General features: G+C 60.0%; 50 protein-coding genes and 2 pseudogenes. 6 read left to right on the plus strand and 46 right to left on the minus strand.

The genetic code is table 11. The features are described from left to right. Window positions 1–98: 98 nt before the first annotated feature. The 25 genes and pseudogenes from rplX to DWX63_RS09010 form a co-directional block, all read right to left on the minus strand. Window positions 99–404 carry a 50S ribosomal protein L24 gene (gene rplX / locus DWX63_RS08890; RefSeq protein WP_006235043.1) on the minus strand — a complete coding sequence of 102 codons (306 nt, stop codon included), beginning with the start codon at window positions 402–404 and terminating at the stop codon, window positions 99–101. A 13-nt stretch (window positions 405–417) separates the two neighbouring features. Continuing rightward, window positions 418–786 carry a 50S ribosomal protein L14 gene (rplN, locus tag DWX63_RS08895; protein WP_006235041.1) on the minus strand — a complete coding sequence of 123 codons (369 nt, stop codon included), beginning with the start codon at window positions 784–786 and terminating at the stop codon, window positions 418–420. 118 nt (window positions 787–904) lie between these two features. After that, on the minus strand, window positions 905–1,165 hold the full coding sequence (gene rpsQ / locus DWX63_RS08900) for a 30S ribosomal protein S17 (RefSeq protein ID WP_006235040.1): 261 nt from the start codon (window positions 1,163–1,165) through the stop codon (window positions 905–907). Between the two features lie 16 nt (window positions 1,166–1,181). Then, on the minus strand, window positions 1,182–1,397 hold the full coding sequence (gene rpmC / locus DWX63_RS08905) for a 50S ribosomal protein L29 (protein WP_006235039.1): 216 nt from the start codon (window positions 1,395–1,397) through the stop codon (window positions 1,182–1,184). A gap of 107 nt (window positions 1,398–1,504) precedes the next feature. Beyond that, window positions 1,505–1,900: pseudogene (rplP, locus tag DWX63_RS08910) on the minus strand (50S ribosomal protein L16); the annotation flags it as partial. Continuing rightward, window positions 1,900–2,610, minus strand: a complete 711-nt coding sequence (gene rpsC, locus DWX63_RS08915; RefSeq protein ID WP_117843486.1) for a 30S ribosomal protein S3 — start codon at window positions 2,608–2,610, stop codon at window positions 1,900–1,902. The pseudogene rplP and the gene rpsC, both read right to left, overlap by 1 nt. Window positions 2,611–2,616: 6 nt before the next feature. Further along, window positions 2,617–2,988, minus strand: coding sequence for a 50S ribosomal protein L22 (rplV, locus tag DWX63_RS08920; protein WP_006235036.1), 372 nt, complete (start codon window positions 2,986–2,988; stop codon window positions 2,617–2,619). A 14-nt stretch (window positions 2,989–3,002) separates the two neighbouring features. Beyond that, on the minus strand, window positions 3,003–3,263 hold the full coding sequence (gene rpsS / locus DWX63_RS08925) for a 30S ribosomal protein S19 (protein WP_006235035.1): 261 nt from the start codon (window positions 3,261–3,263) through the stop codon (window positions 3,003–3,005). A 32-nt stretch (window positions 3,264–3,295) separates the two neighbouring features. After that, window positions 3,296–4,126 (minus strand): 50S ribosomal protein L2, encoded by an 831-nt coding sequence (gene rplB / locus DWX63_RS08930; protein ID WP_055250219.1) that lies wholly within the window; start codon window positions 4,124–4,126, stop codon window positions 3,296–3,298. Window positions 4,127–4,305: 179 nt separating this feature from the next. Next, window positions 4,306–4,593, minus strand: coding sequence for a 50S ribosomal protein L23 (rplW, locus tag DWX63_RS08935; RefSeq protein ID WP_117647573.1), 288 nt, complete (start codon window positions 4,591–4,593; stop codon window positions 4,306–4,308). Further along, window positions 4,594–5,220, minus strand: a complete 627-nt coding sequence (rplD, locus tag DWX63_RS08940; protein WP_006235032.1) for a 50S ribosomal protein L4 — start codon at window positions 5,218–5,220, stop codon at window positions 4,594–4,596. 46 nt (window positions 5,221–5,266) lie between these two features. After that, a complete protein-coding gene (gene rplC, locus DWX63_RS08945) occupies window positions 5,267–5,887 on the minus strand; it encodes a 50S ribosomal protein L3 (protein ID WP_035137484.1) in 621 nt (206 codons plus the stop codon). 455 nt (window positions 5,888–6,342) lie between these two features. Further along, a complete protein-coding gene (locus tag DWX63_RS08950; RefSeq protein ID WP_117843487.1) occupies window positions 6,343–6,969 on the minus strand; it encodes a histidine phosphatase family protein in 627 nt (208 codons plus the stop codon). Between the two features lie 39 nt (window positions 6,970–7,008). Further along, window positions 7,009–8,163, minus strand: coding sequence for a cation diffusion facilitator family transporter (locus tag DWX63_RS08955; RefSeq protein WP_199411175.1), 1,155 nt, complete (start codon window positions 8,161–8,163; stop codon window positions 7,009–7,011). Between the two features lie 150 nt (window positions 8,164–8,313). Further along, window positions 8,314–9,528, minus strand: coding sequence for a PTS fructose transporter subunit IIB (locus DWX63_RS08960; protein ID WP_147336085.1), 1,215 nt, complete (start codon window positions 9,526–9,528; stop codon window positions 8,314–8,316). Between the two features lie 40 nt (window positions 9,529–9,568). Continuing rightward, window positions 9,569–11,287 carry an acetyl-CoA carboxylase, carboxyltransferase subunit beta gene (gene accD, locus DWX63_RS08965; protein WP_233514524.1) on the minus strand — a complete coding sequence of 573 codons (1,719 nt, stop codon included), beginning with the start codon at window positions 11,285–11,287 and terminating at the stop codon, window positions 9,569–9,571. Continuing rightward, window positions 11,280–12,623 (minus strand): acetyl/propionyl/methylcrotonyl-CoA carboxylase subunit alpha, encoded by a 1,344-nt coding sequence (locus tag DWX63_RS08970; protein WP_117843491.1) that lies wholly within the window; start codon window positions 12,621–12,623, stop codon window positions 11,280–11,282. The genes accD and DWX63_RS08970 overlap by 8 nt, the downstream gene beginning before the upstream one ends. A gap of 10 nt (window positions 12,624–12,633) precedes the next feature. Next, complete coding sequence (gene fabZ, locus DWX63_RS08975) at window positions 12,634–13,056, minus strand: 3-hydroxyacyl-ACP dehydratase FabZ (RefSeq protein WP_099432064.1); 423 nt, start codon at window positions 13,054–13,056, stop codon at window positions 12,634–12,636. 9 nt (window positions 13,057–13,065) lie between these two features. Then, the gene (accB, locus tag DWX63_RS08980) at window positions 13,066–13,539 is read right to left on the minus strand and encodes an acetyl-CoA carboxylase biotin carboxyl carrier protein (protein WP_117843492.1); all 474 of its coding nucleotides are present in this window, start codon (window positions 13,537–13,539) and stop codon (window positions 13,066–13,068) included. 3 nt (window positions 13,540–13,542) lie between these two features. Continuing rightward, window positions 13,543–14,790: a beta-ketoacyl-ACP synthase II gene (gene fabF, locus DWX63_RS08985; RefSeq protein WP_117629228.1), complete on the minus strand. Its 1,248-nt coding sequence runs from the start codon at window positions 14,788–14,790 to the stop codon at window positions 13,543–13,545. 39 nt (window positions 14,791–14,829) lie between these two features. Beyond that, complete coding sequence (gene fabG, locus DWX63_RS08990; protein WP_117843493.1) at window positions 14,830–15,603, minus strand: 3-oxoacyl-[acyl-carrier-protein] reductase; 774 nt, start codon at window positions 15,601–15,603, stop codon at window positions 14,830–14,832. Window positions 15,604–15,633: 30 nt separating this feature from the next. Further along, window positions 15,634–16,560 (minus strand): ACP S-malonyltransferase, encoded by a 927-nt coding sequence (locus DWX63_RS08995; protein ID WP_117843494.1) that lies wholly within the window; start codon window positions 16,558–16,560, stop codon window positions 15,634–15,636. Next, window positions 16,548–17,492 carry an enoyl-[acyl-carrier-protein] reductase FabK gene (gene fabK, locus DWX63_RS09000; protein WP_117806118.1) on the minus strand — a complete coding sequence of 315 codons (945 nt, stop codon included), beginning with the start codon at window positions 17,490–17,492 and terminating at the stop codon, window positions 16,548–16,550. Before fabK ends, DWX63_RS08995 begins: the two co-directional genes overlap by 13 nt. A gap of 2 nt (window positions 17,493–17,494) precedes the next feature. Further along, the gene (locus DWX63_RS09005; protein ID WP_006235019.1) at window positions 17,495–17,731 is read right to left on the minus strand and encodes an acyl carrier protein; all 237 of its coding nucleotides are present in this window, start codon (window positions 17,729–17,731) and stop codon (window positions 17,495–17,497) included. A gap of 51 nt (window positions 17,732–17,782) precedes the next feature. After that, the gene (locus tag DWX63_RS09010; RefSeq protein WP_117843495.1) at window positions 17,783–18,742 is read right to left on the minus strand and encodes a 3-oxoacyl-ACP synthase III family protein; all 960 of its coding nucleotides are present in this window, start codon (window positions 18,740–18,742) and stop codon (window positions 17,783–17,785) included. Window positions 18,743–18,916: 174 nt separating this feature from the next. On the opposite strand from DWX63_RS09010, the gene DWX63_RS09015 reads away from it, so the two are divergent. Continuing rightward, the gene (locus DWX63_RS09015) at window positions 18,917–19,693 is read left to right on the plus strand and encodes a biotin--[acetyl-CoA-carboxylase] ligase (RefSeq protein ID WP_117635351.1); all 777 of its coding nucleotides are present in this window, start codon (window positions 18,917–18,919) and stop codon (window positions 19,691–19,693) included. Window positions 19,694–19,809: 116 nt separating this feature from the next. Here the strand turns inward: DWX63_RS09015 and rpsJ are convergent, their stop codons facing one another. The 9 genes from rpsJ to DWX63_RS09055 form a co-directional block, all read right to left on the minus strand. Beyond that, window positions 19,810–20,118: a 30S ribosomal protein S10 gene (rpsJ, locus tag DWX63_RS09020; protein WP_022094184.1), complete on the minus strand. Its 309-nt coding sequence runs from the start codon at window positions 20,116–20,118 to the stop codon at window positions 19,810–19,812. Window positions 20,119–20,178: 60 nt separating this feature from the next. Further along, window positions 20,179–22,278, minus strand: a complete 2,100-nt coding sequence (fusA, locus tag DWX63_RS09025; protein WP_117843496.1) for an elongation factor G — start codon at window positions 22,276–22,278, stop codon at window positions 20,179–20,181. A gap of 19 nt (window positions 22,279–22,297) precedes the next feature. Further along, window positions 22,298–22,771 carry a 30S ribosomal protein S7 gene (rpsG, locus tag DWX63_RS09030; protein ID WP_006235013.1) on the minus strand — a complete coding sequence of 158 codons (474 nt, stop codon included), beginning with the start codon at window positions 22,769–22,771 and terminating at the stop codon, window positions 22,298–22,300. Between the two features lie 74 nt (window positions 22,772–22,845). Continuing rightward, window positions 22,846–23,223 (minus strand): 30S ribosomal protein S12, encoded by a 378-nt coding sequence (rpsL, locus tag DWX63_RS09035; protein ID WP_006235012.1) that lies wholly within the window; start codon window positions 23,221–23,223, stop codon window positions 22,846–22,848. A gap of 247 nt (window positions 23,224–23,470) precedes the next feature. Next, window positions 23,471–23,845, minus strand: a complete 375-nt coding sequence (locus DWX63_RS11155; RefSeq protein ID WP_147336086.1) for a hypothetical protein — start codon at window positions 23,843–23,845, stop codon at window positions 23,471–23,473. Window positions 23,846–23,905: 60 nt separating this feature from the next. Beyond that, window positions 23,906–24,982 (minus strand): DUF4179 domain-containing protein, encoded by a 1,077-nt coding sequence (locus DWX63_RS09040; RefSeq protein WP_117843497.1) that lies wholly within the window; start codon window positions 24,980–24,982, stop codon window positions 23,906–23,908. Then, window positions 24,933–25,607, minus strand: a complete 675-nt coding sequence (locus DWX63_RS09045; protein WP_233514525.1) for an RNA polymerase sigma factor — start codon at window positions 25,605–25,607, stop codon at window positions 24,933–24,935. The genes DWX63_RS09040 and DWX63_RS09045 overlap by 50 nt, the downstream gene beginning before the upstream one ends. Window positions 25,608–25,761: 154 nt before the next feature. After that, entirely contained in the window at window positions 25,762–30,237 is a 4,476-nt protein-coding gene (locus tag DWX63_RS09050) for a DNA-directed RNA polymerase subunit beta' (RefSeq protein ID WP_199411177.1), read from the minus strand. Window positions 30,238–30,243: 6 nt separating this feature from the next. Further along, on the minus strand, window positions 30,244–33,672 hold the full coding sequence (locus DWX63_RS09055; protein WP_229071722.1) for a DNA-directed RNA polymerase subunit beta: 3,429 nt from the start codon (window positions 33,670–33,672) through the stop codon (window positions 30,244–30,246). A gap of 937 nt (window positions 33,673–34,609) precedes the next feature. On the opposite strand from DWX63_RS09055, the gene DWX63_RS09060 reads away from it, so the two are divergent. Continuing rightward, on the plus strand, window positions 34,610–35,920 hold the full coding sequence (locus tag DWX63_RS09060) for a zinc-ribbon domain-containing protein (protein ID WP_199411179.1): 1,311 nt from the start codon (window positions 34,610–34,612) through the stop codon (window positions 35,918–35,920). A 368-nt stretch (window positions 35,921–36,288) separates the two neighbouring features. On the opposite strand, the gene DWX63_RS09065 is transcribed toward DWX63_RS09060, so the two are convergent. The 4 genes from DWX63_RS09065 to DWX63_RS09080 all read right to left on the minus strand — a co-directional run bounded on the left by DWX63_RS09065 (window position 36,289) and on the right by DWX63_RS09080 (window position 40,153). Further along, window positions 36,289–37,197, minus strand: coding sequence for a UTP--glucose-1-phosphate uridylyltransferase (locus tag DWX63_RS09065; protein WP_117843498.1), 909 nt, complete (start codon window positions 37,195–37,197; stop codon window positions 36,289–36,291). Window positions 37,198–37,510: 313 nt separating this feature from the next. Next, window positions 37,511–37,888: a 50S ribosomal protein L7/L12 gene (gene rplL, locus DWX63_RS09070; RefSeq protein ID WP_006235005.1), complete on the minus strand. Its 378-nt coding sequence runs from the start codon at window positions 37,886–37,888 to the stop codon at window positions 37,511–37,513. Window positions 37,889–37,990: 102 nt separating this feature from the next. Beyond that, window positions 37,991–38,512, minus strand: a complete 522-nt coding sequence (gene rplJ / locus DWX63_RS09075; protein WP_089572500.1) for a 50S ribosomal protein L10 — start codon at window positions 38,510–38,512, stop codon at window positions 37,991–37,993. Window positions 38,513–39,016: 504 nt separating this feature from the next. Continuing rightward, on the minus strand, window positions 39,017–40,153 hold the full coding sequence (locus DWX63_RS09080) for a pyridoxal phosphate-dependent aminotransferase (RefSeq protein WP_117843499.1): 1,137 nt from the start codon (window positions 40,151–40,153) through the stop codon (window positions 39,017–39,019). 93 nt (window positions 40,154–40,246) lie between these two features. On the opposite strand from DWX63_RS09080, the gene DWX63_RS09085 reads away from it, so the two are divergent. Then, complete coding sequence (locus DWX63_RS09085) at window positions 40,247–40,909, plus strand: hypothetical protein (RefSeq protein ID WP_117843500.1); 663 nt, start codon at window positions 40,247–40,249, stop codon at window positions 40,907–40,909. Between the two features lies 1 nt (window position 40,910). On the opposite strand, the gene DWX63_RS09090 is transcribed toward DWX63_RS09085, so the two are convergent. The 7 genes from DWX63_RS09090 to DWX63_RS09120 all read right to left on the minus strand — a co-directional run bounded on the left by DWX63_RS09090 (window position 40,911) and on the right by DWX63_RS09120 (window position 49,942). Beyond that, a complete protein-coding gene (locus DWX63_RS09090) occupies window positions 40,911–41,474 on the minus strand; it encodes a DNA-deoxyinosine glycosylase (RefSeq protein WP_117843501.1) in 564 nt (187 codons plus the stop codon). A 3-nt stretch (window positions 41,475–41,477) separates the two neighbouring features. Further along, window positions 41,478–42,854 (minus strand): alpha-amylase family glycosyl hydrolase, encoded by a 1,377-nt coding sequence (locus tag DWX63_RS09095; RefSeq protein ID WP_117843502.1) that lies wholly within the window; start codon window positions 42,852–42,854, stop codon window positions 41,478–41,480. 153 nt (window positions 42,855–43,007) lie between these two features. Next, window positions 43,008–44,204: an MFS transporter gene (locus DWX63_RS09100; RefSeq protein WP_117843503.1), complete on the minus strand. Its 1,197-nt coding sequence runs from the start codon at window positions 44,202–44,204 to the stop codon at window positions 43,008–43,010. A 122-nt stretch (window positions 44,205–44,326) separates the two neighbouring features. Beyond that, window positions 44,327–46,687, minus strand: a complete 2,361-nt coding sequence (feoB, locus tag DWX63_RS09105) for a ferrous iron transport protein B (protein WP_117843504.1) — start codon at window positions 46,685–46,687, stop codon at window positions 44,327–44,329. A 121-nt stretch (window positions 46,688–46,808) separates the two neighbouring features. Next, a complete protein-coding gene (locus DWX63_RS09110; protein ID WP_117843505.1) occupies window positions 46,809–47,129 on the minus strand; it encodes a hypothetical protein in 321 nt (106 codons plus the stop codon). A 465-nt stretch (window positions 47,130–47,594) separates the two neighbouring features. Next, complete coding sequence (locus DWX63_RS09115; RefSeq protein WP_117843506.1) at window positions 47,595–49,058, minus strand: basic amino acid/polyamine antiporter; 1,464 nt, start codon at window positions 49,056–49,058, stop codon at window positions 47,595–47,597. Window positions 49,059–49,165: 107 nt separating this feature from the next. Further along, a complete protein-coding gene (locus DWX63_RS09120; RefSeq protein ID WP_117843507.1) occupies window positions 49,166–49,942 on the minus strand; it encodes a dimethylarginine dimethylaminohydrolase family protein in 777 nt (258 codons plus the stop codon). Window positions 49,943–50,217: 275 nt separating this feature from the next. On the opposite strand from DWX63_RS09120, the gene DWX63_RS09125 reads away from it, so the two are divergent. From DWX63_RS09125 to DWX63_RS09135, 3 genes and pseudogenes are all read left to right on the plus strand, one after another. Next, window positions 50,218–50,847: a GntR family transcriptional regulator gene (locus tag DWX63_RS09125; RefSeq protein ID WP_233514526.1), complete on the plus strand. Its 630-nt coding sequence runs from the start codon at window positions 50,218–50,220 to the stop codon at window positions 50,845–50,847. Between the two features lie 385 nt (window positions 50,848–51,232). Next, window positions 51,233–51,472, plus strand: a pseudogene (locus DWX63_RS11535) (transposase); the annotation flags it as partial. Then, window positions 51,361–52,395, plus strand: coding sequence for an IS3 family transposase (locus tag DWX63_RS09135; protein WP_117843510.1), 1,035 nt, complete (start codon window positions 51,361–51,363; stop codon window positions 52,393–52,395). The pseudogene DWX63_RS11535 and the gene DWX63_RS09135, both read left to right, overlap by 112 nt. Before the next feature lie 23 nt (window positions 52,396–52,418). On the opposite strand, the gene DWX63_RS09140 is transcribed toward DWX63_RS09135, so the two are convergent. Beyond that, window positions 52,419–52,969: IS3 family transposase (locus tag DWX63_RS09140; RefSeq protein ID WP_147336088.1), on the minus strand; the 551-nt coding region annotated here is incomplete at its 5' end.

Below are 52,969 nucleotides of genomic sequence, written 5' to 3' on the forward strand. Positions count from 1 at the left end.
GCCCTCGCGGCCTAGTCGCTATTTAGGGCGTCCAAGATTTGGGACGCAGTTCACCATGGCATCCGGGCCTTTGCTAGCAACTTGATGTTGCGGGCAGCTTAGAACTTGTGACCGCACTTCTTGCAGACGCGCAGCTTGTTCTTGCCGTCCTTCTCGTGACCGACGCGGGTAACCTTACCGCACTCGGGGCAGACGAGATTGACGTTGGAGGCGTCGATGGGAGCCTCCTGCGAAACGATGCCGCCCTGCTGGTTGGCAGCGTTGGGCTTGACGGCCTTCTTGACGACCGAAACGCCCTCGACAACGACCTTGTTCTCGGCGGGGAGAGCACGCAGGACAACGCCCTGCTTGCCGCGATCCTTACCAGAGAGAACCTGGACCTTATCGCCCTTCTTGATATACATATATCTCCCCTAACTACAGGGTCTCGGGAGCGAGCGAGACGATCTTCATGTACTTCTTGTCACGAAGCTCGCGAGCGACGGGCCCGAAGATACGGGTGCCGACGGGCGAACCATCGTTGTTGATGACAACGCAGGCGTTCTCATCAAAGCGAATGTAGGAGCCATCCTTGCGGCGGATCTCCTTAACGGTGCGAACGACGACGCAACGGACAACGTCCTTCTTCTTGACGTTGGCGCCAGGGGTAGCCTCCTGGACAGCACCGATGAACACATCGCCGATGCCTGCATAACGACGCTTGGAACCGCCAAGCACCTTGATGCAGCGAATCTTGCGAGCGCCGGAGTTGTCGGCGACGTTCAGCATGGTTTGCATCTGAATCATGGTAGATGTTCCTCCGAACTAAGAACCGAAGAGAGGTGCGCAGCCTTTATGCGGCCCGTGGTATGCAAGCCAGGCATACGCACATCTTCGGAAACGTACAAGTCGTAAGAGCGACTGCTTATTTAGCGCGCTCGACGACCTCGATGAGGCGCCAACGCTTCATCTTGGACATAGGACGGGTCTCCATAACGCGGACGGTGTCGCCCACGCCAGCCGTGCACTCCTCGTCGTGAGCGTGCAGCTTCTTGGAGCTGGTCATCATCTTGCCGTACTTGGGGTGACGCTTGCGCTCGGTGATGGTGACAACAATGGTCTTGGCACCGGAGACGGAGGTAACGACACCCGTACGGACCTTACGCGAGTTACGCGAATCAGTCATGTTCTCTCCTTAGGTCCTACTCGGCGACAGCGGACTTCTCCGCTGCGATCTCGCGGGCGCGCTGCTCCGTGAGGACGCGAGCGATGTCCTTCTTCACGGTGTTGACGCGAGCGGTGTTGTCCAGCTGGCTGGTGGCCATCTGGAAACGAAGGTTAAAGAGCTCGGCGCGCATTTCCTTCAGCTTCTCAACGAGCTGAGCGTCCGAGAGCTCACGAATCTCTGCGGGCTTCATTAGTTCTCCTCCTTGGCGGCGGCGGCGTCCTCAGCAGCCCACTTGGCCTCGAGAGCGGCCTCCTCAGCCATCTCCTTCTCGATGCGCTGCTCAGCGTTCTTGGCAGCAACAATCTTGGTCTTGATGGGAAGCTTGTGCTGTGCAAGACGCAGAGCCTCGCGAGCGACCTCCTCGGGCACGCCCTTGACCTCGAACATGATGCGGCCGGGCTTGACGACGGCCACCCACTCCTCGGGGTTACCCTTACCAGAACCCATGCGAGTCTCGGCAGGCTTCTTGGTGATGGGCTTATCGGGGAAGATCGTGATGTAGACACGACCGCCACGCTTCATGTAGCGGGTCATGGCAATACGAGCGGCCTCGATCTGACGGTTGGTGATCCAATGAGCCTCGAGAGCCTGGATACCAAACTCGCCGAAATGCAGCTCGGTATTACCCTTGGCCTGGCCCTTCATGGAGCCACGCTGCACCTTGCGGTGAAGAATACGCTTAGGGGCAAGCACTACTGACCCCTCCTCTCGGAGTTACGACGACGAGGACGGGAAGAGCCCTCGAGTGCAGGGTTGGGAACAGGCTGGCCCGGGAGCTTCTCGCCCAGGTAGATCCAGACCTTCACGCCGCAAGCGCCCATGGTGGTGCTGGCGACAGCCGTGCCGTAGTCGATCTTGGCGCGGAGGGTGTGCAGAGGCACGCGACCCTCACGGTACCACTCACGACGGCCCATCTCGGCACCGCCGAGACGACCGGAGCACTGGATACGGATGCCCTTGGCGCCGGCCTTGCGGGCGGACTGGACAGCCTTGCGCATAGCGCGACGGAAGGCAACGCGACCCTCGAGCTGCTCGGCGATAGACTGAGCAACGAGGTTGGCGTCGAGCTCGGGGCGCTTGATCTCGACAACGTCGACGGAGAGCTGGCCCTTGGAGACGCCAGCAACCTTCTCGAGCTCGGTGCGGAGGGTATCGATCTCGGCACCCTTCTTACCGATGACAACGCCGGGGCGAGCGGTGAGGATGATGACCTTCACCTTGTCGCCAGCGCGCTCGATCTCGACGCGGGAGACAGCTGCGCGGGAAAGACGCTTCTCGAGGTACTTGCGGATCTCGAGATCGTTACCGAGGGTCTTAGCGTAATCCTTATCTGCGAACCAGCGGGAGCGCCAGTTCTCGGTGATGCCAAGACGGAAGCCGGTGGGGTAGACTTTCTGACCCATACAGCTTTACGCCTCCTTTCGAGGAGCAACGACGACGGTGATGTGGGAAGTACGCTTCAGAATGCGAGAAGCGGAACCCTTGGCGCGGGGACGGATGCGCTTAAGCGTCGGACCCTCGTCAACATAGGCAGCGGCGACAACCAGGTTGTCGGCACGCAGACCGTTGTTGTTCTCGGCGTTCGCAACGGCGGAACGGAGAACCTTCTCGACATCCACGGCGACGGCGCGGTCGCAGAAGTGGAGGATGTCGAAGGCCTGAGCGACAGGCTTGCGGCGGATCAGATCGACCACCAGGCGGGCCTTGCTGGGGGAAACACGCACGTACTTAGCGACGGCGCGAACCTCGGTGGCCTCAGTTTCAATAGACTTAGTTGCCATTTACGGTTAACCCCCTATTTGGCCTTGTGGCCACGGAACGTACGAGTCGGCGCGAACTCGCCGAGCTTGTGACCAACCATGGACTCGGTAACATACACGGGCACATGCTTGCGGCCGTCGTGGACGGCGATGGTGTGACCAACCATCTCGGGGAAGATGGTGGACGCGCGGGACCAGGTCTTCACGACGTCCTTCTTGCCAGCCTCGTTCATCGCGGTGATACGCGAGAGAAGGCGAGTCTCCACGAACGGGCCCTTTTTGAGACTTCTGCTCATAAGTGCTTTCTCCTAAAACTCGGTATCCGAAATTACTTCTTACGGCGACGAATGATGTGCTGGTTCGAGACCTTCTTCTTCTTGCGCGTACGAAGGCCCTTCGTCGGCTTACCCCAGGGGGTAACAGAGGGACGACCAGAGGTGTGGTTCTTGCCCTCGCCACCGCCGTGCGGGTGATCGACAGGGTTCATGACGGTACCGCGGACGGTCGGGCGCACGTTCATGTGACGCTTACGGCCGGCCTTGCCGATGACGATGTTGGCGTGATCGGCGTTGCCGACCTCACCGACGGTGGCGCGGCAGGTAACGAGGATGCGACGCATCTCGGAGGAAGGCATACGGACGATAGCGTACTTGCCCTCCTTACCCATCAGCTGGCAGGAGTTACCGGCGGAACGGGCGATAGCAGCGCCCTTGCCCGGCTGGAACTCGACGGCGTGGATGAGCGTACCGACGGGGATGTCGGCGAGGGGCAGAGCGTTGCCCGGCTTGATGTCGGCGTCAGAACCGGACATGATGGTCTGACCGACCTCGAGGCCCTTGGGGGCCAGGATGTAGCGCTTCTCACCGTCAGCGTAGTGCAGCAGAGCGATGCGAGCGGAACGGTTCGGATCGTACTCGATCGTGGCAACCTTGGCGGGCACGCCGTCCTTGTTGCGCTTGAAGTCGATCACGCGGTAACGACGCTTCACGCCGCCGCCCTGGTGGCGGGTGGTGATGCGGCCGTTGTTGTTACGACCGGCCTTCTTGGGCAGGGGCTCGAGAAGGGACTTCTCGGGCTTGGTGCAGGTGATCTCGGAGAAGTCGGAGATCGTCTGCCAACGCCTACCAGCGGAGGTCGGCTTAAGGTGCTTTACAGCCATTACAATCCCTTTCAATAGGAATCCGTTAGCCATCGCAGACAGGGATTCGAGGTTCTGCCTCGGGTGCGATGACACCGGACGTATACACGGTTCCGGGCGTGTCCATTTTATACACCCGAAACCTTGAGCTCTCGCCTCCCCTATTTGGGAGGCATGAGCTCACTCAACAGCAGCGAGTCTTAGGCCTGGTTGCCAAAGACCTCGATGGTGTCGCCCTCGGCCAGCGTGACGATGGCCTTCTTCCAAGAACGGGTCTTGCCGGCGACATAGCGCACGCGCTTGATCTTGGGCTTGACCGTCAAGGTGTTCACGCGAACGACCTTGACGCCGAAGATCTCCTCGACAGCGTCCTTGATCTGATACTTGTTAGCATCCTTGGCGACCTCGAACGTGTACTTGTTCAGCTCCATGCCGGAGAAGGAACGCTCGGACACGATCGGACGGATGATGATCTCGTGGGCGGTCATTTATGCAAGCACCTCCCCGAAGTGAGCGGCGATGTCAGCGGGCATCAGCACAGCGTTGTTGTTGACGAGATCGTAGGTGTTGGCCTCGTCGGCAGTGATGATGAACGTCTTGGGAATGTTGCGGAACGACAGGTAGGCGTTGACGTCCTCATCGCGAACGATGATGGTCAGACGCTTGCCCTCAAGGCCGAGAGCCTTGAGCATGGCGACGGCAGCCTTGGTGGAAGGCTTCTCGAAGCCGTAGTCGTCGACGAGCACGAGCTCGCCATCGGCCAGCTTGGCGGACAGCGCGGAGCGCATAGCCAGCTTGACCTCCTTGTTGTTCATACGCTTAGCGTAGGAACGGGGCTTGGGGGCGAAGACAACGCCACCGTGACGCCACTGGGCAGCACGGATGGAACCCTGGCGGGCACGGCCGGTGCCCTTCTGACGCCAAGGCTTCTTGCCGCCACCGGAAACCTCAGAGCGACCCTTAGCAGACTGGGTGCCCTGACGCCAAGAGGCCATCTGGCACTTGACGATGTGGTGCATAACGTGGATGTTCGGCTCGATGCCGTACACCTCAGCGGCGAGCTCGGCCTCGGCGACCTTCTTGCCCTCGCTGTTCTTTACTTCAAACTTTGCCATTTAAGTGTTCTCCTTGGTATGACGCTGGGCTAAATGGGCTGGGCCCTTAGGCCATACGGATGGCGACGAGACCATTCTTGGCACCCGGGACAGCGCCCTTGACCAAGATGAGGTTCTGCTCGGCATCGATGCGGACAACGGAAAGGTTCTTGACGGTAACGCGCTCGTTACCCATGTGACCGGCCATCTTGACGCCCTTGAGGACGCGCGCAGGATAGGCGCACTGACCGATAGAACCGGGGTGACGCTGGAAGTGAGAACCATGCGTCATAGGACCGCGGCGCTGACCCCAGCGCTTGATGCGACCCTGGAAGCCCTTACCCTTGGAGGTACCGATGACGTCGACCTTCTCGACATCAGCGAAATCAGCGACGGTGACGACCTCGCCGACCTTGTGCTCCTCGCCGTTCTCGACGCGGACCTCACGAAGGAAGCGGACAGGCTCGACGCCAGCCTTGGCGAAGTGACCAGCCATGGGCTTGTTCACGTTCTTGGCCTTGATGTCGCCGAAACCGATCTGGACGGCGTCATAGCCGTCGGTTGCCTGAGTTTTAACCTGCGAGACAGCGCAGGGGCCAGCCTGGATGACCGTGACGGGAACGACGTTGTCGTCCTCGTCCCAAACCTGGGTCATGCCAATCTTGCGGCCGAGAATCATGCTGATCAAGATATGATCCCAACTCTCGCGTGGTCTTGGGACAATGCGTACACCACCGAGCGTACGCCCCTAGAGGACCACTACTTACACGACGTGCTCCCCAGCCTTGTATTTCGCCCGGACTACCTGACAACCCTATTAAGCAGGCATTTTGTCCAGCCAAAATACTCCCCTGGTTTCACACAGCTGTTTAGTATACACGGCTGCGGGCGTATCCATCGAGATTCATATTTCACTCACATTGTTTACGCAGGTAAAGTGCGTGGCACGTTCCCAGTGTGCGGCGGAGGGGGCGGGCCTGAGACATATTAAGGTTGCTGCTCTACAGTCCTGCTCACGACGGAGAGCACATTAAGTGCTCTCCTTTGCGTGCGGAACTCGCGATGACCTTAATATATTTCTCCGGCCCTCCGCCGTGCTCGGGAGACGACACGTTGATGTCTGCTTAACTCTGCTCGCTCAGGCTAATGACTTTGTTGGGGGTCCACTATTTGCTGGAGGGTGAACTTGCATTGCATTGGCTCGCCCTCTACTTGTGGCTCCGCCTCATCAAAATCGAAAATCATAATGGCGCAGTTGGGGAGTTTTGTTGGGAGCTCGAAGCCCTCTGGGGCTGCAGCCTTGATGAATTGGCGGCTGGCGCTGCCGTGGCTTACTGCTAGGAGGGTTTCGATGCCCTCGGCGCCCATGAGATTGGTGAGGGTGCCCACCATGCGCTCCTGCAGGGCATGGCTTCCTTCTCCGCCAAATGGGATCAGGTCCTCGCCGGGGTCCCAGACGTCGGTGGGTAGGGCGTCGTGGGGGCCTTCTTCGAAGGTGCCGTAGCTGCGCTCGATGATGCCTTCGCAGGGCTCGACTGCTGTGTCCGGGCCGAGGAGCTCGCATGCGACGAGCTGAGCCGTGTCCATGGCTCGGCCTAAGGGCGAAGAGACCACTTTGTCGGGGACGACGCCGTGGGCTTTGAGCCATGCGGCTGCCATTCCCGCTTGCTTGCGGCCCAGATCGGTCAACGGAGAATCGCAGCGGCCCTGGACGAGCTTTTTAACGTTGAATTCTGTCTGACCGTGGCGGAGTAGATATAGACGCTTCATGCTCTCCCCTTCTGTATAACTTGCTTTGCTGGCACAGCCCTACTCGTGGGTATGGCCTACGTAGTCTTCGTCGATCGTGATCTTGGCGACCGACTTGGGATATTCCGATTCGACCCGTTTCGCCAGCGCGCGCTTCAGGTCCTCGGCGCTCATCGCCAAATCCGAGGGACGTACGCAGTCAAAGATCACGTTGGTATGCGTGGGGCCCGGAACACAGCGTAGGTCGTGGATCGAGAGGCGGCTATCAATCTCTTGAGCCATAGCGTTGATGCGCAGACGCATGCTCGCCACCTTTGGATCGTCGGTCACGATGGGATCGTAATGGAGCGTGACGATCATGCCGTCTTCGACCCTAAACGACTGCTCGATGTTATCGAGCGTGTCGTGACTTTCCAGCGGGCTGGCCTCGGCTGCCATCTCGGCGTGAGCGCTTGCGAACTTTCTGCCTGGGCCGTAGTCGTGAACCATCAAATCGTGAACGCCCAAAACGCCGGGGTAGCTCATGATTTTGTCTCGAATGTGCTTGACCAGCTTAGGATCGGGCGCCTGGCCCAAAAGCGGGCTCATCGTATCCTGGATGAGTTCAAAGCCGCTCCAGCCAATATAGGCGCCAACGGCAAGGCCGACCCATGCATCTAGATTGATATGCGTCACCTGCGAAACAATTGCGCACGCCAGCACAGCACCCGTAGCTAGGACATCGTTCTTTGAGTCCTGAGCGGTCGCATGCAGCGTCTCGGACTCAATGCGATCGCCGAGCTTTTGGTTGAGGGCCGCCATCCACAGCTTTACGACCATTGACAGCACCAGAACCGCCACCAGGGAAAGCGAAAACTCGACAGGCTCCGGGTTGATAATTCGCTCCACCGACGATTTCACCAGCTCAACGCCAATCAGCAGCACGAGCGCCGCCACGACCAGACCCGAGAGATACTCGTAGCGGCCATGTCCGTAAGGATGCTCGGGGTCGGCCGGCTTGCCCGCCAGCTTAAAGCCAAGCACGCTCACGATGTTCGAGCTGGCATCGGACAGGTTGTTCATGGCGTCCGCCACAATCGAAACCGATCCCGACAGCACGCCAATTGCACCCTTCGCAGCGCAAAGCGCAACATTGGCGAGAATACACACTATGCCCGTCAACGTTCCCACGCGCGCACGGTCGCCCTGCGCACGACGAACAATCCACTCGACCATCCTCATCAGTCCCCACGGTACTACCTATATATCTATTGCTCAAACGGATTGTAGTGTAGCCACTTTGTCCCCCAGATACAAAAAGGCCGCAACCCACACGGGCCGCAGCCTTGGAATATGACAAAGGAATCGTCCTTTTGTCGCACAGATTTATGCGCTTGCTTCAGCAGCGCTCGCCACTGTTTCGAGCGAATCAGCTGCGTCTTCTGCCGCCTGCATCTTTGTCGGCACCACGCCAAAACAGCAGCTCAGCGCCGCAGACACCGCAAATGCTGCGCCGCCGGCAGCGCAGCACCACAGCAGATTCGAGATGCCGCCCGTGGCAAAGCCAATGACCATGAGGACATTCGTCATACCGATGGTATAAGCCGTAACGTGGCCCACGGCCGCAACAAGGCCTCCGACGGCGCCGCCAACGGCCATGCACGTCAGACACCTGCCATATTTAAAGCCGCATCCGTACAGCGCTGGCTCGCTTACGCCGCCAAGAATCCCCGAGATTGAATAGCCCAGCATGAGCGCCTTCTCGTCCTTATCCGCAACGCGGAGCGACGCGCCAAAGGGCATACCCCAAACGGCGAACGTTGCCATCGTCGCGGCGATCAGGATGCACGAATCCGTTCCCACACTCATAAACTGCGCATAGGCAAGCGATAGGACAACGTTGCTGACACCCGCGATCTTAAGAAACTCCCAGCCCGCGGCAAGCCCCATGAGCGTGAGCAGCGACACGATGCCACCGGAATTGCCAAGCATAAACATAAGCTGTCCCAACAGCATGCCCAGATAGCTGCCTGCCGGCGCCGTAACACACAGCGACACCGGAACCATGACAAGCATGGTTGCAAACGGTACAAAAGAAAACGCCACAGCCTGAGGGATAGTGCGCTTAAAGAAACGCTCCACCTGCCATAGCACGGGCACCGAGATGAGAACCGGAATAACAGTCGTCGTGTAATCGTTGACCGGCGCGGGAAGTAGATCATACACGAAAGTCATCGATGCCCCCGTCGTCGATGCGGCATCAACGAGCTTAAGCAGATCGGGCACAATCAATACGCCGCCCAGCATCATGCCCAGCTGCTCCGAGCAACCGAGCTGGCGGGCAGCGGCCCAACCAAGATAGATGGGCAAAAAGTAATAGCCGGCGTTATACAGCCAGCTGTAAAACAGGCGATAGATTTCGGAATCGGCAGGCCATAGATCAAGCATGCCTTCGCCCATAATGACGGCAACGGTGCGGAACAGCGCCGCGCAGACAATAAACGGCAACGCCGACATCATGCTTTTGGACAGATAGTCCACCACGGCCATGGCGTTTGATGAAACCGTCGTTGTAAACGAGGTGTTAGAAACTTGTGACATGGAACGCCTTTCCCAATGTGACATGTGGACTGTCCCTTTGTCACATCGTGCGGTACTGACCGATTGCGCGGTACTTTTCGTAGCGGAGGTTTGTGAGGGTCGCGTCGTCGAGCTGCCCAAGCGTATCGAAGGCATCAAATGCCGAGGACATGACGACACCGGCGATCTCCTCATGCGACAGGCCCCTATCGTCAACAATGCCGTCGATGATGCCGAGCGCCAACAGATCGGGGGCCGTGAGCTTAAGCGCCTCAGCGGCCTCATTCGCGCGCTCGGTATCCTTCCACAGGATCGACGCACAGGCCTCGGGGCTCACGACCGAATAGGCCGAGCTCGAGAGCATCAGGATGCGGTCGGCCACGGACAGCGCCAGCGCGCCACCAGAGCCGCCCTCGCCTGTCACCACCGAGACAATCGGCGTCTTAAGGCCGCTCATCTCCATGAGATTCTGGGCAATCGCCTCGCCCTGGCCGCGCTCCTCGGCACCGATGCCGCAAAACGCGCCCGAAGTATCGACCAGGCACAGAACCGGCCGACCAAATTTCTCGGCTTGGTGCATCAGGCGACGTGCCTTGCGGTAGCCCTCGGCATGTGCCATACCAAAGTTGCGACGCATGCGCTCTTTGGTCGTGGTACCGCGCTCGATGGCGATAACCGTCACGGGTCGCCCGTCTTTCCAGCCGATGCCGCCCACCACGGCAGCATCGTCGCCAAAGTAGCGGTCGCCGTGCAGCTCTACGAATCCGTCGAGACCCAACGAGATCATCTCGCCTGCCGTGGCGCGGTTCGCCGAGCGAGTCTGTTTGACGATTTCGAGCGCGCTTTTTGGTGCGGCCGAGCGCTTAAACAAGTGTCCCAGCTTTTTGTCGCGACGACCCGTATGCACGATCTCATGCGGTGCCCCCAGGCCGGGCGCGTGCCCTTCGTGCAGCGCCAGCAGCTCGCCTACCGTGAGCGCAATCTCACCACGCGGAACAACGGCATCGCAAAAGCCGTGCTCCAGCAAAAACTCGGAACGCTGGAATCCCTTGGGCAGACGCTTGTGCATGTTCTGCTCGATCACGCGCGGGCCGGCAAATGCCGTCAGGGCATCGGGCTCGGCCAGGATAATGTCGCCCTCCATGGCAAAGCTCGCGGTTACACCTCCGGTCGTGGGATCGGTGAGCACCGTGATATACAGGCCGCCCGCCTCGCTGTGGCGCCTAACCGCCGCAGAAATCTTGGCCATCTGCATGAGCGAGGTCACGCCCTCCTGCATGCGGGCGCCGCCCGATACGGTAAAGCCAACGACCGGCAGCCCCAACTCGGCCGCGCGCTCAAAGACACGACAGATCTTCTCGCCCACCACGGAGCCCATCGAGCCCATCATAAAGTTGGCATCCATAAAGAAGAGCGCGGTATCGCAACCGCAGATTTTGCCCCTGCCGCACACAACGGCATCGCGCTCGCCCGAACGCTCGCTCACGCTCTTAAGCTTGTCGGCATAACCGGGAAACGAGAGGAAGTCCTTCGACGCCAGATTGGCATCCCATTCCTCAAAGGTACCCGCGTCGACCGTCATGCGCATGCGCGCGCGACCGCTCACGCGAAAGTGTTTGCCGCAACGAGGGCAGACCTCGAGGTTGTCGTGCAGGCGCGCCTCATCGATCACACGGCGGCACTCCGGGCATTTGACAAACACGTGGCGCGCGGGGAACTCGGCGCACGACTCGGTTATCGGCCCCTCAAGGACATTGACCGTCTTCGCTTTTCTATTCATCAGCATAGAGATGTCCCATCAGATCGGTGTGATATATGCCCGACAAAAACTCGTCGTTTGCCAGCACGTCGAGCTGAAGCTCGCTATTTTCGCTCACGCCCTCAATCACGAGCTCGCCCAGGGCCGAGCGCATCTTGCGAATGGCACCGTCACGCGTGGGCGCGCACACGATGAGCTTGCCGAGCATGGAGTCGTAGTACGGCGGAACTTTCGCTCCGGTAAACATGGCGGAATCCCAGCGCACGCGCGGACCACCCGGCACACGCAACGCGGTGACCGTTCCGCACGACGGCAGAAAGTCCGGCGTTTCGGCATTGATGCGGCACTCCATGGCGTGGTTGCGCACCGGCATGTCCTCCTGCTCAAAGGGCAGAGGCTGGCCGGCTGCCACGCGCAGCTGCCACTTGACCAAGTCGGTATCGGTTACAAACTCTGTAACCGGATGCTCCACCTGCAAGCGCGTATTCATTTCCATAAAGTAGAAATTGCCGTCGTCCGAGTACAGAAACTCGATGGTGCCAGCGCCCTCATAACCGACGGCACGAGCCAAGTCGCGCGCCGCCTTGTGCATACGGGCACGAATATCGTCGCGTCCGTCGAGGCACGGCGCGGGACTCTCCTCGATCAGCTTTTGGTTGCGGCGCTGCACCGAGCACTCGCGCTCGCCGAGTGAAAACACATGGCCCTGCTTATCGGCCATAATCTGCACCTCAACGTGATGCGCCGGCGCAACGAACTTCTCCATGTAGCACTCGCCGTCACCAAAAACGGCCTCACCCTCGGCACGCGCCTCGATGAACGCCTTTGCCGCATCTTCCACGCGCTCGACCTTGCGAATACCGCGACCGCCGCCGCCCGCGCGCGCCTTAATAAGCACGGGGCAGCCGATGCGCTCGGCCTCGGCCGTCGCCTCCTCGGGGCTTTTGAGCAAATCGCAGCCCGGCACGATGGGCACGCCCGCAGCAGCGGCCGTTCGGCGTGCGGCGTCCTTGTCGCCCATGCTGTCGATCACCTCGGCCGAAGGACCGACAAACGCCAGACCGAACTTGTCGCAGTCGCGCACGAAGCTCGCCTTCTCGGAAAAGAAGCCATAGCCGGGATGAATTGCCTTAGCTCCCGACTTTACGGCACAGGTGAGCACGGCATCGTCGTTGAGGTAGCTCTCGGCAAGACGCGGGCCGCCGATGCAATACGCCTCGTCGGCAAGCTGCACGTGTAGCGCGTCCGCATCGGCCGTGGAATAAACGGCGACGGTCTTGATGCCCATATCGCGGCACGCGCGGATAACACGGACCGCGACTTCGCCGCGGTTGGCGATGAGCACTTTGTCGAACATGGAGCCTTCCTTAACTTTCGTGCATGAGTGCAAAAGACATATCGGCGCGGCAGCAAACCTCACCGTTGACGCTCGCAGTACCCGTCGCAAAGCGGAACGGCCCGCGCGCACGCGTGATGGAGCACACTAGATCCACCGTGTCGCCCGGGCGCACCGGACGCTTAAAGCGCACCTTGTCCAGACTCGTGTAGAACGGCGTCGCGCCGCGCGCCTCCTCATCGCCCATCAGCAGCACACAGCAGTTCTGGGCGAGCATCTCGCACTGAATCACGCCGGGAACGACCGGGTTTCCCGGAAAATGTCCCTGCAAAAAGTACTCGTCGCCTGTAATCGTGATCTTGCCGTGGGCCTCGTCGCCCACCAGCTCGGCTTCGTCGAGCAAAAGCATCGGCTCGCGATGCGGTAACAGCTTCTTGAGCTCTTCTTTGTTCATGGATATCACCTATCCGATCCTCATGAGGCAGCTGCCAAACTCCACGAGGTCGCCGTCGGCCACGCAGATCTCGAGCACCTCACCGTCTGCCTCGGCCGTCACCTCGTTGAGAACCTTCATGGCCTCGATGATGCAGAGGGTCTCGCCGGCCTTGACCTTGGAGCCCACGCGCACAAATGGCTCGTCGCCCGGCGCAGGGGCAGCATAGAAGACGCCCACCATGGGAGCAGTCACCTCGGTGCCCTTGGGCTCCGGCGCGGCGGCAGGTGTCTGCGTGGCGGGTTCCGGTGCGGCAGGCGCGACTGTGGGAGCTGCAACTTGAGCGGCCATGGCGCTCGGCATAGGTATGGGCACGGCAACCGGCTGCGCCACACTCGCGCGCTCGAGTTCGACCGCGGTGCCATCGGGCTCCTCAACGCGTACGCGCGTGAGGCCGCGGTCCTCCATCACATCGGCTATCTCGGCAAGTCTTTTGGAATCCATGCTCTAGCTCCTCGTATATCTACGCAGCGCGATGGCGGCGTTGTGCCCGCCAAAGCCCAGGTTGGTCGAAAGCGCCCAGGTAAGGTCGGCGCGAACCGCACGATTGGGCGTGTAATCAAGATCGCAGGCGGAATCGGGCGTGTGGTAGTTAATGGTCGGCGGCACCACGCCCTGCTCGAGTGCCATGGCGCAGGCCATGACCTCGATGGCCCCCGTGGCACCGATCATGTGCCCCGTCATCGACTTGGTCGACGAGACATGTGCGGCGCGCGCCGCGTCCTCGCCGAGCGCTCGCTTAATGCCCGCCGTCTCGGACGAATCATTAAGCTTGGTCGAGGTGCCGTGGGCATTGATGTAGAGGCCCTCGGAAGGCTTGACGTCGCCCTCGGCCACCGCCAGCGATATCGCGCGGGCAATGCCGGCAGCCTCGGGATCGGGACTCGTGATGTGATAAGCATCATCGGTGTTGCCGTAGCCCACGACCTCGGCATAAATGTGCGCACCGCGCGCCTGCGCATGTTCCATGCTCTCGAGTACCAGCACGCAAGCGCCCTCGCCCATCACAAAGCCGTCGCGGTCTGCATCGAACGGGCGGCAAGCCGTCGCAGGATCGGGGTTGGTGGTCAATGCGCGGCAGGACGTAAAGCCTGCAACGGCATCGGGGATAATGGCCGCCTCGGCGCCGCCCGCGAGGATCGCGTCGGCATAGCCGTGCTTGATGGCGCGGAACGCCTCGCCCACCGCATGGGCCGAGGTCGCGCAAGCAGTCACGACTGGCAGGGTCGGTCCCTTTGCCTTGTGGCGGATCGCGATATTGCCTGAAGCCATGTTGGGGATCATCATCGCAATCATATAGGGCGATGCGCGGCGAGGTCCACGATCGGCGATCGTGTGGACGTTGTCGACGAGCGTCGTCATGCCGCCCACGCCCGAGCCCACGTAGACGCCCAGGCGCTCACGATCGATGGCGCCTTCGACATCAAAGCCCGCATCGTGCATTGCCTCGTCCGAAGCCGCCATCGCAAACTGAACGCAGGGGTCGAGATGCTTGGCGTCACGCTTGCCAAAGTACTCGTTGCCGTCAAAGCCCTTGACTTCGGCCGCCACCTTGACGGTAAACGCATCGGTATCGAAGTGCGTGATCGGGCCGATGCCACAGGTCCCGGCGCACATGGCCGCCCAGGTGGCAAGCGCGGTGTTGCCGAGCGGCGATACGGCACCGATGCCGGTGATTGCAACTCTCTGTTCCATCATGGTCTCCTCATCCAAGCCGTTCTTCGGCCCTGGTTTCTACATCGCCATTCCGCCGTCGACGCGCACGACCTCGCCCGTAATGTAAGCAGCCGCATCGCTCGCTAAAAAGCGCACCACGCCGGCCACTTCCTCGGGACGTGCCATGCGCTTAAGGGGAATCTGTTCCTCGGTTGCCGTACGCACCTTCTCCGAGAGCTTTGCCGTCATATCTGTCTCGACAAACCCGGGGGCGACCGCGTTCGCTCGTACGCCACGAGGCGCAAGCTCGCGCGCCACCGCCTTGGTAAGCCCTATCACGCCCGCCTTGGAAGCAGCGTAGTTGGCTTGCCCGGCATTGCCCATCAGGCCCACGACCGAGCTCATGTTGACGACGCAACCGCCGCGCTGGCGCATAAAGGTCTTGGTGAGCGCGCGCGTCATATTGAACGTGCCCTTGAGATTGACATCGAGCACGCGGTCGAAGGCGTCATCGCCCATGCGCATGAGCAGGCCGTCGCGCGTGATGCCGGCGTTGTTGACAAGCGCCCAAATGAAGCCAAAGTCGTTGAGGACCGTCTCCACGCAAGCGTTGACGGCATCGGGGTCGGCCACGTCACATTGATATGCGCGCGCCGTGGCGCCAGCCGCCTCACAGGCTTCGCATGTCTCGCGCGCCGCATCGACGCTGCCGGCATAGACGACGGCGATATCGTAGCCATCCTCCGCCAGGCCAACCGCACAAGCGCGGCCGATACCACGCGAGCCGCCCGTGACCAGCGCCACGCGACGTGAGTCGTTGCGCTCGAGCGCGCCGTTGTTCAAGTTGCCCATGTCATTCCTTTCGGGTTACAGCTCTGTGGACTATGCGAGCTCGTCGGCAATAGCTGCGACCTGCTCGGCCGTTTCGCACGAATACACGCGAACGTCGCTCAACGTACGCTTGACCAAGCCGGACAACGTTTTGCCAGGGCCGACCTCAATAAACGTATCGATGCCTTGATCCTGCAGAGCATGCAGCGTGTCGACCCAGCGCACGGCATGACTCACCTGGTTGGCCAGCATCTCCGCTGCCGCCTGCGGGTCGGCCGGATAGGGCGCCGCTGTCATATTTGCCATAACAGGAATCAGCAGCGGGGACGGCGCGTGACCGGCCTCGATATATGCAGCAAGGCCACAGGTCGCCTCGGCCATATAGGGGCTATGGAATGCACCCGACACCGCGACCTTCATGGCGCGACCGCCAGCCTCTTTCACTAGAACGTCGAGCTCCTGCAGCGCCTCGGGCGCTCCGGCCACAACCGTCTGCTGGGGGCTGTTGTAGTTGACCGGCCAGCAGTCCTCGCCGGCCTGTTTTGCCAAGCCCTCGACCTGCGCCGCATCGAGTTTGATGACGGCGCGCATGCCGCCGGGGTGACGCTCGGCCGCCGTGGCCATCAATGCCGCACGCTCACATACGAGCTCAAAACCCGCTCGCGTATCGAACGCCCCCGCAAAGGTGAGCGCGGCGACCTCGCCAAGCGAAAAACCCGCACAGGCGGTAGGTACCACGCCGCGCTCACGCAGGGCGGCAGCCGCTGCCAGATCGTGAACGAACACGCACGGCTGCGTGTTCTCGGTCTGCGAGAGTTCCTCCTTGGAGGCGCTTCGGCACTGCTCACTGGTCCCCGGGCGCACCTCGTCGGCAATGGCGAACACCTCGGCGGCCGCCGGCGATGCCTCGATCAGGTCGACGCCCATCGCGGGGTGCTGGGCGCCCTGGCCGGCAAACAGAAACGCTACGCCACCCATGCGCACGCACCCTTCAGGACGTGCTCGGCGCCATCGACCAGGTCGTCAACGATTTCACGTGCGCTTTGGCGCTCGTTGACCATGCCGGCAATCTGTCCACACAAAAACGAGCCCTCTTCGTAATTGCCGTCCTTGGCGGCCTTGCGAAGGGCGCCCGTGCCCATGGCCCCGAGCTCCTCGACGCTTACGCCCGCCGCCTCGCTCTTGGCGTAGGCGTTGGTGAAGGGGCTCTTGAGGGCACGCACCGGGTGTCCCGTCGAGCGGCCGGTCGCACGCGTCGAGGTGTCGTTGGCCTTCAGGACCATCTCCTTGTACTGCTCCGATACGGTGCACTCATCTGCGATCAGAAAGCGCGTACCCACCTGCACGCCGGCGGCGCCCAGCATAAAGGCGGCCGCCACGCCGCGGCCATCGGCGATACCGCCAGCCGCAACCACGGGAATATCGACCGCATCGACAACCTGCGGCACCAGTGCCATCGTCGAGGTCTCGCCAATATGGCCGCCTGATTCGGTACCCTCGGCAACCACGGCAGTGGCTCCACGACGCGCCACGAGGCGCGCCAGCGCCACCGAGGCAACGACCGGGATGACCTTGATGCCCGCCTCGTTCCACGCCTTCATGTACTTGGTGGGATTGCCGGCACCCGTCACGACGACCGGTACCCGCTCGTCAATCACGACCCGCGCGACCTCGTCGGCAAACGGGCTCATGAGCATGACGTTGACGCCAAAGGGCTTATCCGTCCTGGCGCGCAGCTCATGAATCTGGTCGCGCAGCCAGTTGGCGTCGGCGTTCATGGCCGCGATAATCCCTAAGCCGCCCGCCTCGGACACTGCGGACGCCAGCGAGGCGTCGGCGATCCAGGCCATACCGCCCTGGAACACGGGCTTTTCGATGCCGAGCAGATCGCAGAGAGGAGACTTGAGCATCACTACTTCTCCAATGCCGCCTCGACCGTATCGGCGAACTCGCCGACCGTCTTGGGGTTCTCCTCGGTATCGAGCTGGATGCCAAACTCGTCCTCGACGGCGACGAGGATCTCGACGGTGCCCAGACTGTCGAGACCAATCTCCTCGAGCGTGGACTCGGGCTTCATCTCGACGTCGTCAAGGCCAGCGGTCTCGCGGATAACGTCGCAAACGCGCTCGAAGGTCTTCTGATCTGCCATGGTAGTTCTCCTTTGTTTGTGCCCTAGGGGCGTTTTATTTCCTATGTGCGACTACTTCCAACGAAGCAGATAGCCACCTATATCCAGGCCGGCGCCAAATCCAACGAGGGCGATGATGTCACCCGCATTCAGTGCGTCGGTGCGTGCCAGCCGGTCAAGCGCAAAGGGAATGCAGGCGCTCGAAATGTTGCCGGTCTCGCGCAGCGTTCGAACCACGCGCTTGTCTGGCACGCCGAGGCGTTTGACCGCCTGACTCAGGATTCGTTCGTTAGCCTGATGGAATACAAAATGGTCGATGTCCTCGACCGAAATGCCCGCATCGCTCGCAAGCTTATGGACCGTGTCGCAGATGGCGTTGACGCCAAACTTGAACACGCGGCGGCCATTCATGGACAGCACGCTCTCGCTATCTGCGGAGGCCTTAAACGGCGAGGTGCCGACCAGACCGGGAACGCGCAACGTCTCGACGTCGGGCGCCGTCGAAAGCTCAACGGCAAGGGGGCTGTCTCCCCCAGCCTCAATCACCGCGACGCCTGCCCCATCGCCAAAGAGCACGCAGGTGGCGCGGTCGGTCCAGTCGAGCGCGCGCGTCATCTGCTCGGCCGCAACGACCAGCACGTGTTTGGCACGCCCGCGGGCGATATAGCCCTCGGCGACATCGAGCGCAAATACGAAGCCGGCGCAGGCCGCCGAGACATCGAAGGCGGGGCATGTCGCGCCTAGTCGCTCAGCAACGGCACACGCCTCAGCGGGAACAAGATGGTCACCCGTCGTCGTCGAGCAGACGATCAGATCCAGCTGGCTCGCGTCGATTCCGGACACCTGGAGTGCCCGCTCGCTCGCCGCTACGGCAAGGTCATCAAGTGACTCGGTGGTGCAGACGTGGCGGCTCTTGATACCTGTGCGGGTAAAAATCCACTCATCCGAGGTATCGAGGAACTCGGACAGCTCGTCATTGGAAACACTGCGCTTAGGAAGCGCCGAGCCCGTTCCAAGAATCGTGAAACCCATCACTAACCTCCTTTGAGTTGTTGACGTGTTTACATCGACCAAGAGAGGATAGCGCATTTCAGTCGTTGTTAACGTGTTAACATTAAATTGTCCAAATGCGACAAAGGCTTCACATTGTGTCTCTCTCGACACCATTGCGTTATTCACTTATTCATTAAGGAGGTAGCAGCCGTTATGGATGCCAAATTAACGATAGTCGACGTAACCGGATCGACCAACGATGACCTGCTCGAAGCAGGAAAACAGGGAGCGCCGCACGGCACAGGACTTGCCGCCCGGGCTCAGACAGCAGGACGCGGCCGGCGCGGCCACAAGTGGGATTCAACCGCCGGCAACCTATTGCTTTCGATTGTCCTGCGTCCATGCGTTAATCCTGCGAAGTACTCTGGTCTTGCTGCCGTCAGCGGCCTAGCGGTGCTCGAGGCGCTCGAAAAACAGGGTCTTGCAAACGAGATTGGCCTCAAATGGCCCAACGACTTGGTCGCTCGAGGGCGCAAACTTGGCGGCATCTTAGTCGAGGCAGCACGCGATAACGAAGGCAAACCCTTCGCCGTCTGCGGCATTGGCGTCAATGTGAACTATGCGCCCCAAGAGGTGCCCGATGGCGGCCTGCCGGCAATCGGTCTCTCGGACCTTAACGAGAACGTTCCAGCTGTCGACATGCTCCTCGATGAGGTCTATCACGCAGTTATAGACGCTATAGATGCCTGGGCAGAACGCCTCAACGCCATGGAAGAAAACACCGGACCGCTCGCGCCCGTCCACGGCGAATATGTCGCTCACCTCAATTGGATTGGAAAGCACGTTATCGCCCGCTCCCCTGCCGGTGACGAGCTGGCGCGAGGCATCTTTAAAACGGTCGATGGCTTTGGTCGTGCGTGCATCGAAACAGAAGACGGCTTGCGATCCTTCCATTTTGAGGAAGCGTCATTGCGCCCCTTGAGTGAGTAGGTCGCCACAGCCAGCCGCTCGGCAGCCTTACCCGGCGATCCAAACCCATCATGCAAAACAAAAGGGCCCCGCTACCGTAACGGCAGCGGGGCCCTTTAAGCTATGAGCGATATCGCTTAGAGCTTGATGTCGATGTCGACGCCAGCGGGGAGGTCGAGACGCATAAGCGAATCAACGGTGCCCGAGGTGGGGTCGAGGATGTCGATGAGGCGCTTGTGGGTGCGCATCTCGAACTGCTCACGGGAGTCCTTGTTCACGTGCGGCGAGCGGATAACCGTGTACAGGTTGCGCTCGGTGGGCAGGGGGACAGGACCGGAAACGCGAGCACCGGTCTTCTGAGCGGTCTCGACGATGAGCTTCGCGGACTGATCGACGACCTCGTGATCATAGCCCTTGAGGCGAATGCGGATCTTCTGGGTAGCCAACTTAAACCTCCAAAGAGTGCGAGAGATGTTCTCGCGGATTACGTAACAGGGAGCTCGAACTTAGGCGTTCTTGCTCATGACCTCGTCCACGATGGACTTGGGCGCGGGCTCATAAGAGTCGAACTGCATCGTGTAGGATGCACGGCCCTGGGTCTGGGAGCGAAGGTCGGTAGCGTAACCGAACATCTCGCCCAGCGGCACCTTGGCACGGATGAGCTTGCTGTTCTTGCGATCCTCCATGCCCTCGATCTTGCCGCGGCGACCGGAGAGGTTGCCCATAACGTCGCCCATGTACTGCTCGGGGGTCTCGACCTCGACAGCCATGATCGGCTCGAGCAGCTGCGGATCGGACTTCTTGAGAGCGTCCTTGATAGCCATGGAACCGGCGATCTTGAAGGCGGCCTCGGAGGAGTCGACCTCGTGGTAAGAACCGTCGAACAGGGTGACCTTAACGTCGAGGACCGGGAAGCCGGCGATAACACCGGTGTTCAGGGCCTCCTGGATGCCCTTGTCGATGGACGGGATGTACTCCTTGGGCACGACGCCGCCGACGATAGCGTTGACGAACTCGTAGCCGAAGCCCTCCTCCATCTTCTCGAGCTTGATGACGGCGTGGCCGTACTGACCGCGACCGCCGGACTGACGGACGAACTTGCCCTCAGCCTTCTCGACGTCGTGACCGGCGGTCTCGCGGTAGGCAACCTGGGGCTTACCGACGTTAGCGTCAACCTTGAACTCGCGGAGCAGACGGTCGACGATGATCTCGAGGTGCAGCTCGCCCATGCCGGCGATGATGGTCTGGCCGGTCTCGTGGTTGGTGGACACCTGGAAGGTCGGGTCCTCCTCGGCGAGCTTGGTCAGAGCCAGGGACATCTTGTCCTGCTCGGCCTTGGTCTTGGGCTCGATGGCAACGTCAATAACGGGCTTAGCGAACTCAATCTTCTCGAGGACGATCTCCTTGCCCTCGGCGCACAGGGTGTCACCGGTGGTGGAGTTCTTGAAGCCGACGCAAGCGACGATGTCGCCGGCGGCAGCGTCGTCACGGTCGATACGCTCGGCGGCGTTCATCTCGAGGATGCGGCCGAGGCGCTCGCGCTGACCGTTGGAAGCGTTGACAACGTAGGAGCCGGACTCGGCGCGGCCGGAGTAAACGCGGACGTAGGTGAGCTTACCGACGAACGGGTCGGTCATGATCTTGAAGACCAGGCCGGAGAAGGGCTCGTCGAAGGAAGGATGACGCTGAATCTCCTCGCCGGTGTCCGGATCGGTACCGGTGACGGCCTCGACGTCAAGCGGGCTGGGCAGGTAGTCGACGACAGCGTCGAGCAGCTCCTGAACGCCCTTGTTCTTGTAGGCGGAACCCACGAAGACGAGGTTGAGCTCGTTGGCCAGAACGCCCTTGCGCAGAGCAGCCTTGAGCTCCTCGACGGTGAAGTCCTCCTCCATGAGGATCTTCTCCATGAGCTCGTCGTCAAAGCTGGCAGCAGCGTCGAGGAGCTCCTCGCGCTTGGTGGCAGCGATGTCGGCAAACTCAGCCGGGATCTCGTCCATCGGCTCGGGGTAGGTCATACCCTTCTCGTCGGCCTTGAAGTCCCATGCAGTCATGGTGACCAGGTCGATGACGCCCCAGAAGTTGTCCTCGGCGCCCATCGGGACCTGAGCGGCCACGGCGTTGGCGTCGAGACGATCCTTCATGGTCTCGATAGCGTTGAAGAAGTCAGCGCCCACGCGGTCATACTTGTTGATGAAGGCGATACGGGGGACGTTGAAGGTGGAAGCCTGACGCCAAACGGTCTCAGACTGGGGCTGAACGCCGGCAACGGCGTCGAAGACGGCGACAGCGCCATCGAGGACGCGCAGGCAGCGCTCGACCTCGGCGGTGAAGTCAACATGGCCCGGGGTATCGATGATCTGGATGCGGTAGTCGGTACCGTCCTTCTTCCAGAAGCACGTGGTAGCAGCGGAGGTAATGGTTACGCCGCGCTCCTGCTCCTGAACCATCCAGTCCATGGTGGCAGCGCCCTCATGGACCTCACCGATCTTGTGGGTCTTACCGGTGTAGTAAAGAATACGCTCGGTCGTGGTGGTCTTACCGGCATCGATGTGGGCCATGATGCCGATGTTACGGGTATCGGAAAGCTTGTACTTAGGCTTAGCCATGTTAGTTCCTTACCTTAACTTACCAACGATAGTGAGAGAACGCGCGGTTGGCCTCGGCCATCTTGAAGACGTCCTCACGCTTCTTGACGGAAGCGCCCAGGCCGTTGGAAGCGTCGAGAATCTCGTTGGCGAGACGCTCGGCCATGGTCTTCTCCTTGCGAGCGCGGGAGAAGTTGACGATCCAGCGGATACCCAGAGCGGTGGAACGACGGGAGTTGACCTCCATCGGGACCTGATAGGTAGCGCCACCGACACGCTTGGGCTTAACCTCGAGCGTGGGCTTGACGTTGTCCATAGCCTTCTTGAAGGTAGCGAGAGCGTCGCCACCCTCGGACTTCTCGGCAACGATCTCGAAAGCGGTGTAAACGATGCGCTCAGCGGTGGCCTTCTTGCCGTCAAGAAGGACCTTGTTGATGAGCTGAGTCACCAGGCGGTTGTTGTAAACGGCGTCAGGCTGAACCTCACGACGATTAGCTGCTGCACGACGCGGCATGTGAAATCTCCTTAAGTGTCTACCGTGCGGCGCTCAAGGCGGCACACGGCGAAAGTATCAAAACGTTATCTGGCTTATTTGGCCTTGGGGCGCTTAGCGCCGTACTTGGAACGGGCCTGCATACGGTTCTGGACCGGAGCAGCGTCGTAGGCGCCACGGATGACGTGATAACGGACACCAGGGAGGTCACGGACACGACCGCCGCGGACGAGCACGATGGAGTGCTCCTGCAGGTTGTGGCCCTCACCCGGGATGTAAGCAGTAACTTCGATGCCGTTGACGAGGCGAACACGGGCAACCTTACGAAGAGCCGAGTTCGGCTTCTTGGGGCTCGTGGTGAAGACGCGGGTGCACACGCCGCGCTTCTGGGAGTTGTGCTGCAGAGCAGCGTTCTTGGACTTCTTGGGCACGGAACGACGGCCCTGGCGAACCAGCTGGTTAATAGTAGGCAAAGCGTACTCCTTCTCGAATGATTCCAGCTTTCTGTAAAGTGCAACGGCTTGAATCGAGGGGTCAGCATCCCCCTACGAAACACGCAGTTGGATAGGATACGTGCCGTTAGCCGTGCCGTCAACATACCACGCCGCCGGGCGTATCCCAAAATTGGCACATTTCCGCAAAGCCTACACAAAAGGAATCCCCTCCTGTGCGCGGGTGCGGATTCCCGGGCCGGGCGGCACAGGGGTTAAGTTTGCTGCTCTACAGTCCTGCGCAAGACGGAAAGCACATTAAGTGCTTTCCTTTGCGTGCGGAACTCGCGACAAACTTAAAACCTGGGCCGCCCGGTCCGGGAATCCGACGTGCTCGTTGGGGCAACGTTACCTGCCAAAACGGGACAGGTTTATTTTGGTCGGTTTTATCTGCGGAAACGTCGCGCTCCAGCGGTGATCCGCCCTTATCTGTCATAGGGAAATCGGCGGCGCTTTCGGAAGTATGCGGCAAATTCTGGACCTGCCGAGCACAACCGGGTTTTTCGATAATAAACCCGCAGGTAGAGCGCTTGAGCATTTGCGGTGTGGTCGAACCATCGAGATTTTGCCGCATACTTCCGAAATTCAGGCGAATATCGCTCAAAATAACCGTCCATATAACGCAAAAAAGGCCGCTTCCCCTAGTGGGAAGCGGCCTCAAGCCTTACGAATAGACGATGGTAAAGGGTTCTTCCGTTTGAGTCTCTCCTGTCGATGTGTACCTCGTGCCCTCGAGGGTTACCGAGACCACTTGGTCGACATCAATCAACTTCGTTGGCACCCAAATGTTCTCTCCGCTATTGCGCGCATAAGAAAAATATAAGTTGAACACCCCTGCGTCGTCATCTTCGATAATCTGCTCCGATCCATCCTTGTAGCTGACGGTCAGCTTATTATCAACTGCTTCATAGCCCAAATCATCAATGTGCGTCTGGATGGAAAACGGGCTAATCTCAAGAGGCGAGTCACCGGAGCGGAGTTCCTTTGTATCGACGTACGCTCCAATATTGAACTCGGGTGTCGACGCCTCAAACTGCCTCGCACTCTCACCTTCGCCCTCGGTCCAGGAGATATTCCAGGTGACCGCATATTGAAAATCTCGCTCGCGATCCATAGCGGCAAAGTACATCGTGCCATTAATGACCGTGTCACTTGATGTGTCCTTATCAATTGTGCTGCGTGTGTCAGCCCATTCCTCGCCGAACTTCATGTCGGGCGTGCCGATGCCTTGTTCTTCTTCACCATAGAGAACAAGTTCGCCAGTCTCCGCTGCCGGCTTGTAGTAGTTAACACCATTTGGATTGGACAGCGAAAACGTCACAGCACCGCAGCCGTTTTGGTCGATAGCCATATCATGAATGTCGAGTGTATAGCCGTTGCCCTCGACGGACAGATTGACCTTCTGTACTGAACCCTCCAAGCTTTGGGGCGCGATACCATCACCAAACTCTCTGGTGTAGGTATATTTAGTCCCCGACGAGCCACCTTGAGTCCAGGTAACGGACTCTCCGTTGCCATGGTTTCCCCAGGCAGAGGCAAAATAACTGGAATTGACGACGGCGTAGGCGACCCCTCCGGTCGCCAGCACTCCGGCAAGGCATCCGATCACGGCAACATACAGAGGCTTCGCGTGACCCTTTCGGCGAAGCGGCTCACCAGCAGCGGCATAAAGAACACGGTCGGCAAGATCGCTATCGGCTTGGACGGACTCGAAGGCCTGCTTGATTTGATTGGATTTCACGGTCGCCCTCCTCTAGGATGAATTTGAGCTTCGATCGACCGCGAGCTAAACGCGTTCGAACGGTAGCGGCTGGCACATGCAGTAACTCGGCAATCTCTGAGGTCGAAAAGCCCAGATAGTAATAGAGCACGATGGGAACACGGAATCGCTCCGGAAGTCGCATAACGTCTGACAAGACCGCCTTGGTCTCATCCTGCGCCGCCGAAAGCGAATCGGTCAGACTTTCAATATCCTCCACGCGTCTCCACGGCTTTCGAAAGAGAGATTTGCATTCATTGATCGTGACCCGGATAAGCCAGCGGCGAAGATGTTCCCAACTTTCAAAGTGTCCATCGCTTTTAAGCAACTTAAGAAAGACATCTTGGGCAATATCGTCGGCATCGGCACGATCGCGCAGGTACGTCAATGCGATTCGAAACACGACATCCCGGTGATCTTCGACCGCCTGTCTAAAAGTTTGTTCTTCCATAATCACCTCCCGGTGACGCTGATGGTTCTTGATGAGGTCCTCACCATAGATACGCTTTGACCGAACGAAATGTTTCAAATCCAAGCAGACAAAACCTACCAAAATAAACCTGTCCCTTTTTGGCAAGGGATCAACGGAACGCAACAGGTTGAGCATACGCAAGCGAGCGGCCCCCAGAGCGTACAAGATGGCATGAAAAAGGCAGGGCATTGACCTTTTGGTCATGCCCTGCCTTTTGAATGACAGATTGTAGCTCTGGGGGCCGCGCAGCGACGGAGGTCGCCGCCGTTCGTTAGAACGGCGGAACTAATTACTCCTCGTCGTTGTCCTTGGCCTCTTCGGCGTCGTCGGTGTCCACGAGCTGGTTGAGCAGCTCGTCGAGGGACGCCATGTCCTCGTTGATCGCGCCGTTGGCGGGAGCCTTCTTGTCGTCGATCGGGGCGCCCAGGAGCTCCTCATCGGCGTCGGCGTGATGCGTCGGAGCGGAGGTACCCAGCAGGATATCGTCCGGACCGTCGGGGCTAAAGACCATCTGCAGCAGCTGCGAGAGGTCTTCCTCGTCGGCAACGTCGTCGTTGTTCTCGAGGATGTAGAGCAGGTCGTGGGCCTCCAGGCCGTCACGGAGCTCCTCGATCGCCTTGGCGCCGATGCCATCGATGCGCAGCAGATCCTCCTCGGACTTGCCAACCAGGTCGCCGACCGTCTCGATGCCAACCTCGCTGAACTTGTTGGTCCAGCGCTGCGACACGCCCAGATCGTCGAACAGGTACAGACGAGCCTTCTCGGCGGAGATGGTGTGGCCGTTGCGGGTGAACGAACCGTCAGCACCACCGAACTCGTCGTAGCCGGCCCAGTCGAGCTGCTGCGGGAGCTGCTCGTCCAGGTCCTTGAGCTCCACAGGAGCCCACTCGGGCAGCGACTTGGCGTTGGGCGAAGCCGGGCCGTCGATGTCCACGTAGCCGTCGGCCGTGCGATACGTCAGCTTGGCGTTGGCGTACGGCTTGAGGCCGGTACCAGCCGGGATCTTCTTACCGACGATGACGTTGGACTTAAGGTCGAGCAGGTGGTCGACCTTGCCCTCGATGGCAGCCTCGGTAAGGACGCCAGCGGTACGAATGAACGAAGCGCTCGACAGCCAGGAGTCGATGTTGGACGCGACCTTGAGCGTACCCAGGATGACGGGCTCGGCCACAGGAGCCTGACCGCCCAGACGGGCAACGCGCTCGACCTCGTCGGCAAACTCGTAGCGGTCGACGTACTGACCAAGCAGGTACTTGGAGTCGCCGGGGTTGGTGATCTGAACGCGACGCAGCATCTGGCGTGCGAGCACCTCGATGTGCTTGTCGTTCAGGTCGACGCCCTGGCTGGTGTAGACGTCCTTGACGCTCTCGACGAAGGTGTGCATCGTCGACTCGATGTCGGTCAGCTTGCGCAGGTTGCGGAAGTTGACGAAGCCCTTGGTGATCTGGTCGCCAGCGCGAACCTCGCAGCCGTCCTCGATCTCGGGCATGAAGCGCACCGAAGCGGGGACGCGACGCTCGTCGAGGACACGGGTGTGATCCTCGGAGTCGGTGAGCGTCAGCACGTACTCGGACTTCTCGGGCTTAATCGAGAGGTGACCAGAGTACGGAGCCAGCTCGGCCTCGCGACCCAGGATCTTCTCGTTGACGTTGCCGACGATATCGAACATACGGCTGACCGTAGGCAGACCCTGCGTAATATCGTCGACGCCAGCGACGCCGCCGGAGTGAATGGTACGCATCGTAAGCTGCGTACCGGGCTCGCCGATGGACTGGGCGGCAATAATGCCGACCGCGGTACCGATGGCGACCGGACGACGGGTGGAAAGATCCCAGCCGTAGCACTTCTGGCACACGCCGTACTTGGAGCGGCAGGTGAGCAGCGCGCGAAGCTTGACCTTCTTAAGGCCGGCATCGACCATCTTCTGGATGTCAGCGACCTTCTCGATGTAGCCGTCCTGCTCAAAGAGCACGGTGCCATCGGGAGCCACGACGTCCTCAATGAAGCAACGGCCGACGAGGTCGGTGTTGAGGTCGGTGGTGCCGGGGATGATGAGGTTGTAGGTGACGCCCTCGTGCGTACCGCAGTCCTCCTCGCGGACGATGACGTCTTGGGCCACGTCGACCAGACGACGGGTCAGGTAACCAGAGTCCGAGGTGTGGGATGCGGTATCGACCAGGCCCTTACGGGCGCCGTAGGTCGAAATGAAGTACTCGAGCGGCAGCAGGCCCTCGCGGAAGTTCGCCTTAATGGGAAGGTCGATCGTCTCGCCGGACATGTCTGCCATCAGGCCACGCATGCCGCCGAGCTGACGCAGCTGGGTCTTAGAACCACGGGCGCCGGAGTCGGCCATCATGTAGAGCGGGTTCTCCTCGTCGAACAAGTCGAGCATGAGCGCTGCGACCTTGTCGGTACAAGCGGTCCACTCGTTAACGACTTCGATGTGGCGCTCCGTCTCGTTGATGAAGCCCTCCTCGAAGTACTCGTTGATCTGGTCGACGTTAGCCTGGGCGCGGTCGAGCAGCTCCTGCTTCTCGGCAGGGATGAGAGCGTCCCACACCGAGATGGTGAGGCCGGCGCGGGTAGCGTAGTGGAAGCCGGAGTACTTGATGGCGTCGAGGATCGGACCGACCTTGGCCTCGGGGTAACGATCGCAGCAGTCGGCAACCAGCTTGGCCACGTCGCCCTTGACCATCTTGTAGTTCATGAACTCATAGTCTTCGGGCAGGCACTGGCGGTTGAAGATGATGCGGCCGATAGAGGTCTCGAAGCGCGCGGTCTTGTTGCCGGTGACGTCGTAGTCGACGAACTCGTTCTTGCCGTTCTTGACGCGGAAGATACGGGTGCCGTCCTCGTTGATGACATTGGCGTCGGCAGCGGACACGCGAACCTGGATCTTGGCCTGCATGTCGACCTCGGAGCGGCAATCATAGGCGTGCAGCGCGTCGTCGAAGCTCGAGAACACGTGGTTCTCGCCCGGCAGACCGTCGCGGACCTGGGTCAGGTAGTACACACCGATGATCATGTCCTGCGAGGGGATGTTGACCGGCTTGCCGGATGCCGGCGAGCGCAGGTTGTTCGCAGAGAGCATGAGCACGCGGGCCTCGGCCTGAGCCTGGCTGGACAGCGGCACGTGGACAGACATCTGGTCGCCGTCGAAGTCGGCGTTGAAGGGCGAGCAGACCAGCGGGTGCAGGTGGATAGCCTTGCCCTCGACCAGCACCGGCTCAAAGGCCTGGATGGACAGACGGTGCAGGGTCGGTGCGCGGTTGAGCAGCACGACGCGGCCGTCGATGACCTCTTCGAGGATGTCCCACACAAAAGTGGCACCACGGTCGATAGCGCGCTTGGCGCCCTTGATGTTCTCGACCTTGCCAAGCTCGACCAGGCGCTTCATGACGAAGGGCTTGAAGAGCTCCAGCGCCATGGTCTTGGGCAGACCGCACTGGTGCAGCAGCAGCTTGGGGTCGGTAACGATAACCGAACGGCCGGAGTAGTCGACACGCTTACCCAGCAGGTTCTGACGGAAACGACCCTGCTTGCCCTTGAGGGCCTCGGCGAGCGACTTGAGCGGGCGACCGCCACGGCCAGAGACCGGGCGACCACGACGGCCGTTGTCGAACAGGGCGTCCACGGACTCCTGGAGCATGCGCTTCTCGTTGTTCACGATAATCGCAGGGGCGTCCAGGTCGAGCAGACGCTTGAGTCGGTTGTTGCGGTTGATCACGCGACGATACAGGTCGTTCAGGTCGGACGCAGCGAAGCGGCCGCCGTCGAGCTGGACCATCGGGCGCAGATCGGGCGGAATGACCGGGATGACGTCCAGAATCATGTTCGCGGGGCTGTTGCCGCCCTTCAGGAAGGCGTCAACGACCTCGAGGCGCTTGACGGCCTTCTCGCGCTTCTGCTTCTGGGAATCCTCGTCGGCGATGATGGCCTTGAGCTTCTCGGCCTCGGAAGGAAGGTCGATGGCAGCGAGCAGGTCGCGGACGGCCTCGGCACCCATGCCACCCTTGAAGTACATGGAGTAGTAACGGGTCATCTCGCGGAACAGCGGCTCATCGGAGATGAGGTCGCGCTCGGTGAGCTTCATGAAGGCGTTGAAGGCGTCCGTGCGGAGCTGCTTCTCGTCCTTGCACTCTTCCTCGATGTCGACGATGCCAGAGGCGATCTCCTCGGGGGTCAGCGGCTCCTCGTCGGAGAACTCGTCAAAGTTCTCGGGGTCGCCCTGCTCCTTGAGGGACTCGATCTGGCGGGCGCACTCGGCATCGATCTCTTCCAGATCGGCGGCGAGCTCCTCGCGCAGGTCGTCGGCGTCGGCCTCGCGGGCCTCATAGTCAACCTCAGTGATGATGTAGCTGGCAAAGTACAGAACCTTCTCGAGGTCCTTGGACTTGATGTCGAGCATACGGCTCATCGGGAAGCTCGTGGGGCTCTTGAAGTACCAGATGTGGGACACGGGAGCAGCGAGCTCGATGTGGCCCATGCGGTCGCGACGCACCTTGGCCGAGGTGACCTCGACGCCGCAGCGCTCGCAGACGATGCCCTTAAAGCGGATGCCCTTGTACTTGCCGCAGGAGCACTCCCAGTCCTTGGCGGGACCGAAGATCTTCTCGCAGAACAGGCCGTCCTTCTCGGGCTTGAGGGTACGGTAATTGATGGTCTCCGGCTTCTTGACCTCACCGTGCGACCAGGAACGGATCTGGTCGGCGGAGGCAAGGGAGATCTTTACCGAGTCAAAATCAGTAGCTTCGAAATCTGCCACAGTCAACTACTCCTTATCAGTGGTCGTGGCGGCGACAGCCTCGGGTGCCTCGGCGGTCTCGGCATCCTCGGCCTCGACGTCGGCGTCAACGCCGGCGAGCGCAGCCAGGTCGTCGAGAGCGGAGGTCTCCTCGGCGGTCACGGGGGCGGAGGCGTCCTCGTCGGCATCGTGCATGGGCTCGATGTCCAGTGCGAGGGAGCGAATCTCCTTGACGAGAACCTTGAAGGACTCGGGGATACCCGGGACCGGAACATTCTCGCCCTTGACGATGGACTCGTAGGTCTTGACGCGGCCCACGGTATCGTCGGACTTGACGGTCAGGATCTCCTGCAGGACGTTGGAAGCACCGTAAGCGTACAGTGCCCAAACTTCCATCTCGCCGAAGCGCTGGCCGCCGAACTGGGCCTTGCCGCCCAGAGGCTGCTGGGTAACCAAGCTGTAAGGGCCAGTCGAACGAGCGTGGATCTTGTCGTCGACCATGTGGCCGAGCTTGAGGATATAGGACGTACCCACGGTGATGGGCTCGCGGAACTCCTCGCCGGTGCGGCCGTCGAACAGGCGGGTCTTGCCGCGCTCGTCAAGCTGGGTGACAAACTCGGGGCGCATGTGATCGCCAAAGGCAGCGGTGGCCTTGTTGAGCATGTTCTTGTTGGCGCGACGGATGACCTCGGCGATCTCGTCCTCCTTGGCGCCGTCGAAGACGGGCGTCGCGGTGAAGAACGGACCGGGGACGTACTTGTCGGAGTCGGCCTGCTCGGTATCCCAACCGCAGGCAGCAGCCCAGCCAAGGTGGCACTCGAGCAGCTGGCCGACGTTCATACGCGAAGGAACGCCCAGCGGGTTGAGGATAACGTCGATCGGGGTACCGTCAGCCATGTAGGGCATGTCCTCGACCGGCAGAACGTTACAGATAACACCCTTGTTGCCGTGGCGGCCGGCGATCTTATCGCCCTGCTGGATCTTACGACGCTGGGCGACGTAGACGCGCACCTGCTCGTTGACGCCGGGGGCCAGGTCGTCGCCGTTCTCGCGGCTAAAGCGGACGACGTCGATGACGCGGCCGTAAGCGCCGTGAGGCATCTTAAGGGAGGTGTCACGGACATCGTGGGCCTTGGCACCGAAGATGGCGCGCAGCAGGCGCTCCTCGGCGGTCAGAGCGCTCTCGCCCTTAGGCGTGACCTTACCGACCAGGATGTCGCCAGGGCCGACCTCGGCGCCGATGCGGATGATGCCGTCCTCGTCGAGGTTGGCAAGCATGTCCTCGGAGAGGTTCGGGATCTCGCGGGTGATCTCCTCGGGGCCGAGCTTGGTGTCGCGGGCGTCGATCTCGTGACGGGTGATGTTGATGGTCGTCAGCAGGTCCTCGGCCACCAGGCGCTCGGACACGACGATACCGTCCTCGTAGTTAAAGCCTTCCCACGGCATGTAGGCCACGGTGAGGTTCTGGCCCAGTGCGAGCTCGCCGTGATCGGTCGAAGGACCGTCGGCCAGAGGCTCGCCCTGTTCAACGGTGTCACCGACGCGCACGAGCGGACGGTGGTTGATGCAGGTGGACTGGTTGGAGCGCTGGTACTTGGCCAGATGATACTCGTCCATGCCGCCGGCATGCTTGACGATAATCTTGGCGGCGTCGGCAAAGATAACCTCGCCGGCGTTCTTGGCCAGGGTGACCTCGCCGGAGTCCAGAGCGGCGCGACGCTCCATGCCGGTACCGACATAGGGAGCGGCGGGGTGAACCAGCGGCACGGCCTGACGCTGCATGTTAGCGCCCATCAGCGTACGCTTGGCGTCGTCGTGCTCAAGGAACGGGATCAGCGTGGCTGCGACGGAGAGCATCTGACGCGGCGAGACGTCCATGTAGTCGACGTCCTCGACGGGCACGTCGGCGGGAGCGCCGAAGGAACCGTCGAAGTCGCGGGTACGGGCGATCACGGTGTGCGGGCGGACAAGCTTGCCCTCGGCATCGGTCGTGATGAACTCGTTGGTCTTGGGATCGAGCGGCGTGTTGGCCGGCGCGATAACGTGCTTCTCTTCCTCGTCAGCGGTCATCCAGTCGATCTGGTCGGTGGCAACGCCGTTCTCGACGCGACGGAACGGGGCCTCGATGAAGCCATACTCGTTGACGCGGGCGTAGAGAGCGAGCGAGCCGATCAGGCCGATGTTGGGGCCTTCGGGGGTCTCGATCGGGCACATGCGGCTGTAGTGCGAGTTGTGAACGTCGCGGACGGCCGTCGGCACGTTGGTGCGGCGGCTGGAGCCGGACTTGTGGCCGGCAAGACCACCAGGGCCGAGTGCGGACAGACGGCGCTTGTGGGTCAGACCGGTCAGGGGGTTCGCCTGGTCCATGAACTGCGAGAGCTGCGAGGAACCGAAGAACTCCTTGATGGAGGCCACGATCGGGCGGATGTTGATGAGCGACTGCGGGGTGATCTCGTCGATGTCCTGGGAGCTCATGCGCTCACGGACGACGCGCTCCATACGGCTCATGCCGATACGGAACTGGTTGGCGACAAGCTCGCCGACGGTGCGGATGCGGCGGTTGCCAAAGTGGTCGATGTCGTCGACCTTGAAGCCCTGCTCGCCGGCAGCGAGGGACAGCAGGTAGCGCAGCGTCGCGACGATATCCTCGTCGGTGAGCACCGTGACCTCTTCCTCGGTGGTGAGGTTGAGCTTTTTGTTGACCTTGTAACGACCGACGCGGGCCAGATCGTAGCGCTGCGGGTTGAAGAGCAGGCCCTCGAGCAGGCTGCGGGAAGCGTCCACGGTGGGAGGCTCGCCCGGGCGCAGACGACGGTAGATCTCGATGAGGGCGTCCTCGCGGGTAAGGGCGGTGTCGCGCTCCAGGGTGCGCTTGATCACATCGGAGTTGCCGAGCAGCTCGATGATGTCGTCGTTGGTGACGGCGATGCCAAGGGCGCGCAGGAACATCGTGGCGCTCTGCTTGCGCTTACGGTCGATGGAGACCATGAGCTGGTCGCGCTTGTCGACCTCGAACTCAAGCCAGGCACCGCGGGACGGGATGATCTGAGCCTTGTAGATCTGCTTGCCCGAATCCATCTCGGAGCTGTAGTACACGCCCGGGGAGCGGACGAGCTGCGAGACGACGATACGCTCGGTACCGTTGATGATGAAGGTGCCCTGATCGGTCATCATGGGGAAGTCGCCCATGAAGACGAGCTGCTCCTTGATCTCGCCGGTCTCCTTGTTGGTGAGACGGACGTCGGTCAGAAGCGGAGCCTGATAGGTCATATCCTTCTCGCGGCACTCCTCGACGGTGTGCGCGGGGTCGCCGAACTGATGCTCGCCGAAGGTAACCTCGAGAACATGGTTCTGGCTCTGGATGGGGCTGGATTCCTTGAACGCCTCACGAAGGCCCTCGTCCTTAAAACGCTCAAAGGATTCCCTTTGAACAGAGATAAGGTTGGGGAGCTCCATGGCCTCCGGGATTTTCCCGAAGCTGACGCGCTTGCGCTCAGTGGCAGTGTATGCGTAGGTCACCAGGTTTTTCCTCCTTCACGGAAATGCTCGGTGGGTTGGCGAGGCATGACTTCGCCAGTTATCGCAACCTAATAGTTTATCAGGTACCGACCGTTGGGCAAGAAAAGCCTTGACGCGATTGAGTTTTTGGAGTAGCAAAGTTTTTCGACAGAAAATGTGCAGGTAGATGTATATGTATCGAACACCTGTTCATATATTTTCTGTGAACGAGACTGCTGATGCGCGCCGCTGCATGGCGGAATGGCGGCGAGGGTCGATCAGGCGGAAACTTCGTCCCGTTTTGAGGCCTCAAACTGGGTCGCAGTTTCCGGTTGAACCCTGTTTGGGAAAGCACATCCCATTCTGAGCCTAAATTCCGGGTCGCAGTTTCCGCTAGAGGCTCCAACCGGAAAGCGCATCCCAGAATTCGACGAAATTATGGGTCGCACTTTCCGACAGGTTATGGCAAAGGGGCTGCCGCCTTGTTGCACCCGTTTGGCAATGTTGCGCAACAGATTCTTCGAATCCGGCATGAAGATACTGGATAGTTACTTATAGCCTAAAGAAAGGATTGCCATGTTTAAGAGCATCCGAAAAGGCGGGAAGATCGCCGCAGTCGCAATCGGCATCGTAGCGGCGCTGACCCCGCTGGCTGCCCCCCCCCGCAGCATTAGCTGACGGCCTGCCGACACCGGAGCTGGAGAAGTCGTACACCTTTAAGAACACGACCATCGAGGCTCTTACGGACGACGAGGACTATGCAATCTTACGTGCCTATCAGCGCAACGACGATGAGGATGATGACTATTCCACCGTCGGCTATTCCGTTCTCGATCTCTCGAATGGATCGACCAAGGACATCAAGATACCGAAAGCCAGTCTTGAATCCGTACATATGCAAGCGGGATGTGTCACTTGGCTTGACGGCAACAACCTCACCATCTATTCGGTTGATGACCAGAAGACGAGTACCCACCCCATCGAACTTAAAAAATATGCAGAAACATATGTTGAGCTTTCAACGAACGGCAAAGTTGCCGCCATTGCATACAAAAATGAGCATTTTGATTTAAAGCGGATTGACGTTTACGATCTTGAAGCCAACAAGATGATCGAATCATATAAATGCGGCAAAAACGGCAAGGGCTGCCTACTGTCGAACGATGGAAAGCGGCTTTATGTAACCTCTTTAGGCGATAACGGATCGTCCAAGCTGACGACTATAGATACGTCGAGTGGCTCGACGAAGACTCAAACAATTCCCGTTACGGGCGGCAAAATCATGGTAAGAAAAGCAGGGTCAGACACTGTATATGTCGGCGGTTACACTTGCGATACACTGGCGAAATTCGACTACGATGGAAATGTTGAATTCCTCGCTAATGGCCAGTTGTTTAACTTCGTGATCCCTTATGACAACCTCCTGTTTGCCGCCAAGATTAGCCGAAAAAATAATGAGGCAGATTGGGATTCCATTCACTACGCAATGTTGAATGACCGTGGCGAGGAAATCGGAACGGTCAGTCCCGCATTTAAGGATACAGACGACTCTCATTACGGTTTCTGGGACTTTTCCGAGCATGGTGACATGACGCTTGTCAGTCTCGAAAAAAGAGTCGCCTCAAATTCAGAATCTAATTCGGACTCCGAAGCAGATGCCGAAGATAGCAAAACGTCCATTTCTGCATACCTCGCAGAGACAAGCACCGGGCAGAAAACTAAGCTGCCAATTAAAACCGAAAATGTAAGAGAACTTCAGTTCATAGATGGAGACCAAAAAATACTCGCTGCTTACCAGGGCAAAGACGATTCCGACAAACTGCATATCGATATTTACAAGTCGAATATCCCGCATAGCATAATCGGCGATGCTATTTTCTTTGCCAAGAACAACCTGCCGATTGTGATTGGTGGTGGCATTGTTCTTGTACTGGTTATCGGCGGCACACTAATCGTTTGCGTGCGCCGTCGCAAGAAGCGTTCCGGCGTCAAGGGTGACGCTTCAGACAAGGCCCCCAAGGCCAAGAAGCAAAAACACGGCTTGCGTAAGAAAAAAGCCCAACCGGAGATTGTTTCCACTGCATCGGCCGGCGGCATTCCCCAACCACAGGCCCCTGTTTCCGCACCGAAATTCTGCCGCCACTGCGGCACCCCACTCGTACCAGAAGCCAAGTTCTGCCCCAAGTGCGGCCATCCGGTCGAATAGCATCTGACAAGCAAACCCACAGCCAAATCGGGCCGCCCCTCACGGGACGGCCCTTTTGCTTGGAAGACCAGCGAACGAAACTGTCATGGACGAGCACCAAGTTGTTCATGACAGATCAGGCGGAAACTGCGTCCCGTTTTGAGGCCTCAAACTGGGTCGTAGTTTCCGGTTGAGCCCTGTTTGGGAAAGCATATCCCGTTCTGAGCCGAAATTCCGGGTCGCAGTTTCCGCTAGGGGCTCCAACCGGAAAGCGCGTCCCAGAATTCGACCAAATTGTGGGTCGCACTTTCCGGAGCCAAGCTGTAGCTCGAATAAAAAAAACGGGCGCGAACCGAAGTCCGCACCCGTAAATGTCGATGCCCGAAGGCTTACTTGCGCATCAAGCCGCCGCGCTCGTCGATGGCGTCCCAGAAGGCGCCGGCAAAGCGAGGATCGTTTGCAGCCATGAGGGCGTTGGTGGCCATCCAGCCAGAGGGGGTACCGGTATCGTAGCCCGACAGCGGGTCGATGACGACAGCGTACATGGCCTCGCGATCGAGCGAACGTGCCATGGCGTCGGTCAGCTGGATCTCGCCGCCCTTACCGGCCTGCTGATCGGCCAGCAGGTCCATGACCAGCGGGCTCAGCAGGTAGCGACCGACGATGTACAGGTTGGACGGAGCCGCCTCGGGGGCAGGCTTCTCCACCAGACCGCCGATGCGCCAGACAGCGCCCGGCTCGGCATCGGCAACGCCCTCGGCGCCCTCGAGCGAACCGACGCGCTCGCCGGCGATAACGCCGTAGCGGCTGACCTCCTCGGGAGCGCACGCGGCAACGGCGATAACCGAAGCGCCACCGTGCTCCTTGGAAACGGCGAGCATCTTGTCGCAGATGTCGCGGTTGGGCACAACGTAGTCGCCCAGAAGAACCAGGAAGTTCTCCCCTGCCACGGCGTCGGCAGCAGAGCGAATGGCGTGACCGAGGCCCTTGGGCTCGTACTGATAACGGAAGTCGACCGGCATACCGCCCGCATGGGCGACAGCGTCGGCGTAGGCGTCCTTACCGCGCTCGCGCAGCAGGTTCTCGAGCGAACGGTCGGGCTGGAAGTAGTTCAGCAGCTCGGGCTTGCCGGGCGAGGTAACGATGATAGCGTCGTCGACCTCCTCGGGGTCGAGCGCCTCCTCGACGACATACTGGATGACCGGCTTGTCGAGGACCGGCAGCATCTCTTTGGGCGTGCACTTAGTGCCAGGCAGAAAACGCGTGCCAAGACCGGCGGCGGGGATGATTGCCTTCATATGATTCAAGGATCCTTTCGCAGGCGCAGAATGCGCCCCATGCGTGCGGCACGGCGGCCGCAGACCAAATTGCGATACCGAAGTATCTTACCGCCGGGACCAGGCGCTACCGCTAGGCGAACGCAATTCTTCAGCAGGTCAACGCAAATTATTGCTCGAATGGTGCAATTTTGCGCCCCAGCGGTAACGGGATTGGCACGGCGAAGACAGCGGTGTTCTGCGTTCCGAGCAATGGGGATGAGGGGCCAAAACAAAAAAGACGGGGCTCGCAATGCGAACCCCGTCTGCAAAGAAATCTGGCGAGAAAGCCTGATTACTTGAGGGTGACAGCAGCGCCAGCAGCCTCGAGCTTCTCCTTGGCAGCCTCGGCGTCCTCCTTCTTGGCACCCTCGAGAACAGCCTTGGGAGCGCCCTCGACGACCTCCTTGGCCTCCTTCAGGCCAAGGTTGGTGAGCTCACGGACGGCCTTGATGACCTGGATCTTGTTGTCGCCGAAGCCCTCGAGCACGACGTCAAACTCGGTCTTCTCCTCGGCCTCAGCAGCGCCAGCAGCAGGAGCGGCGACAACAGCGGCAGGAGCAGCGGCGGAAACGCCGAAGGTGTCCTCGATAGCCTTGACGAGCTCGGAAGCCTCGAGAAGGGTCATTTCCTTAAGAGCATCGATGATCTCATCGGTGGTAAGCTTAGCCATTTCTAAGTCCTTTCGGTTTCCGTGTCTGTGCACGGAGATCAGTTAAAACACGGCGCGAATGCGCCAGGGGTGCGGCGTTGCCGCCGCGGGTGAAAACAGCGACTAGGCTGCCTTCTGCTCGGAGACCTGCTGGATCGAACGAGCGAGACCAGAGGAAACGCCGTTGACGCAGACAGCGATGTCGCGAGCGAAACCGGAGATGAGACCGGCAATCTGGCCGAGAAGCTGATCCTTGGTGGGCAGCTCGGCGATAGCCTTAACATCATCAGCGGAAACGGCCTTGCCGTCGGAGATACCGCCCTTGATCTCAAGGACGCCCTTGGACTTAGCAGAGAAGTCCTTAAGGGCCTTAGCGGCCTCGACCGGCTCGGTCTCGTAGAACACATAAGCGACGGGGCCGGCGAGGATCTCGTCGAGCTCGGGCTGCTCCTGGTTCTTGAGAGCGATCTTGACCAGGTTGTTCTTGTAGACCTTCATCTCGGCGCCGCACTCGCGAAGCTGATGACGCAGCTCCTGAGCCTGCTTAACCGTCAGACCGTTGTAGTTGACGACGAACAGACCGGCGTTCTCGGCGATACGGGACTCGATCTCTGCAACCTTGTCGATTTTGTACTGCTGGGGCATGAATTACACCTCCTCGAATTCTTTCCGGGCACGGTCCGCCACAAGGACGTGACGGGGGCATGTCCAAAAAGAAAGCCCCCGCGCTGCATGAGCGACGGGGGCGAGAAGACATATCTACTCGACCACCTCGGCTGGCGGGATATCCCATTAAGCTCGCGGGCGATGCCCGTTTGCACCGGCTGTCTCTGGCAGCGGATTCGTGCGTGAACCGAAAGTATTATGGCGGGGACCCCGGCGCCGGTCAACGGGCGCGAGGATTCGTACACAAACCCTGCATACGCTCCGGCCGGGAGGGGCAGGGCGAGTTTTCCGCTCGGTCAAGTCCTGGCTCGCACGAAGGCCACATTAAGTGGCCTTCGGCTCGTGCGGAATCTACGGAAAACTCGCCCTGCCCCTCCCGGCCGGAGCTACGTTGCCTTTGCTGCGAATCCTCGTGTCCGTTGGCCGGCGCGCCCCACGCATAATGCTTGGGTCGGTGGGCTGATGGTTTTGGGTCCCGTTGGGCTATAGGGTTGACACGAAGTTGGACAGGCGGTGGAGGCCTTCGTCTAGATCTTGGTCGGAGACGCAGTAGCTTAGGCGGATGTGGCCTTCGGTGCCGAAGCAGTCGCCCGGGACTAGGGCTACGTTGGCCTCTTTGATGGCTTTGATGCAGAAGGCTTCGCTTGTTAGGCCGAATTGCTTAATGCTGGGGAAGGCGTAGAAGGCGCCTGCTGGTTCTACTACGTCGAGGCCCATGGCGTCTAAGGCTGCGAGCACGCGTTCGCGGCGGGCTCGGTAGACTTTGAGCATGGGGGCAGGGTCGACGGTGAGGGCTCGGGCCGCGGCGTCCATTTCGAAGGAGACGGCACTCGATACTAGGTATTGGTGAGCCTTGGCAATCTCGGCGGTAACAGGGGCTGCGGCTGCGAGCCAACCCAAGCGCCAGCCGGTCATGGCCCAGGGTTTGGAGTAGCTCTCGATGACTACCGTCTGCTCGCGTAGCTCCGGGTGGCGCTGGGCAAATCGTTCGTAGCCGTCCACATAGACCAGGCGGTTATATACGTCGTCGCAGACCACGTAGATGCCCGCCTGCTCCGCTACGCGCGCCACGGCGTCGAGCGATGCCGCGTTGAGAATGCAACCCGTGGGATTGTTGGGCGTGCAGATGACGATGGCCTTGGTCGCCGGGGTCACACAGGCGCGAAGCGCATCCTCGTCAATCTGAAATTGCGCAAGCTCCGTATCCAAAAAGACCGCTTTGGCGTGATTGGCTACGACGATGCTCTCGTACAGGCCAAAGGCCGGCGTGGGGATAATGACCTCGTCGCCGGGGTTGAGCATGGCCATGAATGTTGCCGACAGGGCCTCGGTCGCGCCGTCGGTCAGGATGACCTCGTCGGCCGAAAACGTAAGGCCCGCGTCCCCCATGTAGGCAGACAGTGCCTCGCGCAGGGCGGGGCGACCGTTGTTGGGCGGATAGTGCGTGTCGCCGCGGTCGAGCGAGGCCGTCACCTCGGCGCTAATCACATCGGGCGTGGGAAAATCGGGCTCGCCAAGCGCAAGCGCGATGCACCCTGGGTGCTGGGCGGCGAGCGCGTTGATCCGGCGGATGCCGGAGGGCTTGAGCGTGGCAAGCGAGGTGTTCATAGGCAGACGCATGGCGTTCCTTTCGTAAGGGTTGCACTAGGATAGCGCGGCGAGGCGCCGCCAGACGGTGTAACCTAAACGGAAACGAACCGGAAAGGAGGCGGCATGGAGACGACCGCACGCGGCGATGTACCAAAAACGTTGCAAACCATTGCGTATATCAGTATTCCCGAGAGCACCGATCTTGAGTTTTTGCTCTGGGACCTGCAGGATGCCATCGCCGCCTATGCTCAGCTTTCCGGTACTTCGTTCCCCCGTCTGGTCGCTCTGGGGACGGATGATGGCGGCAGCACTGCGGACGGCATTGTATTCGCTGTTGAGAATGCGCTCAATAACGAGGCGATGAGCGTCGTTGAGCAGGCGCTTGATTGCCTTGGGGGCACGGAAGCGCGCGTCTATGTCGTTGTTCAAGCCGGCTGTGGGAGTCCCGAGCGGGCGCACACGGTCGTTGGCCATCTGCGCGAAGCGTGCGAGCGTCGGGGGTTGTCGTGGTGCGGTGGCATTGTCGTCTGCACCGGCGCTGGCATCGCAGCGCTTTGCCGCTCCCCACGCATGGGCCTCTTGCGCCGACCGTTTTCCGAAGCCATGGACAAGCTCGTGGGTGCGGTGCGTATGGGTTGCTCGGTTGAGCATGCACAGCGACTCGGCGGCGGCAGTGCCGAGGACATCGACACCAATGGCATGGTTTTTGCCGAGCCAGCCGTGCCGGCGCCAATCTGGCAAGCCGTTATAAAACGCCTTGGCGCTCACGCTCAATCAAATATTTAAACTAACGAGCGCCCCAATCAACGGCATCGCGCCAGCGCTCAACAAGCCACTCCAAACGCCATGCCGCGTTGGCGGGACTTGTCGACGGCAGAACGATGGCCGGCAGCCCGGTGCGTTCTTGTAGATAGCGCTTGTAGAGCCGACCAGCTGTACCACCGTTGCATATCACCTGCTCAATGGGAGCTGCACCGGCAATGCGCTCGATATGTGCCGGCACAACGTTGCGAATGCTCGCGTCACTCGAGCCCTTGATGTCACAGCTCTCGATCACGTCCCACAGGGCCACACCGCCGTTGAGCAGCATAGCCCGCTTGGCGGCAATCGAGACGTCGAGCGTCGCAGGCTCGCCGCTCGCCAAAGAGTCGCCCTCGTTGGGCGGCACGGGCACACCGAGGCACGCGGCCATCACACGCCAAAAGCGATTCTGAGGGTTGCCGTAATAAAAGGCATTGGCGCGCGAAAGCACCGAGGGAAACGAGCCCAACACCAAAACGCGCGAGCGCCCGTCAAACACGGGCTCAAACCCATGCTCAATATGTTGATAGCCCTCGTCGGACGCAGCCATGGCCTAGGCCCTCAACAGATAGCGCACCTCGTAGGGTGCAAGCTCAAGGGTACCCGTCAGCTCGACCGTGGGCGCATCGTCGACAAGCAGGTCGACAAAGGAGCCGTTGAGCTCGCCGGCTCCAAAGGTATAGGGCTCGTTCACGGCATTGACCGCCACGAGCACCGTCGCATCGTCGCAAGTGCGCTCGAACAGCAGCTGCTTGTTCTGGATCACCACGTTGCGATATGCACCGTAGTTGAGGGCACGGGCCGCCGCGTCGTTTGCCGAGCGCAGGTGCGCGAGCTGCTTGACAAATGCCGTCAGCTCGTTGGGCGCAGGCTCATCGAGCGCAGGTCGCAGCGCCCAGTCACCATCGGGGCCGCCCTTTTCGCCGGCAATCCCCCACTCGCTGCCATAGTAGACGCACGGGATGCCCGGCATGCCAAACAGCATGCCGTAGGCGGGGCGCAGGCAGGACTTGTCCGTCAGGATGCTCGCCAGGCGCGGCACGTCATGGTTGTCGACAAACGACAGCAGATGCTTGCCGCGATAAATGCACCACGGGTCACCACCAAACTGGCGATGCAGCGAGTGGGCGATCTCGAACATGTTGACCGAGTTAAAGCTGGAGTACAGGCCCTTGTAGCACTCGTAGTTGGTGCAGGAGTCGAGCATCTCGTCGTTGACGATCTGGTTGTAGTCGCCGTGGAGCGTCTCGCCGATCAGCACAAAATCGGGCTTGAGCTCGCGGGTAAAGGTATGCAGACGACGCATGAAGTCGCGGTCGAGCATATAGGCGACGTCCAAGCGCAGACCGTCGATGCTAAAGACCTCGGCCCAGTGACGCACGGACTCAAGCAGGTAATCGACCACGGCGGGGTTTTGTAGGTTGAGCTTCACGAGCTCAAAATGGCCCTCCCAGCCCTCATACCAAAAACCATCGCCGTAGCACGAGTCACCGTCAAAGCTGATATGGAACCAATCCTTGTAGGGCGAGTCCCACTTGCGCTCCTGAACATCGCGGAAGGCCCAAAAGCCGCGACCGACGTGGTTGAAGACGGCATCAAGCACCACGCGGATGCCATGGGCGTGCAGCGTCTCGCACACGGCGGCAAAATCGGCATCCCCACCCAGGCGACGGTCGATATGGCGCAGGCTGCGCGTGTCGTAACCGTGGCTGTCGGATTCGAGCGGCGGGTTAATGAGCACAGCACCGATGCCGAGTTCCTGCAGGTAGCCGGCCCATTGGGCGATTTTCATAATCGGAGCATCGGGGTTGGGCGCGGCGTTGGCGGCCTGGGCGAGTTCATCCTCGGCAACGGGGGCGGCGTTTTCGCGCGGAGCTCCGCAAAAGCCCAGCGGATAGATCTGATAGAACGTCGTCTCGTATGCCCACATAGCAACCTCCCGGTAAGCTCAACACAACGACATCCATTGTATGCCCGGCTTGTATCCTCTCCCCCAAAATAAGTTGCGGTGGAATAGTTCCTGTTTGAGCCTTCAGAGGCCTTAAACAGGAACTATTTCACCGCAACTGATGAGGGGACGTGATTAGGCGACGGGCTTGGCGCGGCGTATGGCCGGGAACAGCACCGTGATGGCGAGGATGACGCCCACGACAGCGATCGTGCCGCCTGCGTAGCCGATCCAGGCGATGCCGGGGCCCGACACCACGGCGCCACCGATTGCGGTGCCCGTGCCGATCCCCAGGTTGAACAGGCCCGAGAAGATCGACATGGCGACAGCCGACGAGTCCGCCGGCGTGTACTTGATGAGCTCGGCCTGAAACGCCACGTTAAAGGCCGTGGAGCAGCAGCCCCATAGCGCGCAAACAGCGAGAACGGCGACGAGCGACGGTGCAACCGGACCCATGAGCAGCAGAGCCACCGGCACGCCGGAGAGCGTAATCGCGAGAAACGGGAACCGGTGCCCATCGAACAGGCGGCCAAACAGCCAGCTTCCGAGCAGACCAGAGCAGCCGAACGCCGTCAGCGTCATAGTGATGGCGCCCGCGTCGACGTGCGCGACCTGTGCCAGGAACGGCTCGATATAGCTGTAACCCGCATAATAGCCGGTCGCCATAAAGACCGTGACCGCATAAAGCGCGATGAGGAACGGGTTCTTGAGCAGCTCGGGAAGCTGTTTGAGCGTAAAGCGCTCACCCGCCGGCATGGCCGGGAACACCGCTGCCTGGTACACCACCGCGGCGGCAGAAAAGACCCCGACCACGGCAAACGTCATGCGCCAGCCCACGGCCAGGCCGATGGCGCGGCCGATCGGCAGGCCAAAGATCTGCGCGATGGACGAGCCCGTGGCAATCATGCTAATGGCGAGCGCCCCGTGGCGACTGTCGACCAGGCGCGAGGCCATGATCGCGGCGACCGACCAGAACACGGCATGCGCGCAGGCGACCACCAGACGCGCGCAAACCAAAATAGGATAGGTAGGCGCCACGGCGGACAGGAACTGACCCAGCGAGAACACGGCAAGCACGCCGAGCAGCATACGCTTGAACTCGAAGCGCGAGGCAAACACCATAAGCGGCAACGACAGCAGCATGACGCCCCAGGCGTAGACCGAGATCATGATGCCGGCCTGGGCCTCGGTGAGCGAGAACGACGCGGCGATATCAGTCAGAAGGCCGATGGGCATGAACTCCGACGTGTTGAACACGAACGCGCAGCAGGCGAGCCCGATAAGCGGGAGCCACTGCTTGAGTGAGATGCCATCCTGTCTTGCCTGAGCCATGTAGAAACCTCTCCGATTGTCTTGAGCGGTGGGCGATTATATAGCAACGGCCCCGCATCCGTCAGTACAGATGCAGGGCCGCAATCAACTCAATACACAGAGGTTGCGCCGTCAATAAATAACTAAGCCAACCCCAGCAATATGCCCGCCGAATGCACGACAAACGCCACGATCCAGGCGACCGTCACCTGAAACGCGAACACGGCAACGGCATAGCGCGCGCCCAACTCGCTCTTGACGGCGCCGATGGACGCCACGCAGGGCGGGTACAGCAGCGTAAAGACCAGGAACACGTAGGCGGTAAACGGCGAAAACATGGTCGACAGTGCCGCAGGCGAGGTCGCGCCCAAAAGCACCGTGAGTGTCGATATGACGCTCTCCTTGGCAATAAGTCCCGTGACGAGTGCCGTCGAGGCGCGCCAGTCGCCAAAACCGAGCGGGGCCAACACCGGCGCGATGATGCTACCCAGACCGGCAAGCAGGCTTTGCGACTGGTCGGCGACCACGTTAAAGCGGATATCGAACGTCTGCAGGAACCAGATGACCACCGTAGCGGCAAAGATAATGGTAAAGGCCTTGGTAATAAAGTCCTTGGCCTTATCCCATGCCAGCATCACCGTCGTCTTGACGCTCGGCAGGCGGTAATTGGGGAGCTCCATGATAAACGGCACCGGGTCGCCCTTAAATGCCGTACGGTTGAGCACCAAAGCCGCAATGCAACCAACCGCAATACCAATCAGATAGAGCGAGACCATGGCGGGAACCGTCGCCTGTGGGAAAAACGCCCCGCACAGCAAGCCGTAAACCGGCAGCTTGGCCGAGCAGCTCATGAACGGTGTGAGCATGACCGTCATCTTGCGGTCGTGCTCGGATGGGAGCGTACGGGTCGACATGATAGCCGGCACGGTGCAGCCAAAACCGACGAGCATGGGCACAAAGCTGCGGCCCGACAGGCCAAAGCGACGCAGCACCTTATCCATGACAAAGGCCACGCGTGCCATGTATCCGGAGTCTTCCAGAATGGAGAGGAACAAGAAGAGCACGACGATAATCGGCAGGAAGGTCAGCACGCTACCCACGCCCGTAAGCACGCCGTCGACAGCCAGCGAGCGCACCACGTCGTTGGTTCCGAACGCCTTGAGGCCCGCATCGGCCGAAGCAATGATGGCAGCGATGCCGTCCTCCATGAGGCCCTGCAACGCCGCGCCGATCACGCCAAACGTCAGCCAAAAGACGAGGCCCATGATCACCAGAAACGCCGGAATGGCTGTGTAACGACCTGTCAGGATGCGGTCAATCTTGACGGAGCGCACGTGCTCGCGGCTTTCGTGCGGCTTGACGACGCAGCGCCCACACACGTCGCCGATAAAGCTAAAACGCATATCGGCCAACGCAGATAGGCGGTCGGTGCCGGCCTCGCCCTCCATCTGGGTAATGATGTGCTCGATGGCGTCGAGCTCGTTGCGATCCAGGTGAAGCGCCTCGGTCACCAGCTCGTCGCCCTCAACCAGCTTGGTCGCCGCAAAACGCACCGGGATATGCGCCGTCGCGGCATGGTCCTCGATAAGGTTGGCGATGCCGTGAATGCAGCGATGCAGCGCGCCGCCGTCTGGACCATCGGGCGCGCAGAAGTCCAGGCGACCGGGGCGCTCGCGGAACCGCGCCACGTGCAAGGCATGATCCACCAACTCGCCGATGCCCTCGTTGCGGGCAGCGCTAATGGGGACAACAGGCACGCCCAACAGGCTCTCGAGCAGGTTGACGTCCACGGCGCCGCCGTTGGCCGTCACCTCGTCCATCATGTTGAGCGCGATGACCATGGGGCGGTCGAGCTCCATAAGCTGCAGCGTCAGGTACAGGTTACGCTCGATGTTGGTGGCGTCGATGATATCGATGATGGCGTCGGGATTTTCGTCCAAGATGAATTGGCGGCTGACGATCTCTTCGCCCGTGTACGGCGACAGCGAATAGATGCCGGGCAGGTCGGTAACGCTTGCCTCGGGGTGGTTGCGGATGGTGCCATCTTTGCGGTCGACCGTCACGCCGGGAAAGTTACCGACGTGCTGGTTGGAGCCCGTCAGCTGGTTGAACAGCGTGGTCTTGCCGCAGTTTTGGTTGCCGGCGAGAGCAAAATGCAGCGGTGCGCCCTCGGGCACGGCTGTTTTTGCCGCACGGGGCGAATACGTCCCCTCGCCCAGTGCCGGGTGCTCCGTCGTGCCGATTGCGGCGTTAGCGCGCGGACCCGTATCTGTGTCGTGAACACCTACGAGCTCGATGCGAGCGGCGTCGTCCTTGCGCAGCGTCAACTCGTAGCCGCGCAGGCGAATCTCGAGCGGGTCACCCATAGGGGCGTACTTCATCATGGTGACTTCGGTGCCCGGCGTTAGGCCCATGTCCAAAATATGCTGTCGGAGTGCCTGATCGTCCGATGCCACCGATGCGACAACGGCGTCCTTTCCAATCTCGAGTGTATCGAGCTTCACGCGCTCATCCTTTCGTTAGACGCGGTTAACCGTTTACCGGGGCTAACCAACTCGTAACGACAAATGATAGCGCTCTGAACTATTTTATAAAGTCAAATACCGATGTTTACCTGCGCAAACTTTATGCGGTGCGCCCCGAAAGCTCTTTGCGCATACCGCTCAGCGAGATCGAAATGGAACCCGACCGCGCGGTAGCAGTGAGTCGATCACCCTCAACCGACCCCGTGCATGTAAAGGGCGCCTTGCCCATCAAGACGTGGGAGATAGTACCCGAGAGCTCAAAGAAATCGCCCTCAGCGCGGGCACCCGAGAGAGCGATATTGAGACCCTTGACGTTTAGTACTGCCCTGAGCGCGCCGTTCACCCCATGTGAAAACGTCACCTCGCCGCGCTTGCTCCCCACCGGCGTCTGGGCCAAAACCACATACGTACCCTCAAGCATGGCTCCTCCTCTGAGTAGGCTTTTTGAAATGGCCATCTAGTCTACTTTGCTGCGAGACGGCTTGCCCAGAAACCGCGAGCACACAATGACGTTCAATCAACAGATTGCTGCAAGGGAAACAAGCGTGCAAGGGGGACAGATTTCTTTTGACACCATTTGCGCCAACGGACGGGATGCGGAGCGACGACCGTGCAGGTGGATTCCGGATCGTCGCTTCCTCCGTCCCCCAGCGAATCAAAACGAAGTTGCGGTGGAATAGTTCCTGTTTGAAGCTTTAACCAGCAAAAACAGAAACTATTTCACCGCAACTGCAAAAGCCCGCGCTGGCAACAAATGTCACCTGCGAGGGCTTGGTGGGCGCTCACAATGGCACGTTATTGAAACCCACATCAGTTATGGAATTCCGAACAGCACCGACATGCGATGTCCCCGTCGGCATACCAAGCAATGAAGCTCACCCTAGCCTTAGACGATCGGCGCGATGCCGGCAAAGTGCAGATACAGCGAGATGGCCGCCACGACAATGACCACTGCCGCGATCAGCTTGTCGTGCAGATGCGGGAGCACCTGCTTGCCGCGGCCTCGCTCGCCCGCAATATAGACGGGAATGGCCGGAGCAAAAAGGATCGTCGTGATCATGACGCCCTGGAGGCCCGTCGACCACACCAGGAACAGCGTGTAGATAAAGCCGAGCGTACCGAAGAAGCGTGCTTTGCCGACACTCGGCGCATGCGGTCCGTCCAGATGCTCGTTCTTCCAGCCAATCACCATGTAGTAAGCACCCGAGCAAACATAGGGAACCAAGATCGTGTTGACCGCGCAGCTGTAGAAGAACTGGTAGGTGCTCGCCGCTACATACGACACAATCAGGAAAAGCTGCGTGATGCCGGAGCTCACAAGAACCGTTACCACCGGGGCGTCATGTTTGTTTGTCTTAGCAAACGCCAGCGGGAAGGAGCCCTGACGTGCAGCCTCGAATGGCGTCTCGGATGCAATGATGACGTAGCCCAGCATCGCACCGACCAGCGAGAGAATAACGCCAAGGTTTACGATGGCTGCGCCAACCGGACCGATTGCGCACTCAAGAATTCCCGCCATGGAGGGCGTTGCAAGTTGTGCCATCTCCTCGCGCGGCATAATGCCGAGCGACAGCATCGAGATAATCAGATACAGCGTAAACACGGCTGCAAATCCAAGCGCCGTCGAACGACCGACGTCGCGCACATACTTTGCACGGCCCGAAATGACGACAGCGCCTTCGATACCCGTAAAGACCCAGACAAGGGCAATCATGGTCGAGACAACCTGCTCACCAAAACCGGGGCCAGCCGGCTCTCCCCAGAAGTTGTCCATAAAGATATCGACGTTGAACTTACCCAGGAGCACAATGCTCAGCACAAAGAGCCCCAGCGGCACCAGCTTCGCCAAGGTGACGATCGTGTTGATGCCGGCAGCTTCCTTAACGCCGCGAAGCACGAGAGCGGTTAGGAACCACAAAAACACGCTGGCGCAGACGATGGAAAGCATATTGTTGCCCGTACCGAACGCAGGGAAGAAATAGCCCAGCGCGCTAAACAGCAAGAGCGCAAAGCTCACATTGGAAAGACATGCGCTGATCCAGTAGCCCCAAGCGGAGTTGAATCCAACGTAATCGCCAAAACCGGCCGCAGCGTATGCATAGATGCCGCCAGTCAGGTCTGGACAAGCCTGAGATAAACCGTTGAATACCATCATCAGCGCAAAGACGCCAATGAAGCAAATTCCCCACGAAACGATAACCGCGCCGGTATTGGCTCCGCCTGCCGCCATATCGCCGGCAAGAGAAAAGATGCCGCCGCAAATGCTCGCAGTGATGACCATCATGGTCAGACGAAAGAGATCCAGACCATTGGGGTCGATAATCTCATCGTTACAAGTTTTAGAGGCCATATATGTGCACCCCCTCAATCAAACGACCGCATAAAGATGGCCCGGACGTCCCGAATCGGGTGCCGGGCCATCGGTCAAGCGATCATTAAGCTAGTACAGCGACCACATTAGAAGCGCAGCGACAGGCAAGAAAGGCCGCCGTCGACCTTGCGGTACTCGGAGGTGTCGACAACGAGCGTCTTGTAGCCCAGATCCTGCACGGCCTTGAGCACGGTCGGATAGCCCTCGGCAACGATGACCGTACCGTTGACCCAGATGCAGTTGGCGCCGTAAGCCTCGTCCTCGGGCACGACGATCTTGTTGTACTGGGCAAAGTCGGGCTTATCGATGAACTCACCGGAGACGAGCATGTTGTTGTCCTCGATGTAGTTGACGCCCGTCTTGAGGTGCAGGACCTCCTCCAGAGGCACCTCGGAGCCCTCGAGGCCCCAGCCCTCGAGAATCTCGCAGAACTGGCAGATACCCTCTTCGTTGGTGCGAGCAGAGCGACCGACGTAGAAGTGGTCGCCGACCATCATGACGTCGCCGCCGTCGAGCGTGCCGGGGGAAACGATGTGCTTGACATGCTCGTCGTCAAAGAAGCGACGGACGACCGGCTCGATTTCGTCCTTCTCGCCATTACGACTGTCGGCGCCGGGGTTGGTAATGATGGCGCCGCAGCGAGTGATAACGGCCGGATCCTCGACAAAGCAGCTGTCGGGATACTGCTCAAGCGCCGGCAGCACCGACACGTCAACGCCACACTGCTCGAGCGCATGCTCGTAATCGTAGTGCTCCTCGATAGCGCGCTCGTAGATGGGCTGGCCAAGCTCGGGGGCGCTCGTGATGCCATTGCTCAGGGACTTGCCGGGACGACGGATGATGACGTGGCTGAACTTAGTCATGATGATCCTCCTTGGACCTCTTAGCAGAGAGCGGACTTCCTTGCGCCCGCCTTCCTTCCGATGGCTTTATCTTAGGGTGTCTTTACTGTTTTGTATATTGTATACAATCCTGAACGGTAGATATTTCTCGGTAAGCGTATTATTGCTTCTTCTGGTTTGGTAGCGCAATTTAACTGGTCGTTCTATAATTCAATTAGCCTATTCAGGCGAAACGTATTTATTTTTGAAAATATACAGTTGAGGAATATAAGCTCATGGAAACACTCCGAAGACCCTTGAAGGATCATGTATACGACTATATTTCGAGTCGCATAGACGCCGGCGAGCTTTCGGCCGGCGACCGCGTGAGCGAGCAGGCGATCTGCGATGCCATGGGCGTGTCGCGCACGCCGGTTCGCGAGGCGCTCATCCAGCTGGCAAGCGACGGCTATCTGGACAATCTCCCCCGCCGCGGATTCCGCGTCCGAGGGTTCGATCAGCAAAACGCCGTTGAAGTCTTTGAGATTATGGGGCCTCTCGACGGGCAGGCGGCATACCTCGCCTGCCCTCTCCTAACCGACGAGGACATCATGCAGCTGAAGTTTTTGGTTGGGTCCATGGACCTTGCGATCCAAGGCGGCCTTATCCGAAAGTACGACGACATTCAGCGGGACTTTCACCTCACGTACTTCAACCGCTGCGGCAACGACCGTCTGCGCGACATGATTTCGCAACTCGAGCGCTGCTTTATAAAGCGCGATTACGAGACCGTCGATCAGGAGACAGCGTGCAAGCTGCTGGGCATAGCCAATGCCGAGCATGCTCATATTCTTGAGCTCTTCGAAGCGCGAGATGCAGCGGGCGTGCGAGACTACGTTCGCGATGTCCATTGGAACACGGAGAACGCCCAGTTCACCGTTTGGTAGGCTCCGCCCCCAACAAATCAAAGCGAAGTTGCGGTGGAGTAGTTCCTGTTTGAGGCTTTAACCTGCAAAAATAGGAACTATTTCACCGCAAGTTATGAGAGCCGGGATGGGGCCGGTCCTCTTACAGATGGCGCTCCAAAAAGCGGAAGGCTAGGCGAATCCAGGGACGGACCGCCACCTGCTTGTCCTCGTTGTCGGTTAGCGCAAAGGGGTCAGGTTACTTTGCACCAATGGGCGGAATGCCGTTTCCGCATTGGCCACTATTGGGAAACCGCATCCAGAAATTCGAGGGGACTGCGGACGATTTCCTGGACCGCTAAATCGCGGCCATCCTGGAGTGGGTATGATGAATTGGACACCAAATTAAGAGCGAAAGGTGTTCAAGATGACCCAAAGAAGAAAGCGATACGACAAGCAGTTCAAGGTTTCGGCGGCAAAGGTGGTCCTGTCCAGGGAAATGACGGTCAAAGACCTATCGGAAGAACTCGGCATAAAGGACTCGACGCTAAGAAGATGGGCCTGCGAATACGAGGAGATGGGAGACGACGCATTCCCCGGAAACGGATCCCCGAAGATCAACAAGGACTACGAGATCGTGAAGCTCAAGAAGAAGGTCGAGGAGCTCGAGCGCGAGAACGAGATACTAAAAAATTTCCGGGCCTTCTTGAGTCAAGACCATGCGTGAGGTTTGAGTTCCTCGAAGAGCATAGGGGCGAGGTCGGCCCCATCAAGAAGGCATGCGGGCTGATGAAAGTCTCGAAATCCGGTTTTTACGAGTATCTCGGCCGTAAGAAATCCAACGCCCAGATAGAGCGAGAGGCGCTCGAAGGGTTCGTCGTCGAAGCTTTCCATCGGCACAAGGGCCGTTACGGCTATCGGCGCATCAATCGCGAACTGCGAAAAAGCGGCATCGTCGTGAGCGAGAAGCGCGTGCTCCGTATCATGCAAAAGCTCGGACTTGCCGGAAAGGGCACGACCCGAAAGCACCGCATCCGGAAGAAGGTTGAGCCAGGAGACCCTCGGTTGAATCTGGTAGAGCGCGCTTTCACCGTGGGCGAGCGCAACAGGCTTTGGGTGGGCGACATCACCTACATACCCACAAGCGAAGGGTGGCTCTATCTCGCAGCCGTGATAGACGCCTTCTCCCGCAAGGTCGTGGGCTGGTCGATGTCCGAGCGCATCACCGAGAAGGTTGCGATCGATGCGATAGAGCAGGCGGTTGGCAGGGAGGATCCGCCAGATGACGGCAGCCTTGTCTTCCATGACGATCAAGGCGTGCAGTACACCTCCCGTTCCTTCCAACGATGCCTGGACTCACATGGCATAGTCCAGTCGGTGTCAAGGCCCGGCACACCGCTGGACAACGCGGTGGCCGAGTCATTCTTCAAGACGCTGAAAAGGGAATTGGTGAAAGAGAGGAGCTATAGGACGAGGGGCGAGGCCAAGCAGGACATCTTCAGGTACATAGAGCTCTATTACAATAGGGTGCGCATGCATTCCACCTTGGGCTACATGTCTCCAGTGGAATACGAGCGACAATATGCTTGAGGATCCTTAAAAGAAAGTCCAGTTTACCCTTCCCACTCCATCCCCAGCGACGACCGGTAGCCGTCCGGCGTCGCGCCACCGAGCGCGTCGCTTGCCCGCTCGGAGTTGAAGCGCCCTATCCACGCGCCGAGGGCCTCGATGAACTCCCCGGGCGACCAGCCGGACCAGTCCCTCCCGTGGAAGAACTCCTTCTTGAGCGGGCCGAAGAAGCCCTCCATCGCGGCGTTGTCGGGGCTGCAGCCCTTGGCCGACATGCTCCTGACCAGGCCGTTCCGCTCGCATATCGATATCCAGCCCGGCCAGCGGTAGTGCACGCCGCGGTCGGAGTGGATCACGGGGCGCTCACCGGGCGCCAGCCGGGAGCACGCGTCCGACAGCGTCGAGTTCGCGAGTCCTGCGTCCGGGTGCTCGCCCGCCCGCCAGGCGACGACCGAGGAGTCGAAGCAGTCCCTGATGGCGGACAGGTACACCTTGCGGCCCGTCGGCAGCCTGAACTCGGTTATGTCGGTGAGCCACAGGAAGTTCGGCAGGGCCGAGCGGAAGTCGCGGCGCACGAGGTTCGGCGGGGCGGGGG

The sequence above is a fragment of the Collinsella sp. AF20-14LB genome (assembly GCF_003459505.1).
Lineage (GTDB): Bacteria > Actinomycetota > Coriobacteriia > Coriobacteriales > Coriobacteriaceae > Collinsella.

What these genes read in the sequence shown, in the direction of transcription:
- rplX (WP_006235043.1), bottom strand. Translation starts at nt 404, where the DNA reads ATGTATATCAAGAAGGGCGATAAGGTCCAGGTTCTCTCTGGTAAGGAT.
- rplN (WP_006235041.1), bottom strand. Translation starts at nt 786, where the DNA reads ATGATTCAGATGCAAACCATGCTGAACGTCGCCGACAACTCCGGCGCT.
- rpsQ (WP_006235040.1), bottom strand. Translation starts at nt 1,165, where the DNA reads ATGACTGATTCGCGTAACTCGCGTAAGGTCCGTACGGGTGTCGTTACC.
- rpmC (WP_006235039.1), bottom strand. Translation starts at nt 1,397, where the DNA reads ATGAAGCCCGCAGAGATTCGTGAGCTCTCGGACGCTCAGCTCGTTGAG.
- rpsC (WP_117843486.1), bottom strand. Translation starts at nt 2,610, where the DNA reads ATGGGTCAGAAAGTCTACCCCACCGGCTTCCGTCTTGGCATCACCGAG.
- rplV (WP_006235036.1), bottom strand. Translation starts at nt 2,988, where the DNA reads ATGGCAACTAAGTCTATTGAAACTGAGGCCACCGAGGTTCGCGCCGTC.
- rpsS (WP_006235035.1), bottom strand. Translation starts at nt 3,263, where the DNA reads ATGAGCAGAAGTCTCAAAAAGGGCCCGTTCGTGGAGACTCGCCTTCTC.
- rplB (WP_055250219.1), bottom strand. Translation starts at nt 4,126, where the DNA reads ATGGCTGTAAAGCACCTTAAGCCGACCTCCGCTGGTAGGCGTTGGCAG.
- rplW (WP_117647573.1), bottom strand. Translation starts at nt 4,593, where the DNA reads ATGACCGCCCACGAGATCATCATCCGTCCGATCGTGTCCGAGCGTTCC.
- rplD (WP_006235032.1), bottom strand. Translation starts at nt 5,220, where the DNA reads ATGGCAAAGTTTGAAGTAAAGAACAGCGAGGGCAAGAAGGTCGCCGAG.
- DWX63_RS08950 (WP_117843487.1), bottom strand. Translation starts at nt 6,969, where the DNA reads ATGAAGCGTCTATATCTACTCCGCCACGGTCAGACAGAATTCAACGTT.
- DWX63_RS08955 (WP_199411175.1), bottom strand. Translation starts at nt 8,163, where the DNA reads ATGGTCGAGTGGATTGTTCGTCGTGCGCAGGGCGACCGTGCGCGCGTG.
- DWX63_RS08960 (WP_147336085.1), bottom strand. Translation starts at nt 9,528, where the DNA reads ATGTCACAAGTTTCTAACACCTCGTTTACAACGACGGTTTCATCAAAC.
- accD (WP_233514524.1), bottom strand. Translation starts at nt 11,287, where the DNA reads ATGAATAGAAAAGCGAAGACGGTCAATGTCCTTGAGGGGCCGATAACC.
- DWX63_RS08970 (WP_117843491.1), bottom strand. Translation starts at nt 12,623, where the DNA reads ATGTTCGACAAAGTGCTCATCGCCAACCGCGGCGAAGTCGCGGTCCGT.
- fabZ (WP_099432064.1), bottom strand. Translation starts at nt 13,056, where the DNA reads ATGAACAAAGAAGAGCTCAAGAAGCTGTTACCGCATCGCGAGCCGATG.
- accB (WP_117843492.1), bottom strand. Translation starts at nt 13,539, where the DNA reads ATGGATTCCAAAAGACTTGCCGAGATAGCCGATGTGATGGAGGACCGC.
- fabF (WP_117629228.1), bottom strand. Translation starts at nt 14,790, where the DNA reads ATGGAACAGAGAGTTGCAATCACCGGCATCGGTGCCGTATCGCCGCTC.
- fabG (WP_117843493.1), bottom strand. Translation starts at nt 15,603, where the DNA reads ATGGGCAACTTGAACAACGGCGCGCTCGAGCGCAACGACTCACGTCGC.
- DWX63_RS08995 (WP_117843494.1), bottom strand. Translation starts at nt 16,560, where the DNA reads ATGGGTGGCGTAGCGTTTCTGTTTGCCGGCCAGGGCGCCCAGCACCCC.
- fabK (WP_117806118.1), bottom strand. Translation starts at nt 17,492, where the DNA reads ATGCTCAAGTCTCCTCTCTGCGATCTGCTCGGCATCGAAAAGCCCGTG.
- DWX63_RS09005 (WP_006235019.1), bottom strand. Translation starts at nt 17,731, where the DNA reads ATGGCAGATCAGAAGACCTTCGAGCGCGTTTGCGACGTTATCCGCGAG.
- DWX63_RS09010 (WP_117843495.1), bottom strand. Translation starts at nt 18,742, where the DNA reads ATGGGTTTCACGATTCTTGGAACGGGCTCGGCGCTTCCTAAGCGCAGT.
- DWX63_RS09015 (WP_117635351.1), top strand. Translation starts at nt 18,917, where the DNA reads ATGGATGCCAAATTAACGATAGTCGACGTAACCGGATCGACCAACGAT.
- fusA (WP_117843496.1), bottom strand. Translation starts at nt 22,278, where the DNA reads ATGGCTAAGCCTAAGTACAAGCTTTCCGATACCCGTAACATCGGCATC.
- rpsG (WP_006235013.1), bottom strand. Translation starts at nt 22,771, where the DNA reads ATGCCGCGTCGTGCAGCAGCTAATCGTCGTGAGGTTCAGCCTGACGCC.
- DWX63_RS09045 (WP_233514525.1), bottom strand. Translation starts at nt 25,607, where the DNA reads ATGCTCAACCTGTTGCGTTCCGTTGATCCCTTGCCAAAAAGGGACAGG.
- DWX63_RS09055 (WP_229071722.1), bottom strand. Translation starts at nt 33,672, where the DNA reads ATGGAGCTCCCCAACCTTATCTCTGTTCAAAGGGAATCCTTTGAGCGT.
- DWX63_RS09060 (WP_199411179.1), top strand. Translation starts at nt 34,610, where the DNA reads ATGCAAGCGGGATGTGTCACTTGGCTTGACGGCAACAACCTCACCATC.
- DWX63_RS09065 (WP_117843498.1), bottom strand. Translation starts at nt 37,197, where the DNA reads ATGAAGGCAATCATCCCCGCCGCCGGTCTTGGCACGCGTTTTCTGCCT.
- rplL (WP_006235005.1), bottom strand. Translation starts at nt 37,888, where the DNA reads ATGGCTAAGCTTACCACCGATGAGATCATCGATGCTCTTAAGGAAATG.
- rplJ (WP_089572500.1), bottom strand. Translation starts at nt 38,512, where the DNA reads ATGCCCCAGCAGTACAAAATCGACAAGGTTGCAGAGATCGAGTCCCGT.
- DWX63_RS09080 (WP_117843499.1), bottom strand. Translation starts at nt 40,153, where the DNA reads ATGCGTCTGCCTATGAACACCTCGCTTGCCACGCTCAAGCCCTCCGGC.
- DWX63_RS09085 (WP_117843500.1), top strand. Translation starts at nt 40,247, where the DNA reads ATGGAGACGACCGCACGCGGCGATGTACCAAAAACGTTGCAAACCATT.
- DWX63_RS09090 (WP_117843501.1), bottom strand. Translation starts at nt 41,474, where the DNA reads ATGGCTGCGTCCGACGAGGGCTATCAACATATTGAGCATGGGTTTGAG.
- DWX63_RS09095 (WP_117843502.1), bottom strand. Translation starts at nt 42,854, where the DNA reads ATGTGGGCATACGAGACGACGTTCTATCAGATCTATCCGCTGGGCTTT.
- DWX63_RS09100 (WP_117843503.1), bottom strand. Translation starts at nt 44,204, where the DNA reads ATGGCTCAGGCAAGACAGGATGGCATCTCACTCAAGCAGTGGCTCCCG.
- DWX63_RS09110 (WP_117843505.1), bottom strand. Translation starts at nt 47,129, where the DNA reads ATGCTTGAGGGTACGTATGTGGTTTTGGCCCAGACGCCGGTGGGGAGC.
- DWX63_RS09115 (WP_117843506.1), bottom strand. Translation starts at nt 49,058, where the DNA reads ATGGCCTCTAAAACTTGTAACGATGAGATTATCGACCCCAATGGTCTG.
- DWX63_RS09120 (WP_117843507.1), bottom strand. Translation starts at nt 49,942, where the DNA reads ATGACTAAGTTCAGCCACGTCATCATCCGTCGTCCCGGCAAGTCCCTG.
- DWX63_RS09135 (WP_117843510.1), top strand. Translation starts at nt 51,361, where the DNA reads ATGGGCCTGCGAATACGAGGAGATGGGAGACGACGCATTCCCCGGAAA.